Source organism: Bradyrhizobium sp. LA2.1 (genome assembly GCF_040547725.1).
GTDB lineage: Bacteria > Pseudomonadota > Alphaproteobacteria > Rhizobiales > Xanthobacteraceae > Bradyrhizobium > Bradyrhizobium barranii.
In genome coordinates this window covers 1-53123 of the sequence record NZ_JBEPQI010000008.1, presented here as the reverse complement: position 1 = coordinate 53123, position 53123 = coordinate 1, and the positions used below count along the sequence as shown (strand labels likewise).

At 61.2% G+C, this 53123-nt stretch carries 61 protein-coding genes, 2 tRNA genes and 2 pseudogenes (1 of these 65 running past the window's edge); 30 read left to right on the top strand and 35 right to left on the bottom strand.

The features are described from left to right. Window positions 1-1323, top strand: the 3' portion of a protein-coding gene (locus ABIB95_RS17250; protein ID WP_063983437.1) for a TRAP transporter large permease. 36 nt of this gene lie to the left of the window's left edge; 1323 of the gene's 1359 nt are visible here — the last part of the coding sequence; its start codon lies off the left edge, out of view; its stop codon occupies window positions 1321-1323. A gap of 126 nt (window positions 1324-1449) precedes the next feature. Here ABIB95_RS17250 and ABIB95_RS17245 read toward each other — a convergent pair whose 3' ends face one another. Continuing rightward, window positions 1450-2142, bottom strand: coding sequence for a GntR family transcriptional regulator (locus tag ABIB95_RS17245; protein ID WP_354240791.1), 693 nt, complete (start codon window positions 2140-2142; stop codon window positions 1450-1452). Window positions 2143-2355: 213 nt separating this feature from the next. Between ABIB95_RS17245 and ABIB95_RS17240 the strand changes: the two genes are divergently transcribed. The 4 genes from ABIB95_RS17240 to ABIB95_RS17225 all read left to right on the top strand — a co-directional run bounded on the left by ABIB95_RS17240 (window position 2356) and on the right by ABIB95_RS17225 (window position 6237). Further along, a complete protein-coding gene (locus ABIB95_RS17240; RefSeq protein WP_354241154.1) occupies window positions 2356-2964 on the top strand; it encodes a TRAP transporter small permease in 609 nt (202 codons plus the stop codon). After that, window positions 2964-4229: a TRAP transporter large permease gene (locus ABIB95_RS17235; RefSeq protein ID WP_354240789.1), complete on the top strand. Its 1266-nt coding sequence runs from the start codon at window positions 2964-2966 to the stop codon at window positions 4227-4229. Before ABIB95_RS17240 ends, ABIB95_RS17235 begins: the two co-directional genes overlap by 1 nt. 24 nt (window positions 4230-4253) lie before the next feature. After that, complete coding sequence (locus ABIB95_RS17230; RefSeq protein ID WP_038936090.1) at window positions 4254-5237, top strand: TRAP transporter substrate-binding protein; 984 nt, start codon at window positions 4254-4256, stop codon at window positions 5235-5237. Window positions 5238-5310: 73 nt separating this feature from the next. Then, window positions 5311-6237: a dihydrodipicolinate synthase family protein gene (locus ABIB95_RS17225; protein WP_038936091.1), complete on the top strand. Its 927-nt coding sequence runs from the start codon at window positions 5311-5313 to the stop codon at window positions 6235-6237. A 108-nt stretch (window positions 6238-6345) separates the two neighbouring features. On the opposite strand, the gene ABIB95_RS17220 is transcribed toward ABIB95_RS17225, so the two are convergent. Genes ABIB95_RS17220 through ABIB95_RS17205 form a run of 4 tightly spaced genes read right to left on the bottom strand, consistent with a single transcriptional unit; the run spans window position 6346 to window position 12023 of the window. Then, entirely contained in the window at window positions 6346-7257 is a 912-nt protein-coding gene (locus ABIB95_RS17220; protein WP_354240787.1) for a hydroxymethylglutaryl-CoA lyase, read from the bottom strand. A 1-nt stretch (window position 7258) separates the two neighbouring features. After that, the gene (locus tag ABIB95_RS17215) at window positions 7259-9262 is read right to left on the bottom strand and encodes an acetyl/propionyl/methylcrotonyl-CoA carboxylase subunit alpha (RefSeq protein WP_354240785.1); all 2004 of its coding nucleotides are present in this window, start codon (window positions 9260-9262) and stop codon (window positions 7259-7261) included. Between the two features lie 4 nt (window positions 9263-9266). Continuing rightward, window positions 9267-10871 carry a carboxyl transferase domain-containing protein gene (locus ABIB95_RS17210; protein ID WP_071914169.1) on the bottom strand — a complete coding sequence of 535 codons (1605 nt, stop codon included), beginning with the start codon at window positions 10869-10871 and terminating at the stop codon, window positions 9267-9269. Between the two features lie 24 nt (window positions 10872-10895). After that, window positions 10896-12023: an isovaleryl-CoA dehydrogenase gene (locus tag ABIB95_RS17205; protein ID WP_155795611.1), complete on the bottom strand. Its 1128-nt coding sequence runs from the start codon at window positions 12021-12023 to the stop codon at window positions 10896-10898. Window positions 12024-12170: 147 nt separating this feature from the next. Here ABIB95_RS17205 and ABIB95_RS17200 point away from each other — a divergent pair, with 147 nt between their 5' ends. Beyond that, on the top strand, window positions 12171-13199 hold the full coding sequence (locus tag ABIB95_RS17200; RefSeq protein WP_354240782.1) for an AraC family transcriptional regulator: 1029 nt from the start codon (window positions 12171-12173) through the stop codon (window positions 13197-13199). Window positions 13200-13290: 91 nt separating this feature from the next. On the opposite strand, the gene ABIB95_RS17195 is transcribed toward ABIB95_RS17200, so the two are convergent. From ABIB95_RS17195 to ABIB95_RS17185, 3 genes are all read right to left on the bottom strand, one after another. After that, the gene (locus tag ABIB95_RS17195; protein WP_063983447.1) at window positions 13291-13578 is read right to left on the bottom strand and encodes a DUF3551 domain-containing protein; all 288 of its coding nucleotides are present in this window, start codon (window positions 13576-13578) and stop codon (window positions 13291-13293) included. A gap of 239 nt (window positions 13579-13817) precedes the next feature. Further along, window positions 13818-14309 carry an Lrp/AsnC family transcriptional regulator gene (locus ABIB95_RS17190; protein ID WP_135213563.1) on the bottom strand — a complete coding sequence of 164 codons (492 nt, stop codon included), beginning with the start codon at window positions 14307-14309 and terminating at the stop codon, window positions 13818-13820. A gap of 312 nt (window positions 14310-14621) precedes the next feature. Further along, window positions 14622-14927, bottom strand: coding sequence for an ETC complex I subunit (locus tag ABIB95_RS17185; protein ID WP_014495449.1), 306 nt, complete (start codon window positions 14925-14927; stop codon window positions 14622-14624). Between the two features lie 259 nt (window positions 14928-15186). On the opposite strand from ABIB95_RS17185, the gene ABIB95_RS17180 reads away from it, so the two are divergent. Beyond that, a complete protein-coding gene (locus ABIB95_RS17180; protein ID WP_063983449.1) occupies window positions 15187-16368 on the top strand; it encodes an OpgC domain-containing protein in 1182 nt (393 codons plus the stop codon). Window positions 16369-16433: 65 nt separating this feature from the next. Here ABIB95_RS17180 and ABIB95_RS17175 read toward each other — a convergent pair whose 3' ends face one another. Further along, window positions 16434-16625 carry a hypothetical protein gene (locus tag ABIB95_RS17175; protein WP_354240780.1) on the bottom strand — a complete coding sequence of 64 codons (192 nt, stop codon included), beginning with the start codon at window positions 16623-16625 and terminating at the stop codon, window positions 16434-16436. Between the two features lie 304 nt (window positions 16626-16929). Here ABIB95_RS17175 and ABIB95_RS17170 point away from each other — a divergent pair, with 304 nt between their 5' ends. Together ABIB95_RS17170 and ABIB95_RS17165 are read left to right on the top strand one after the other, a co-directional pair. Beyond that, window positions 16930-17097: a hypothetical protein gene (locus tag ABIB95_RS17170; RefSeq protein WP_354240778.1), complete on the top strand. Its 168-nt coding sequence runs from the start codon at window positions 16930-16932 to the stop codon at window positions 17095-17097. Between the two features lie 578 nt (window positions 17098-17675). Further along, window positions 17676-17837, top strand: coding sequence for an RNA-binding protein (locus tag ABIB95_RS17165; protein ID WP_223153565.1), 162 nt, complete (start codon window positions 17676-17678; stop codon window positions 17835-17837). Between the two features lie 155 nt (window positions 17838-17992). Here the strand turns inward: ABIB95_RS17165 and ABIB95_RS17160 are convergent. The 4 genes from ABIB95_RS17160 to ABIB95_RS17145 form a co-directional block, all read right to left on the bottom strand. Continuing rightward, a tRNA-Pro gene (locus ABIB95_RS17160) sits at window positions 17993-18069 on the bottom strand. Between the two features lie 92 nt (window positions 18070-18161). Beyond that, window positions 18162-18644: a DUF192 domain-containing protein gene (locus ABIB95_RS17155; RefSeq protein ID WP_038936099.1), complete on the bottom strand. Its 483-nt coding sequence runs from the start codon at window positions 18642-18644 to the stop codon at window positions 18162-18164. Between the two features lie 123 nt (window positions 18645-18767). Beyond that, entirely contained in the window at window positions 18768-19400 is a 633-nt protein-coding gene (locus ABIB95_RS17150) for a cold-shock protein (protein ID WP_028150990.1), read from the bottom strand. 199 nt (window positions 19401-19599) lie between these two features. Continuing rightward, on the bottom strand, window positions 19600-20361 hold the full coding sequence (locus ABIB95_RS17145) for an SIR2 family NAD-dependent protein deacylase (RefSeq protein ID WP_354240776.1): 762 nt from the start codon (window positions 20359-20361) through the stop codon (window positions 19600-19602). Window positions 20362-20645: 284 nt separating this feature from the next. On the opposite strand from ABIB95_RS17145, the gene ABIB95_RS17140 reads away from it, so the two are divergent. After that, on the top strand, window positions 20646-20810 hold the full coding sequence (locus ABIB95_RS17140) for a hypothetical protein (RefSeq protein ID WP_014495457.1): 165 nt from the start codon (window positions 20646-20648) through the stop codon (window positions 20808-20810). Window positions 20811-20879: 69 nt separating this feature from the next. On the opposite strand, the gene ABIB95_RS17135 is transcribed toward ABIB95_RS17140, so the two are convergent. Then, complete coding sequence (locus ABIB95_RS17135; protein ID WP_354240774.1) at window positions 20880-21149, bottom strand: hypothetical protein; 270 nt, start codon at window positions 21147-21149, stop codon at window positions 20880-20882. A gap of 246 nt (window positions 21150-21395) precedes the next feature. On the opposite strand from ABIB95_RS17135, the gene ABIB95_RS17130 reads away from it, so the two are divergent. Together ABIB95_RS17130 and ABIB95_RS17125 are read left to right on the top strand one after the other, a co-directional pair. After that, window positions 21396-21662, top strand: coding sequence for a hypothetical protein (locus ABIB95_RS17130; RefSeq protein ID WP_354240772.1), 267 nt, complete (start codon window positions 21396-21398; stop codon window positions 21660-21662). 78 nt (window positions 21663-21740) lie between these two features. Continuing rightward, window positions 21741-21866, top strand: a complete 126-nt coding sequence (locus tag ABIB95_RS17125) for a hypothetical protein (protein ID WP_354240770.1) — start codon at window positions 21741-21743, stop codon at window positions 21864-21866. Here the strand turns inward: ABIB95_RS17125 and ABIB95_RS17120 are convergent. The 3 genes from ABIB95_RS17120 to ABIB95_RS17110 all read right to left on the bottom strand — a co-directional run bounded on the left by ABIB95_RS17120 (window position 21863) and on the right by ABIB95_RS17110 (window position 22969). Next, window positions 21863-22060: a hypothetical protein gene (locus ABIB95_RS17120; RefSeq protein WP_039148983.1), complete on the bottom strand. Its 198-nt coding sequence runs from the start codon at window positions 22058-22060 to the stop codon at window positions 21863-21865. The two genes, ABIB95_RS17125 and ABIB95_RS17120, sit on opposite strands and share 4 nt — an antisense overlap. Before the next feature lie 353 nt (window positions 22061-22413). Beyond that, window positions 22414-22542, bottom strand: coding sequence for a hypothetical protein (locus tag ABIB95_RS17115; protein WP_354240768.1), 129 nt, complete (start codon window positions 22540-22542; stop codon window positions 22414-22416). Window positions 22543-22831: 289 nt separating this feature from the next. Further along, window positions 22832-22969: a hypothetical protein gene (locus tag ABIB95_RS17110; protein WP_166096469.1), complete on the bottom strand. Its 138-nt coding sequence runs from the start codon at window positions 22967-22969 to the stop codon at window positions 22832-22834. A 344-nt stretch (window positions 22970-23313) separates the two neighbouring features. Between ABIB95_RS17110 and ABIB95_RS17105 the strand changes: the two genes are divergently transcribed. After that, window positions 23314-23541 (top strand): hypothetical protein, encoded by a 228-nt coding sequence (locus ABIB95_RS17105; RefSeq protein WP_063983455.1) that lies wholly within the window; start codon window positions 23314-23316, stop codon window positions 23539-23541. A gap of 310 nt (window positions 23542-23851) precedes the next feature. On the opposite strand, the gene ABIB95_RS17100 is transcribed toward ABIB95_RS17105, so the two are convergent. Further along, window positions 23852-24028 (bottom strand): DUF2934 domain-containing protein, encoded by a 177-nt coding sequence (locus ABIB95_RS17100; protein ID WP_084795141.1) that lies wholly within the window; start codon window positions 24026-24028, stop codon window positions 23852-23854. Window positions 24029-24154: 126 nt separating this feature from the next. Further along, window positions 24155-24451 (bottom strand): HU family DNA-binding protein, encoded by a 297-nt coding sequence (locus ABIB95_RS17095; RefSeq protein ID WP_007591377.1) that lies wholly within the window; start codon window positions 24449-24451, stop codon window positions 24155-24157. A 350-nt stretch (window positions 24452-24801) separates the two neighbouring features. Between ABIB95_RS17095 and ABIB95_RS17090 the strand changes: the two genes are divergently transcribed. The 3 genes from ABIB95_RS17090 (at window position 24802) to ABIB95_RS17080 (ending at window position 26031) form a co-directional block, all read left to right on the top strand. Next, a complete protein-coding gene (locus tag ABIB95_RS17090) occupies window positions 24802-25296 on the top strand; it encodes a hypothetical protein (protein WP_354240766.1) in 495 nt (164 codons plus the stop codon). Window positions 25297-25459: 163 nt separating this feature from the next. Further along, entirely contained in the window at window positions 25460-25762 is a 303-nt protein-coding gene (locus ABIB95_RS17085; protein WP_028161315.1) for a hypothetical protein, read from the top strand. Window positions 25763-25854: 92 nt separating this feature from the next. Beyond that, complete coding sequence (locus ABIB95_RS17080; RefSeq protein WP_014495468.1) at window positions 25855-26031, top strand: hypothetical protein; 177 nt, start codon at window positions 25855-25857, stop codon at window positions 26029-26031. 467 nt (window positions 26032-26498) lie between these two features. On the opposite strand, the gene ABIB95_RS17075 is transcribed toward ABIB95_RS17080, so the two are convergent. Beyond that, the gene (locus tag ABIB95_RS17075; RefSeq protein ID WP_354240764.1) at window positions 26499-26777 is read right to left on the bottom strand and encodes a hypothetical protein; all 279 of its coding nucleotides are present in this window, start codon (window positions 26775-26777) and stop codon (window positions 26499-26501) included. Further along, window positions 26777-26977 carry a hypothetical protein gene (locus ABIB95_RS17070; RefSeq protein ID WP_283016375.1) on the bottom strand — a complete coding sequence of 67 codons (201 nt, stop codon included), beginning with the start codon at window positions 26975-26977 and terminating at the stop codon, window positions 26777-26779. The genes ABIB95_RS17075 and ABIB95_RS17070 overlap by 1 nt, the downstream gene beginning before the upstream one ends. A 241-nt stretch (window positions 26978-27218) precedes the next feature. Between ABIB95_RS17070 and ABIB95_RS17065 the strand changes: the two genes are divergently transcribed. Continuing rightward, a complete protein-coding gene (locus ABIB95_RS17065) occupies window positions 27219-27404 on the top strand; it encodes a hypothetical protein (RefSeq protein WP_028151001.1) in 186 nt (61 codons plus the stop codon). Window positions 27405-27715: 311 nt separating this feature from the next. On the opposite strand, the gene ABIB95_RS17060 is transcribed toward ABIB95_RS17065, so the two are convergent. Continuing rightward, window positions 27716-28582, bottom strand: coding sequence for a hypothetical protein (locus tag ABIB95_RS17060; protein ID WP_354240762.1), 867 nt, complete (start codon window positions 28580-28582; stop codon window positions 27716-27718). 102 nt (window positions 28583-28684) lie between these two features. Here ABIB95_RS17060 and ABIB95_RS17055 point away from each other — a divergent pair, with 102 nt between their 5' ends. Next, the gene (locus ABIB95_RS17055) at window positions 28685-28900 is read left to right on the top strand and encodes a hypothetical protein (RefSeq protein ID WP_354240760.1); all 216 of its coding nucleotides are present in this window, start codon (window positions 28685-28687) and stop codon (window positions 28898-28900) included. A gap of 59 nt (window positions 28901-28959) precedes the next feature. After that, window positions 28960-30099, top strand: a complete 1140-nt coding sequence (locus ABIB95_RS17050) for a hypothetical protein (RefSeq protein ID WP_354240758.1) — start codon at window positions 28960-28962, stop codon at window positions 30097-30099. A 468-nt stretch (window positions 30100-30567) separates the two neighbouring features. Here ABIB95_RS17050 and ABIB95_RS17045 read toward each other — a convergent pair whose 3' ends face one another. After that, window positions 30568-31290, bottom strand: coding sequence for a hypothetical protein (locus tag ABIB95_RS17045; protein ID WP_354240756.1), 723 nt, complete (start codon window positions 31288-31290; stop codon window positions 30568-30570). After that, entirely contained in the window at window positions 31287-31493 is a 207-nt protein-coding gene (locus ABIB95_RS17040) for a hypothetical protein (protein ID WP_028151003.1), read from the bottom strand. The genes ABIB95_RS17045 and ABIB95_RS17040 overlap by 4 nt, the downstream gene beginning before the upstream one ends. Before the next feature lie 302 nt (window positions 31494-31795). On the opposite strand from ABIB95_RS17040, the gene ABIB95_RS17035 reads away from it, so the two are divergent. Together ABIB95_RS17035 and ABIB95_RS17030 are read left to right on the top strand one after the other, a co-directional pair. Further along, window positions 31796-32248 carry a VOC family protein gene (locus ABIB95_RS17035; protein WP_014495478.1) on the top strand — a complete coding sequence of 151 codons (453 nt, stop codon included), beginning with the start codon at window positions 31796-31798 and terminating at the stop codon, window positions 32246-32248. 327 nt (window positions 32249-32575) lie between these two features. Then, entirely contained in the window at window positions 32576-33214 is a 639-nt protein-coding gene (locus tag ABIB95_RS17030) for a glutathione S-transferase family protein (protein ID WP_135213549.1), read from the top strand. A 132-nt stretch (window positions 33215-33346) separates the two neighbouring features. Here ABIB95_RS17030 and ABIB95_RS17025 read toward each other — a convergent pair whose 3' ends face one another. The 3 genes from ABIB95_RS17025 to ABIB95_RS17015 are packed head-to-tail and all read right to left on the bottom strand — an operon-like array spanning window position 33347 to window position 34077. Continuing rightward, window positions 33347-33514, bottom strand: a complete 168-nt coding sequence (locus tag ABIB95_RS17025; protein ID WP_014495480.1) for a hypothetical protein — start codon at window positions 33512-33514, stop codon at window positions 33347-33349. 6 nt (window positions 33515-33520) lie between these two features. Continuing rightward, entirely contained in the window at window positions 33521-33766 is a 246-nt protein-coding gene (locus tag ABIB95_RS17020) for a hypothetical protein (protein ID WP_354240754.1), read from the bottom strand. 56 nt (window positions 33767-33822) lie between these two features. Beyond that, complete coding sequence (locus tag ABIB95_RS17015; protein WP_354240752.1) at window positions 33823-34077, bottom strand: PilZ domain-containing protein; 255 nt, start codon at window positions 34075-34077, stop codon at window positions 33823-33825. Between the two features lie 224 nt (window positions 34078-34301). Here ABIB95_RS17015 and ABIB95_RS17010 point away from each other — a divergent pair. Both ABIB95_RS17010 and ABIB95_RS17005 read left to right on the top strand, forming a co-directional pair. Further along, window positions 34302-34376, top strand: a tRNA-Glu gene (locus tag ABIB95_RS17010). 116 nt (window positions 34377-34492) lie between these two features. Continuing rightward, window positions 34493-35791, top strand: coding sequence for a tyrosine-type recombinase/integrase (locus ABIB95_RS17005; RefSeq protein WP_354240750.1), 1299 nt, complete (start codon window positions 34493-34495; stop codon window positions 35789-35791). An 83-nt stretch (window positions 35792-35874) separates the two neighbouring features. Here ABIB95_RS17005 and ABIB95_RS17000 read toward each other — a convergent pair whose 3' ends face one another. After that, window positions 35875-36288, bottom strand: coding sequence for a hypothetical protein (locus ABIB95_RS17000; protein ID WP_354240748.1), 414 nt, complete (start codon window positions 36286-36288; stop codon window positions 35875-35877). Between the two features lie 102 nt (window positions 36289-36390). Here ABIB95_RS17000 and ABIB95_RS16995 point away from each other — a divergent pair, with 102 nt between their 5' ends. Both ABIB95_RS16995 and ABIB95_RS16990 read left to right on the top strand, forming a co-directional pair. Beyond that, window positions 36391-36600 carry a ribbon-helix-helix protein, CopG family gene (locus ABIB95_RS16995; protein WP_354240746.1) on the top strand — a complete coding sequence of 70 codons (210 nt, stop codon included), beginning with the start codon at window positions 36391-36393 and terminating at the stop codon, window positions 36598-36600. Between the two features lie 56 nt (window positions 36601-36656). Next, window positions 36657-37538 carry a hypothetical protein gene (locus ABIB95_RS16990; RefSeq protein ID WP_354240744.1) on the top strand — a complete coding sequence of 294 codons (882 nt, stop codon included), beginning with the start codon at window positions 36657-36659 and terminating at the stop codon, window positions 37536-37538. Between the two features lie 2255 nt (window positions 37539-39793). On the opposite strand, the gene ABIB95_RS16985 is transcribed toward ABIB95_RS16990, so the two are convergent. The 5 genes and pseudogenes from ABIB95_RS16985 to ABIB95_RS16965 form a co-directional block, all read right to left on the bottom strand. After that, the gene (locus ABIB95_RS16985) at window positions 39794-40273 is read right to left on the bottom strand and encodes a phasin (RefSeq protein ID WP_354240742.1); all 480 of its coding nucleotides are present in this window, start codon (window positions 40271-40273) and stop codon (window positions 39794-39796) included. A 345-nt stretch (window positions 40274-40618) separates the two neighbouring features. Beyond that, window positions 40619-41191, bottom strand: coding sequence for a Crp/Fnr family transcriptional regulator (locus ABIB95_RS16980; protein ID WP_354240740.1), 573 nt, complete (start codon window positions 41189-41191; stop codon window positions 40619-40621). A gap of 772 nt (window positions 41192-41963) precedes the next feature. Further along, a pseudogene (locus ABIB95_RS16975) lies at window positions 41964-42863 on the bottom strand (IS3 family transposase); the annotation flags it as partial. Then, entirely contained in the window at window positions 42864-44231 is a 1368-nt protein-coding gene (locus tag ABIB95_RS16970; protein WP_354240738.1) for an IS110 family RNA-guided transposase, read from the bottom strand. A 216-nt stretch (window positions 44232-44447) separates the two neighbouring features. Then, window positions 44448-44723 (bottom strand): annotated as a pseudogene (locus tag ABIB95_RS16965) (transposase); the annotation flags it as partial. Between the two features lie 34 nt (window positions 44724-44757). On the opposite strand from ABIB95_RS16965, the gene ABIB95_RS16960 reads away from it, so the two are divergent. The 4 genes from ABIB95_RS16960 to ABIB95_RS16945 all read left to right on the top strand — a co-directional run bounded on the left by ABIB95_RS16960 (window position 44758) and on the right by ABIB95_RS16945 (window position 47619). Then, window positions 44758-45207, top strand: coding sequence for a TIR domain-containing protein (locus ABIB95_RS16960; protein WP_354241152.1), 450 nt, complete (start codon window positions 44758-44760; stop codon window positions 45205-45207). Then, a complete protein-coding gene (locus ABIB95_RS16955; RefSeq protein ID WP_354240736.1) occupies window positions 45204-45431 on the top strand; it encodes an SLATT domain-containing protein in 228 nt (75 codons plus the stop codon). Before ABIB95_RS16960 ends, ABIB95_RS16955 begins: the two co-directional genes overlap by 4 nt. Next, window positions 45404-45658: a DUF4231 domain-containing protein gene (locus ABIB95_RS16950; RefSeq protein ID WP_354240734.1), complete on the top strand. Its 255-nt coding sequence runs from the start codon at window positions 45404-45406 to the stop codon at window positions 45656-45658. The genes ABIB95_RS16955 and ABIB95_RS16950 overlap by 28 nt, the downstream gene beginning before the upstream one ends. A 1778-nt stretch (window positions 45659-47436) precedes the next feature. Next, window positions 47437-47619, top strand: coding sequence for a hypothetical protein (locus ABIB95_RS16945; protein WP_354240733.1), 183 nt, complete (start codon window positions 47437-47439; stop codon window positions 47617-47619). Between the two features lie 1155 nt (window positions 47620-48774). Here ABIB95_RS16945 and ABIB95_RS16940 read toward each other — a convergent pair. Together ABIB95_RS16940 and ABIB95_RS16935 are read right to left on the bottom strand one after the other, a co-directional pair. After that, entirely contained in the window at window positions 48775-49191 is a 417-nt protein-coding gene (locus tag ABIB95_RS16940; RefSeq protein WP_354241150.1) for a DUF4142 domain-containing protein, read from the bottom strand. Window positions 49192-49509: 318 nt separating this feature from the next. Continuing rightward, on the bottom strand, window positions 49510-50547 hold the full coding sequence (locus ABIB95_RS16935; protein ID WP_354240731.1) for an ABC transporter substrate-binding protein: 1038 nt from the start codon (window positions 50545-50547) through the stop codon (window positions 49510-49512). Window positions 50548-51074: 527 nt separating this feature from the next. On the opposite strand from ABIB95_RS16935, the gene ABIB95_RS16930 reads away from it, so the two are divergent. After that, window positions 51075-52865 carry an adenylate/guanylate cyclase domain-containing protein gene (locus ABIB95_RS16930; protein ID WP_354240729.1) on the top strand — a complete coding sequence of 597 codons (1791 nt, stop codon included), beginning with the start codon at window positions 51075-51077 and terminating at the stop codon, window positions 52863-52865. Window positions 52866-53123 lie beyond the last annotated feature (258 nt).

The following is a 53123-nucleotide window of genomic DNA, read 5'->3' as shown; positions in this document are numbered from 1 at the left end:
GCGACGCTGGTCGTGATGTTCTCAGGCATGCCGATCGCGTTCGCGCTCGGCGCGGTCGCGGTCGTGTTCATGGGCATCTACATGCCGGCCGCGTCCCTGGATACGGTGACGCAGAACGTCTACGAGGAAATGGCCTCGATCACGCTGCTGTCGATCCCGCTCTTCATCCTGAAGGGCGCCGCGATCGGCAAATCGCGCGCCGGCCAGGATCTCTATTCGGCCCTGCATGCCTGGCTGCATCGCGTCCCCGGCGGCCTCGGCGTCGCCAACGTGTTCGCCTGTGCGCTGTTTGCGGCGATGGCGGGCTCCAGCCCCGCGACCTGCTCGGCGATCGGATCGGCCGGCATCCCCGAGATGCGCAAGCGCGGCTATTCCGGCGGATTTGCCGCCGGCATCATCGCGGCCGGCGGCACGCTCGGCATTCTGCTGCCGCCCTCGATCACGATGATCCTGTTCGCGGTCGCCGCCGAAAAATCGCTCGGCCGGCTCTTCCTCGCCGGGATCGGCCCCGGCCTGCTGCTGGTCTCGCTGTTCGGCGCCTATGCGGTGATCCGCTTCCGCCAGGAATATGCCGCGGCGCAGGCGATCTTTGAGAAAGGCGGGCCTGAGGCTGCGATCCTGGCCCGCGACGAATACACGCTGGCCGAACGCTTCAGCGTGCTGCCGCGCGTGATCCCGTTCGTGCTGCTGCTCACCGGCGTCATGATCGCGCTCTATGGCGGATACGCGACGCCGTCGGAAACCGCCGGCCTCGGCGGCCTGCTCGCGCTGGCGCTGATCGCGGCGATCTACAGCGTGTGGCGGCCGAGCGACCTCGCCCCGATCTTGAAGTCGACGATCCGGGAATCGACCATGCTGATGATGATCATCGGCATGTCGCTGCTCTATTCCTACGTGATGAGCTATCTGCACATCTCGCAATCGGTCGCCGAATCCATCGTCGCGATGCACCTGCCGCGCTGGGAGCTGCTGTTCGCGATCCTCGTCATGGTCGTCGTGCTCGGCTTCTTCCTGCCGCCGGTCTCCATTATTCTCATGACGGCGCCGATCATCCTGCCGCCGCTCCGCGCCGCCAATTTCGACATCATCTGGTTCGGCGTAGTCATGACCATCGTGATGGAGATGGGGCTGATCCATCCGCCGGTCGGCCTCAACATCTTCGTCATCCGCAACGTCGCGCCGGACATTCCCTTGCGCGAGGTGATCTGGGGTACCCTGCCCTTCGTGCTGCTGATGATGCTCGCGGTGCTGCTGCTGTGCTTCTTCCCAGGAATCTCGACCGGCCTGCCGGACCTGGTGATGGGGCCGGACGGGAGCAGGTAGAGGCGATCGCAATTGCCGTAGGGTGGGCAAAGGCGCGCAGCGCCGTGCCCACTATCTCTCCTCGATCCCGATAAAAGTGGTGGGCACGCTTCGCTTTGCCCACCCTACGAGCTAACCCTAAGATCTCTACGATCTATCCTTCCGCCGTGACTTCGGCGCGATCGTGCTGCCGGCCACCACCTGCAACAGATCCTTGCGCACGGCCTCGATGTGCCGCTCCAAGAACCGGCAGGCCTCCTCGACCTTCTGCGCGCGGCAGAGCGAGATCAGATGGGCGTGCTCCTTCTCGGCTGTTCCCATCGCCTTGGTGTTGGAGAGCTGGAGGCGCGTGTAACGGTCGCTGGTCTGGAGCAGTGACAGCACGATCGCGCGCGTACGCGGCTGCGGGGCGTGAACGTAGAGTGCCATGTGAAAATCGGCGTTGAGCTGGCCCCATTCGCTGACGTTACGCGCCTTGATCGCCTTCTCGAAGCTCTTGTGGATGTCATCGAGCCCGCTGAAATCATCGGCGGTGAAACGCGGCGCCGATTGCGCCAGGAGGCGTGGCTCCAGGATTCCGCGCAGGTCGAACACGTCGTTGATCTCGTCCAGCGACAGCTCCGAGACGATCGCGCCCTTCTGCGGGACGATGCGCACCAGTCCTTCGGCCTCGAGCTGGAACAGCGCTTCGCGCACCGGGATGCGGCTGACGCCATAGGCCTCGCCAAGTGCGTCCTGCCGTAGCTGCGATCCGGCCGGATAGGTGCCGTCGAGGATCGCCTGCCTGAGCTGGTCGACGATCGCGGCCGACAGGGTGCGATGCTTCAGAGGCTGTTTCATCTGACCTTCTGTTGTCCTTCCCGACTCGTCGGCGCGAAGCGGTCCCTCTCTTGCATGTTGCGCGGCCCGGCAAAAGCCAGTGCCCAGCAAAAGCGCGTCCTGCCGCCGAAATGACCGCAATCTCCGTTTGACACGCAAAATGTATAAATTATACATTTGCCGATAGCACGAGATTTCTCAGGGGTCGGGGCCTCTTTCATGATCGAGCAGACGATGCCGGCCACGCGCGCATTCAGCGTTCGACGCATGGTCGTCCGCGCGTCCAGTGCCCTGCTCGCCGTCGAGCGCGTCGCGCTGATGGGCCTGATGTACCTGCTCACCGGCCTGATCCTGGTGAACGTCGTCACCCGTTACGCGCGCTTCCCGATCTACTGGATCGATGAATCCGCCGTCTATTGCGTGGTCTGGCTGACCTTTGTCGGCGCCTCCGCGATGACGCGGCTGCGGCTCGATTTCGCGGTCACCATGCTGACGGAGCGTCTTTCGCCGCGGCACCAGAAGATCGCAAAGGTGATCTCGACCGGCATGGTCGTCGTGTTCGGAATCGCGCTGATCGTGACCTGCATGCTTTGGATGGACCCGATTGGCCTCGCGCGCGCCGGCTTCGACGGGCGCAAGCTCGCGGCTGAGACCTTCAACTTTCTCTATACCGAGCACACCCAAACGCTGAACTGGCCGACCTGGGTGCTCTATTTGACGCTGCCGATCTTCGCGGTCTCGATGACCATCCACGGCCTCGCCAACCTGCTGGAAGATCTCGAACTGGTCCCGCGCACGCCGCCGAAGGGCTTTGCGCTCTCCGAACTCGACGGGGTCAACTGATGATCACGTCAGCCGCCTTCGTCGCGATCATGCTGGTCGGCGTGCCGATCGGCCTCTGCCTGTGCCTTGCCGGCCTCGTCTACATCGCAGCATCCGGCAATCCGGTGCTGTTCCAGTCCTATCCGCTCCAGCTGTTCGGCGGCGTCGACAGCTACGGCCTGATCGCCATTCCGCTCTTCATCCTGATCGGCGAGATCATGAACGGCGGCGGCATCACAAGGCGCATCGTCGACATGGCGATGGCCTTCGTCGGCTCGCTCAAGGGCGGGCTCGCCTACGTCAACATCCTCGCCAACATGTTCATCTCCTCGATCCTGGGATCTGCCACCGCGCAGGTCGCGATCATGGCGCAGATCATGGTCCCGGAGATGGAGAAGAAGGGCTACGACAAGACCTTCGCAGCGGGATTGACCGCCTATGGCGGCATGCTCGGGCCGATCATTCCGCCGTCGGTGATGTTCGTCGTCTACAGCGTGCTCGCGCAGGTCTCGGTCAGCGACATGCTGATCGCCGGCATCGTGCCGGGCGTGATCCTCACGGTGATGTTCTGCCTCGTCATCGCGCTGATGGGATATGTCTACAATTATCCCCGCGCGGACTATCAGACGCCGCGCGAGCGCGTCATGACGATCCTGCGGACGTCACCCACCCTGCTGATCCCGATCGTCATCGTCGGCACCATCCTCAGCGGCCTCGCCAATGCGACGGAATCCGCTGCGGTCGGCGCGGTCGCCGCCGCACTTGTCGGGAAATACTGGACCAAGGAATTCGAGTTCTCGCAGCTGCCGCAGATGATGCTGCGCAGCGCCATCTATTCGGCGATCGTGCTGTTCCTGGTGGCGGCCGCGGCGGTGTTCTCCTGGGTGCTGATCTTCGGCAAGGTGCCGCAGGAAACCGCCGGCTGGATCCAGTCCGCTGCCAAGGACCCGGTCAGCTTCATGCTGATCTGCAACGTCATCCTGCTGATTATCGGCACTGTCATCGACGGCATTCCCGGCCTGATCATGACGGTGCCGATCCTGCTGCCGGTTGCAACCGACGTCTACCACATCGATCCCAGGCATTTCGGCGTCGTGGTGGTGATCAACCTCGTGCTCGGCCTGCTGTCGCCGCCGGTCGGGCTCTGCTTCTTCGTCGCGGCCGCCGTCACCGGCGCCAAGCCGGGCAAGATGTTCATGGTGACGCTGCCGTTCTTCGTCATCTCCTGCGTCCTGCTGGTGCTGCTCTCGCTCTACCCCTCGCTCTCGCTGATCCTCATCAAATAGGCCCGTTCAAAAGGAAGCCCGACCATGCCGCTTTCACGCCGCCGCTTTCTCGCCGCCAGTGCCGCCGCCTCGGTGTTCGCACCGTCGCTGGCGCTTGCCCAGGCCAAGGAATTCCGCCTCGGCCTGATCACGCCCAACGGCCATTCCTGGAACAAGGCGGCGCTGAAATTCGGCGACGATCTCAAGGCCGCCACCAACGGCCGGCTCACCCTGACCGTGTTCCATTCCGGCCAGCTCGGCAACGAGCCCGCGATGATGCAGCAATTGCAGTCCGGCGCGCTCGACATGGGCTTCATCCAGGCCGCCGAGCTCGGCTCGCGCGTGCCGCACATCGCCGCGATCAATGCGCCCTACATCGTCCGCTCGACGCCTGCGGTCGCGAAATTCGTGCGGCATCCGGCTGCGGTGAAGCTGTTCGATGTGCTGCCGCAGGAGACCGGCACCATCGGCCTCGGCTGGGGCATCACCGGCATGCGCGCGGTGTTCTCGTCCAAGGACCTGAACTCGCTCGCCGACATCAAGGGCATGAAGCTGCGTATCAACCCGACGCCGGTCTATCGCGACTTCTATTCCTCGCTCGGTGCCGCACCGACGCCGATCCCGACGCCGCAGGTGTTCGACGCGATGGCCAACGGCCAGGTCGATGGCCTCGAGGCCGATCTCGAATTCTCCTGGAACCAGCGCTTCGACAAGGTCTCGAAGGTGATCCTGCAGATGAATGCCGTCTTCATGCCGATGGCGGCGGTGGTCTCGGGCCGGGTCTGGCAGACGCTCCCCGCAGCCGATCGCGAGCTGATCGCCAAGACGGTGAAGTCGACGCTGGACGCGCAGATCGACGAGTTGGCCTCCAACGAGCCCGCGCTGATCGAGAATTTCAAGAACGCGCCGATCCCGATCCGCCAGGTCCCGCCTGGCGACACCGAGGCTGTCATCGCCGAGTTCGACAAGATCTGGCTGCCCAAGGCACCTGTTCTCGCCGAGCTGCGCAAGGTCGGCGCGACGCTCTGATCCCATTCGCCATCCTCTTCACAACAGCCGGCGGCCCCAGCCCCCCGCCGGCAAACTCACTTGGAGTCAATTCATGAGCCGCCGCGTTTCCTGGGAAGGCGTCTTCCCGGCCGTCACCACGCAATTCCACGACGATCTCTCGCTCGACATCGACGCCACCGCCAAGGTCATGGACGGGTTGATCCGCGACGGCGTCTCCGGCCTGATCGTCTGCGGCTCGGTCGGCGAGAACACCTCGTTGGAGCGCAAGGAGAAGGTCGCGATCATGGAGACGGCGAAATCCGTCGCGAAAGGCCGCGTGCCGGTACTGTGCGGCATCGCCGAGTTTACCACCGCCTTTGCGGTCGAGACCGCCAAGGAAGCCGCGCGCGTCGGCATCGACGGCGTGATGGTGATGCCGGCGCTGGTCTATTCGTCGAAGCCGCACGAGACCGCCGCGCATTTCCGTGCCGTCGCCTCCGCGACCGACCTGCCGGTGATGCTCTATAACAACCCGCCGATCTACAAGAACGACGTCACCCCCGACATCCTGGCCTCGCTCGCCGACGTCGAGACCGTGGTCTGCTTCAAGGACTCCTCGGGCGACACGCGGCGCTTCATCGACACCAGAAACATGGTCGGCGACCGCTTCGTGCTGTTCGCAGGGCTCGACGACGTCATCGTCGAGAGCATCGCCATGGGCGCGGTGGGCTGGGTCTCCGGCATGTCGAACGCCTTCCCGCGCGAGGGCGAGACGCTGTTTCGTCTTGCCAAGGCCGGCCGCTTCGCCGAGGCCATGCCGATCTACGAATGGTTCATGCCGCTGCTGCACCTCGACGCACGGCCCGACCTCGTCCAGTGCATCAAGCTGTGCGAGCACATCATGGGCCGCGGCACCGCGCTGACCCGTCCGCCCCGCCTCGCCCTGCTGCCGCAGGAGAAGGCCGAGGTTGAGGCGATGATGGCGAAGGCGCTCAAGAACCGGCCGCGCCTGCCGGATGTCGGGTTGAAGGCGGCGTAAGCGAAGGTCTCGTAGGGTGGGCAAAGCGAAAGCGTGCCCACCATTTGAGATCAAAATCGCGGAGAGATGGTGGGCACGGCGCTACGCGCCTTTGCCTACCCTACGAAGCTAGGAAGCAGCCCGCTTCTTCTTCGCGTTGAGCGCGGAGGCTACGCGGCTCACAGGCGGCTTGCCCAGCACGTCGCTCATCTCGTTCGTGGCCGCCAGCAGCTTGTCCATGTCGACGCCGGTCCTGACGCCCATGCCGTCGAGCATGTAGACGACATCCTCGGTCGCGACATTGCCCGTCGCGCCCGGCGCGTAGGGGCAGCCGCCAAGGCCGCCGGCGGCGGCATCGATGACGCGGACGCCTTCCTCTAGGCCGGCATAGAGATTGGCGAGTGCTTGGCCGTAGGTGTCGTGGAAATGCATCGCGAGTTTGGCCGGCGGGATATTGGCGCTAACCGCGCGCAGCATCTCCTTGGCCTTATCAGGCGTGCCGACGCCGATGGTGTCGCCGAGCGAGATCTCGTAGCAGCCGAGCTCCCACAGCGTGTTGGCGAGATCGGCGACCGCCTTCGGCTCGATCTCGCCGTCGAACGGGCAGCCCAGCACGCAGGAGATATAGCCGCGGACCCTGACGCCATCCGCCTGGGCGCGCGCCAGCACCGGCTTGAACCGTTCGATGGACTCCGCGACCGTGCAGTTGATATTGGCGCGCGAAAACCCTTCCGAGGCCGCCGCGAACACGGAGACGACTTGCGCTCCGGCAGCGCGCGCGGCGTCATAGCCCTTCTCGTTCGGCACCAGCACGTGGAATTCGGCGCCCTTGACGTGGCTGACGCCGCGCAGCACGGCGTCCGAGCTCGCCATTTGCGGGATCGCCTTGGGCGAGACGAAGGCGCCGACCTCGACCGTGGTGAGGCCAGCGGCTACGAGCGCCTCGACGAAGGCGATGCGGGCCTCGACGCTGACGGGCGTCTTCTCGTTCTGGAGGCCGTCGCGCGGCCCCATTTCGATGATGCGGACGGGATCGCTCATCTCACTCTCCCGATGGCTCGACGACGGCGAGCTCGACGCCCTCCTGGACGATGTCTCCGACCTTGCATTTGATCGATTTCAGCACGCCGGCGTAGGGCGCGCGCAGCGTCTGCTCCATCTTCATCACTTCCAGGGTGAGGATCGGCGCGCCCTTGTCGAGCTTGGCGCCCTCCTCGGCCAGCACGGCGACGACCGTGCCCGGCAGGGGCGCCGCGATCTTGTCCTCTCCGACATGCTCTTCGCTCTCGCCGCCGAACGGATCGACCCAATGCAGGTCGAAGCGACCATTGCGTGTGCGCAAATACAGCTCGTGACCGTCGATCACGGCTGCGACCTGCGATTTGACGCCATCGAGCGTCAGATCGAAGCCGCCGTCGCGCGAGGCGATCGTGAACGCCAATTCGCGGTCGCCGGTCAGCAGCGTCGAGGGACCGCTGCCATAGTTCAGCGTGATCTTCTGTTCAGGTCCATGGCCGACACGGAAGGCAAAGCTGCGCTGGCGGCGGCCGACCGGCATCCAGCCAAAGGTCTGCCAGGGCGAACTCGCCTCATCTTGCGCGGCCTGCCGCTCGTCGTTGATAACAGCGGCGACTGCTGCGCACAGCTCGAGCTCGCCGGGTGCCGGCGGGGCCTGCGTCAGGCCCGCCAGCTCCCGCTCGATGAAGCCGGTGTCGATCGCATTGGTCCGCACCTTCGGATGCGTCATCAGCGCCGACAGGAACGGGATGTTGGTGACGATGCCGCGGACGTCGGAGTCTTGCAGCCCGCGATTCAGCCGTTCGATCGCGACGTCCCGCGTCGGGGCCCACGCGATCATTTTTGCGAGCATGGCATCGTAATAGGGCGAGACAGTATCGCCTTCGCGATAGCCGGCGTCGATGCGCAAGCCGCCGGTTTCCGCCGGCAGCCGCCAGGTCGAGATCCTCCCGACCGACGGCATGAAGTTCTTGGTCGGATTTTCCGCGTAGACGCGCGCCTCGACCGCATGGCCGTTGAGCCGGATCTCGTCCTGCTTCAGCGGCAGTGCCTCGCCGAAGGCGACGCGCAGCTGCCACTCAACGAGATCGATGCCGGTGATCAGCTCGGTCACGGGATGCTCGACCTGAAGCCGCGTGTTCATCTCGATGAAGAACACGTCCTTGCCGTCGGAGACGAACTCGATCGTGCCGGCACCGACATAGTTGACCGCGCCGGCCGCCTTTCGCGCGGCGGCGCAGACAGTCTCGCGCTGGGCGGGATTGAGCGTCGGCGACGGCGCCTCCTCGATCACCTTCTGGTGCCGGCGCTGCAACGTGCATTCGCGCTCGAACAGCGACAGCAGATTGCCGTGGCTGTCGCCGATGATCTGCACCTCGATGTGACGGGGATTGTCGACATATTTTTCGATCAGCATGCGGTCGTCGCCGAACGCGGCCTTGGCCTCGCGCTTGGCGCTGACGATCGCCGGCCCAAGCTCGTCTGCCGAGCGCACGATGCGCATGCCGCGGCCGCCACCGCCGGCGGACGCCTTCACCAGGATGGGGAAGCCGATCTTGTCCGCCGCCTTCGAAAGCGTCGCGTCGTCCTGGGCCTCACCGTGATAGCCGGGCACCAGCGGCACGCCGGCCTTCTCCATCAGCGCCTTGGAGCCGGACTTCGAGCCCATCGCCGTCATCATCGCGGCGGTCGGGCCGACGAACACCAGGCCCGCCTCCAGGCAGGCCCGCGCGAACTCGGCATTTTCGGACAGGAAACCGTAGCCCGGGTGGACGGCTTCCGCGCCGGTCTTTCGCGCGGCCTCGATCAGCCGCTCGACACTGAGGTAGCTGTCGCGGGCCCGCGCCGGACCGAGCAGCACGGCTTCATCCGCGAGCGCGACATGCATCGCGTCGCGGTCGGCCTCGGAATAGACCGCGACCGTGCGCAGGCCCATGGCTCGCGCGGTGCGGATGACGCGGCAGGCGATCTCGCCGCGGTTGGCGATCAGGAGCGTGCGAAAACGCCGGTAGAGCATTGAACGGTCCATCGCATCACATCCTGAACAGGCCGAATTTCGTAGGCTCAATCGGCGCATTCGACGCCGCGGAAAGGCCGAGGCCGAGCACGAGGCGCGTGTCGGCCGGGTCGATCACGCCGTCATCCCACAGACGCGCCGTTGCGTAGTATGGGTGCCCCTGGCTCTCATATTGCGCGCGGATGGGCTCGCGGAACTTGTCTTCCTCTTCCTTCGACCAGCTATCGCCCTTGGCCTCGATGTTGTCGCGCCGGACCTGGCTCAGCACCATCGAGGCCTGCTCGCCGCCCATCACCGAGATGCGCGCGTTCGGCCACATCCACAGGAAGCGCGGCGAGTAGGCGCGGCCGCACATGCCGTAATTGCCGGCGCCGTAGGACCCTCCGATCACCACGGTAAATTTCGGCACCGAGGCGGTCGCCACCGCCGTGACGAGCTTGGCACCGTCGCGCGCGATGCCGCCGGCCTCATATTTCTTGCCGACCATGAAGCCGGTGATGTTCTGCAGGAACACCAAGGGAATGCCGCGCTGGCAGCACAGCTCGATGAAATGCGCGCCCTTCAGCGAGCTCTCGCTGAACAGAATGCCGTTGTTGGCGATGATACCGACCGGATAGCCCCAGACATGGGCGAAGCCGCAGACCAGCGTCGTGCCGTAGAGTTTCTTGAACTCGTCGAACTCCGAGCCGTCGACGATGCGGGCGATGATGTCACGGACGTCGAACGGCTTTCGGCCGTCGACCGGCACCACGCCGTAGATCTCTTCGGCCGCAAACAGCGGATCGCGCGGCTTGTGCATGTTGAGGTTCGGCCGCACCGATGGCTTCAGCGTGCCGACGATGCGCCGGGCGATGCCGATCGCATGGGCGTCGTTCTGGGCGTAGTGGTCGGTCACGCCCGATTGCCGCGAATGCACGTCGGCGCCGCCGAGCTCCTCGGCACTCACCACCTCGCCGGTCGCGGCCTTCACCAGCGGCGGGCCGCCGAGGAAGATGGTGCCCTGGTTGCGCACGATGATGCTCTCGTCCGACATCGCGGGGACATAGGCGCCGCCGGCGGTGCAGGAGCCCATCACGATCGCGATCTGCGGGATGCCCTGCGACGACATCTGGGCCTGGTTGTAGAAGATGCGACCGAAATGGCGCTCGTCCGGAAAGATCTCATCCTGAAGCGGCAGGAAGGCGCCGCCGGAATCGACCATGTAGACGCAGGGAAGATTGTTCTGCCGCGCCACGTCCTGCGCGCGCAGATGCTTCTTCACCGTCATCGGATAGTAAGTGCCGCCCTTGATGGTGGCGTCGTTGGCGACGATCACGCATTCGCGGCCCGAGATGCGCCCGACGCCGGTGATGACGCTCGCCGAATGCACGTCACCGCCATAGAGGCCGTACGCCGCCAGCGGCGACAGCTCCATGAACGAGGTGCCGGGATCGACCAGCAGGTCGACGCGCTCGCGCGCCAGCATCTTGCCGCGCGAGGTGTGGCGGTTGCGCGAGACCTCGCCGCCGCCGCCGGCGACCTGGCTCAGTTTTTCGCGCAAGTCCGCGACAAGCCCGCGCATGGCCTCGGAATTGCGCGCAAAGTCTGATGAAGACGTATCGATGCTGGAATGGAGCGGCATGTTGATTCCAATGAGGTGAAGGTTTCAGGCCGTCTCGGACATCAGCTCGCGGCCGATCAGCATGCGACGCACCTCCGAGGTGCCGGCGCCGATCTCGTAGAGTTTTGCGTCGCGCCAGAGACGTCCGACCGGGAATTCGGAGGTGTAGCCGACGCCGCCAAGCGCCTGGATCGCCTCGCCGGCCATCCACGTCGCCTTCTCCGCGGAATAGAGGATCGCGGCCGCCGCATCCTTGCGCAGCGTGCGGGCGTGATCGGCGCGGTCGCAGGCGCGCCCGACCGCATAGACATAGGCGCGCGCCGACTGCCAGGTCGCATACATGTCGGCGAGCTTGCCCTGCATCAGCTGGAAGTCGCCGATCGGCTGGCCGAACTGTTTTCGTTCATGCATGTAGGGCACCACGGCGTCCATGCAGGCCGCCATGATGCCGAGCGGGCCGCCCGACAGCACCGTGCGCTCGTAATCGAGGCCGGACATCAGCACCTTGACGCCCTCGCCGACCTTGCCGAGCACGTTCTCTTCCGGCACCTCGCACTCGTCGAAGAACAGCGGATAGGTGTTGGAGCCGCGCATGCCGAGCTTGTCGAGATGCTGGCCGTGGGTGAAACCCTTGAAGCCCTTCTCGACCAGGAACGCGGTCATGCCGCGCGGGCCCGCCTCCGGATCGGTCTTGGCATAGACGACCAGCACGTCGGCGTCGCCACCATTGGTGATCCACATCTTGGAGCCGTTGAGGGCGTAGCGGTCGCCGCGCTTGTCGGCGCGCAGCTTCATCGAGACGACGTCGGAGCCCGCGCCGGGCTCGGACATCGCGAGCGCGCCGACATATTCGCCGGAGATCAGTTTTGGCAGATAGCGCGCACGCTGCGCGTCGTTGCCGTTACGGCGGATCTGGTTGACGCAGAGGTTAGAATGGGCGCCGTAGGACAGCCCCACGGCGGCCGAGCCCCGCGAAATCTCCTCCATGGCGACGATATGGGCGAGATAGCCCATGCTGGAGCCGCCATATTGCTCCGGCGCGGTCATGCCGAGCAGGCCGAGGTCGCCAAAGCGCTTCCAGAGGTCGGCCGGGAACAGATTGGCCTTCTCGATCTCGGCGGCGCGCGGGGCGATCTCCGCCTCCACGAAGGCGCGCAGCGTGTCGCGCAGCATGCTGATGTCTTCGCCCAGATCGAAATCGATGCTCGGGATGTTCAAGGCGATTCCTCCGTATTCTTGTCGGGTCCGAACCTACCCCCGCCCGGGCGTCCCAGCGGTCGAAAAGGTTGCATTTTCCGCCAAGTTTGGCGAGGATTTTTCATGCCCTTTCAAGCCGCGACCGCGACGCCCCGCCGCGCCATGACCCCAGCCGCCTTCGTCCGCGGCGTGGTTGCCGCTTATGCCCGTTACGGGCGGGATCCGGCCGAAGCCTTGGGCAAGGGGCAGGTCACCGCGGACCTCGTTCGATCCCGCGACGGACGGGTGACGGCGGCCCAGTTCGAGGCGCTGGCCGGCCATGCCATGCGCGAGCTCGACGACGAAGCGCTTGGCTGGTTCTCGCGCCGGCTGCCTTGGGGAACCTACGGTATGCTGTGCCGCGCCTCGATCACGGCCCCCAATCTCGAAGTCGCGCTAAAACGCTGGTGCCGGCATCATCGCCTGCTGACCGAGGACGTGCTGTTCGAGCTCTCGCTTGGTGATGAGACCGCGACGATCTCCATTCGCGAACAGCGCGACCTCGGCCCCTTGCGTGAATTCTGCCTGGTCACCCTGCTCCGCTATGTTCTCGGCTTCTCCTGCTGGGCCGTCGATTCCGCGATCGCGCTGAGTGCGGCCGAGTTTCCCTATTCCGAGCCGGGCCACGTCTCGGTCTATCCGACGATCTTCTGCAGGCATTTGAGCTTTGGTGCGGACGGCGCCCGCATCGTGTTCGACAAGCATTATCTCTCTCTGCCGCTGACCCGCAGCCCCGCCGATCTCGACAGCATGCTCAAGGGCGCGCTGCGGCTCACAGTGCTGCCCTACCGGCGCGACCGGCTGCTGGTCGAGCGCGTCCGCCGCGTGCTGCGCAATGCACGCGGGCGCATTCTCGGCGCCGAGGATGTCGCAAGCGAGTTGGCGCTCTCGACCCGCACCATGCACCGGCGCCTGCGCGAGGAAGCGACCTCGCTGCGCGACCTCAAGGAAGAGGCAAAGTTCGAGCTCGCCAAGCAGGAGCTGATGCGCGGCCGCGCCCCCATCAAGCGGATCGCGGAGATCGCCGGCTTCCGCAACGAGAAGAGCTTTTCGCGCGCCTTCCGCACCTGGACCGGCGCTAGCCCGCGCGAATTTCGCGAGCGCTATCGCTGAGGCGCGGCGTCACCTGCTTGTCATAAATTGACGTCCTCCGAGATCACTCTCGGAGGACGCAATCTCTCGGATCAGGTCGCGATCTCAGGCGTTAGTTCTGCGCGCCCTGGCGAGCCTTGGGCTGCTTCGTCTGCTTCGGCTGGAAGGCGAGCGCATCGTTGCTAGTCTTGGCGCCGCCGGCCTGCGAGCACGTGCCGCCGATGCCACCGGCCGCCTGACGGCAGGCTTCCATCGTCGGATAGCCGCAGCCGTGAGCGGCCTGGGCGCCGTTGGTGATGCAATAATCGTCGGCCTTCGCAGCCGGCGCCGACAGAACAAAAAACGCAGACGCAAACAGCGTCGCAGCAGAGGCTGCGATCGTCTTCGAAGTCGATGTCATGATGTCTTTTCCTGCTTAGGGTCCCACAAAAGCATCCCCGGCGTGCGACGCAGACCGAGGTTCACACCCTGCATCTAGGCAGCGCAAAGATGCCGACAATCACGGTTGCGCGCATTGCAGTCCTGCCTAAATCACATGTCACAGTTAGGTGAGTTACTAAGCTATTATAACTATCCGAATCGACCGCACCGCGCGCAAGCGCCCCCGACTTCGGAAGTTCAGTAGAGAGACTTGAACGCCTATCCGACGGGTGCCGCCACTACATCCTGTAACGGCAGCGGCACATCCTTCGCGACGCCCAGCACCGGAAAGCTGCGGACGTTCTTCACATCAGGCATCGCGGCGAAATGCAGCAGCTGCTGGCGCATGCTCTCGACGTTCGGCGCGACGCATTTCAGCAGGTAGTCGGTGTCGCCTGAAATCCGCCAGCACTGCTGGATGCGCGGGATCGCGGCAATCGAGCTCTCGAACGCCTCCAGCACCGGCTGGGCCTGGCTCACGAGCTGGATCGAGACGAACGAAACCACCTCATAGCCGAGCAGCCGCTCGTCGATGACGGCGCGGACCGCCCGGATCACGCCGCGGCTGAACAGCAGTTTCAGCCGCCGCAGGCAATTGGGCGCGGACACGCCGACCCGCAGTGCCAGCTCGTTGTTGCGCACCCGACCGTCCTGCTGCAGCTCGGATAAGATCTTCAGATCGACGCCGTCGAGCTGGTCACGCCCGGCCATCCCCCACCTCGCCATGATCGTGTCATGCGAGGCAGCGAAGCACGCGGCGGAATCGCTGCCAAGGGGCCGGAGCCCGGCGCAACAGCTGGTCCGTGGATCGGGATCATCGGACGCGACGTCATGTCTGCGGGCGGGGTACCCCCGCCGTCATGCCAGGGCTTGTCGCGGCCATCCGCGCTCTTTCACTCGACCCCAAAGACGAGGATGCCTGGGCCTTCGCCTCGCCGAAGCGGCTTCGGCCGCGCAGGCGGGACAAGGCCCAAGCATGACGAGTAAATCACGTCGTATGAAGTCGGAGCAGCCAGCCGCCCCTCAATGCGTCCAGGGCTCGCCGCGCCGGAACGAGAAATTGTCGGCATAGGCGACCGGGCGGCGGATCGAATCCTGCGGCTCGATCACCTGGTAGGCGATGCCCTTGCGCTCGCAATAAGCGACCGCCTCTTCCTTGCTGTGGAAGCGCAGCGTGATCTGCTGCTTCATGTCGCCGGACGAGGTCCATCCCATCAGCGGCTCGACCGAACGCGGCTGCTCCGGCTCGTAATCCAGCTGCCATTCCTTGGTCTTGGACCGGCCGGATTGCATCGCGTTCTTGGCGGGCTTGAAAATGCGTGCGGTCATGGGTGGTCCGGGCCTCTTGGTCTTTTCGTTCGATTTCGATGCGTCACGGTAGCAGTTGGTGGAAACCGCGGGCATAGTATAGAGACACCTTTTGGGAACTGATCGGTGATTCCGGTCCCCCCGGGGGTGCGTTGCCGACGGGTATAGTCATTATGCTGCACCGTGACAATTGCGTACCCGCCTTCCGCGCCGGGATCCCGCCCGGCGGCCCTGTCTCGCCGACACCAGCGTATCCGCCCCCTCCGAAAGCTTCCGTCGCATGGCCTTCCTGAACATCAACGCCACGCTTCCCGAAAAGGGCCGTGACCTCAGGCTCGACCTGTTTCGCGGCATCGCGAACTGGGCGATCTTCCTCGACCATATCCCCGACAACGTGGTGAACTGGATCACCACGCGCAACTACGGCTTTTCCGACGCCGCCGACCTGTTCGTCTTCATCTCCGGCTACACCGCCTCCTTCGTCTATGCGCGAATGATGCTCGAGCGCGGCTTCATCGTCGGCGCCACGAGGCTGACCAAGCGGGTCTGGCAGCTCTACGTCGCCCACATCATCCTGTTCGTGATCTACATCGCCTCGATCAGCTATCTGGCGCTGCGCTTCGGCGATTCCGACATGATCAACGAGTTCAACGTCGCCGGCCTCGTCGACAACGCCACCGAGACGCTGCGCCAGGGCCTGTTCCTGCGCTTCAAGCCGCTCAATCTCGACGTGCTGCCGCTCTACATCGTGCTGATGGGGCTGTTTCCGCCGGTGCTGTGGTTCATGCTGCGCAAGCCCGACCTGACGATGGCGCTGTCCATCGTGTTGTGGCTCGCCGCCCGCCATTACGGCCTGAACCTGACCGCCTATCCGGCCGGCCAGTGGTACTTCAACCCGTATGCCTGGCAGGTGCTGTTCGTGTTCGGCGCCTGGTGCGCGATGGGCGGCGCCCGGCGTTCGGGAGCCGTGATCAATTCGCCGATCACGCTGTGGCTGTGCCTCGGCTATCTCGCCTTCGCGCTGGTCATGACCATGGCCGGCCGCTTCCCTACCCTCGGCGGCATGTTCCCGGGATGGCTGTTCTCGGCCTTCAACCCCAACGACAAGACCAACCTTGCGCCCTACCGCTTCCTCCATTTCGTCGTGATCGTGATCCTGGTGATCCGCTTCGTGCCGAAGGACTGGCCTGGTCTGGAGTGGAAGGTGTTCGATCCCTTGATCGTCTGCGGCCAGCAGTCGCTCGCCGTGTTCTGCGTCGGCGTGTTCCTGTCCTTCGTCGGCCATTTCGAGCTGTCGATGAGCTCGGGCTCGCTGTTCGCGCAGATCTTCGTCAGCATCGCCGGCATCGCGATCATGACGACGGTGGCCTATTACATTTCCTGGTCGAAAAAGCAGGACAAGCCGTTGAAGCCGCCGCCGCCCAAACCTGCGGCCGCCGCCTCGCCCGCAAAGGCCGCCTAGAGCCGTTTCCGTTCCGATGAAATCGGAACGGTGCGCCAGATTCCAGTTGCGGCAGCGGAGCCGGCTCAGGCCGCCTCGGTGTCGTACTCGGTGAACTTCTTGTAGATCCAGTCGCGGCCGTCGTGGCGGCGCCAGACCTTTCCATAGACGATCTGCCCGTTGATCGAGCGGCGCGGCACGATCACGGTCCAGAGGTGCCAGATCTCGGTCCAGCTCGACTGCGGATGGACGGTTCGGACGTTGCGATCGAAAGACATGACGCAAAACTCACAAGATATGAGCGCCGCGACGAACTGTGACCTGTGTGACCACCGATTGCAGGCAGCCCATCGCGAGCCTTGCCGACCTGATATCAGCCAGGAATGCGGCCGCAACAACCACTCGGCCTTAACCTAACCGGTCAACCTTACCCCTCGTGGGTACCCGCCAAGACCCGTTGAAAGCCGGCGCCGATCTTTCTATGATGCGTGCACAATTTGAGAATGAGCGCGCCGTTTCGGACGCGTGGCAATTGCGAACTGATTTTCATTTTTCAAATGACTTGCTGACTGGGGCACCACAATGAATATGCAATGTGGACGTTTGCGCCTGGCGGTGTGCTCGGTGCCGCCTGCGCCGCGTGTCAAGACAGTCAAGACATCCGTCTCTGAACCGCCGAAGGCGGCCAACGACAATCATCTGGCGTGGCCGTTCCTGCCGTTTCCGCTCGGCTGGTACGCGACGAACTGATCCCCGGAATAGCGCGACGCCGCTCAAGCGGAATATCATCGCTTGGCGGCGTCCGTTTAGGCATTGGGCGCTGAAATCCCCAATGCCTATATGTCTATGGCGACAGCCAAAGGTTCGAAGCAATTTTGCGAATTCTGCGGCGGGCCGGCCGGCGCAATGCCTTGAAAAATCGCGCAGAAGTGGCGTTTGGCGAAGAACAAGCGCCAGGGCTTCAGGCAAGGCTTCAGGCAAGGTTCGCGCGCGCTTCAGGTCGCCATAGGCCGCCTGCCCCGCCCCCACAATCGCGCCGGCTCAGATGCGCGACGTGCTCTGCGCATTGACGCCCAGCGTGCCCTGCGCGTTGTAGGCCTGTCCCGCCTGGTTGCCATGTTCCCGCCTCTGCGATCGCAACCAATCACCGCGCCATGAGTTGCAGGTCCTTCCCGTCTGTCCGGGGAAGCCGCGTGGCTGCGATCCATGCCCGCGCGATGTACGGACGGTCATCTCGTCTCACGACCGTGTGAGCTGGAGCGCGGCCGGTGAATTTTCACGAGCGAGCAGAGACCAACGAACAGCAGGCCGCAAGCCAAGGGGATGCAGTGAGTCAAATCGATACGACCGAGAAGCTCTCGGGCACGCCGGAGACTGAAAGTTCGCTGTTCGCACTGTGCGGGCTTGGCGTCGCCGGGATCGCAATGCTGGGCTGGATCTGCGCCCTCGCCTGGATCGCCTGGCGCCTGGTCGATTGGCTGTTGTTCTGAAATCGAAACGCCGCCGGCACGCCAACGCACGCAAAAGTTGCGACGGGCGCAATTGCGCGGGGATCGTCCTGCCAGCCTGACCGTCGTCGGCGGCAGCGAAACGGGATGAGCGCGGCGCAATATCGAGAGAATTGAAGGAGCTTCAATCTCGGGACTGGTCGGGGCAGCTGGATTCGAACCAACGACCTGCAGTACCCAAAACTGCCGCGCTACCAGGCTGCGCTATACCCCGAATGTCCAGCGAGCCCCGTCGATACACGCTTCCCAAAGCGCCATCAAGCTTTCAAGCCGCCAGCAAGGCGGCAATAAGCCCGCCGGGTCGCCCTACTTGGTGCCGAACAGCGGGTGGCCGACGCGGTCGCCGGGACGGATGCCGTATTTCTGCGCCGTTCCCGCCACCACCTCCAGGACGGCCCGCGCGGGTCCCTGGGACGAGATGATCTTGGTCGACAGCGGCTCGGTGTTTTCGGCGATGCGCAGGATGCGACCGTCGGCGCGGATGAAGATCATGTCGAGCGAGACGTAGGTGTTCTTCATCCACATCGACACTTCCTGCTCGGGCTTGAAGTCGAACAGCATGCCTTTGCCGTCGGCCAGTTCCTTGCGGTACATCAGCCCGGTCTGCTTCTCCTCCTCGGTCGTCGCCATTTCCACCGAGAACACCTGCACGCCGTTCCTGGTGACGATCTCGAGCGGCTGGAAGCTGGCGGCGCGCACCGGCGCGCTCGCGACGGCACAGCCGACGACGAGGATGGCGGCCAGCCAGCCCCTTGCAATGGACCAGACGGCCTTTCGGTCAAAATTCATGGGACGGTACTCAAGGGGGCGTGGGACTGGACCAGTCCTTACGCGGCGATCGTGACAAAAGCCAGAGGCGCGCCGGACGGCCTGCGCGCCTCTTGTCACGATTGCGGGAGTTGGCGATCGCCGCTAGTGCGACTGCAATCCCGGCGATCCGGTCTCGGGATGGATCTCGGCCGCCATCATGCCCTTGGAGCCGGGCCCGAAGCGGACCAGGACATATTGGCCGGGCCTGAGCTCGGTCATGCCGAAGCGGCGCAGCGTCTCCATGTGCACGAAGATGTCGGGCGTGCCCTCGCCGCAGGTCAGGAAGCCGAAGCCGCGCAGGCGGTTGAACCACTTGACCTGGGCTCGCTCCAGTCCGCTGGTCGCGGTGACCGTGACGTGGGTGCGCGGCGGCAGCATCTGCGCCGGATGGATCGCGGTCGACTCGTCCATCGAGACCACGCGGAAGGCCTGGTAGCCCTTGGCGCGCTGAATGCACTCGACGACGATGCGGGCGCCCTCATAGGCGGTCTGGAAGCCGTCGCGCCTGAGCACGGTGACGTGCAGCAGCACGTCCGGCCAGCCATTGTCGGGAACGATGAAGCCGTAGCCCTTTGAAGCGTCGAACCATTTGATGACGCCGTGAACCTCGACGAGGTTGGCACTGCCTTCACCAAGTCCGCTGAACGGGCTTAGCGCGTTATCGCGACCGCCGCCGTGCTCGCCCACAGCGGGAACTCCGATCTTCTTGGACTCAAATCCGTCCGACGACCCCATAACCCCGGACCCCACACTGCCCATTGCAACCCGCCTCAGCGGCGGCGTCGAATCACGCGTCTTAAGAGAATGTTCTCAATTCGACGCGATGCGAATCTTTCGACTCAAAAGATAACACTCCCGGTTGCGGCGCATAGATAAAAAAATGATTCGCCGGAACCTATGAACAGCTTGCACAGCCGCGAATCAAATTGATGCCTCAATTTCCGACAAAGGGCCCGAGAGTCTCGCCTATGTCGTGGCGGATAACGAGGTCGGCGATGTCGTCCTGATCGGTCGGCTCGCGATTGATGATCACCAGACGTGCACCGGCGTTCTTCGCCATCATCGGAAAGCCCGCCGCCGGCCACACCACGAGCGAGGAGCCGATCGCGATGAAGAGGTCGCAGGCTTGCGACAGCGCGGTCGCGCGCTGCATTTCGTCGTCGGGCATCGTCTGGCCGAACGAGATCGTCGCGGTCTTCACCGGCTCGTCGCACGCGGTGCAGTTGGGTGCGCCGCCGTCTTCGTCGAAGCGGCGCTTCACCCAGTCAAGCTGATAGGCCTGCCCGCATCCGATGCAGCGCGCATAAGTGGTATTGCCGTGAAGCTCGATGACGTGCTCGGCGGCAAAGCCCGAAGCCTGGTGCAGATTGTCGATGTTCTGGGTGATGACGGCGGGGACCTTGCCGGCGCGGTAGAGCGAGGCGAGCGCGCGATGACCGCGGCCGGGCCTGGCCGCGGCAAAGGCCGCCTCCATCGCAAAGCGGCGGCGCCAGGATTCGTCGCGAGCTTCCTGGCTGGCGACGAATTCGTCGAACGGGATCGGACGGTTGCGCGTCCAAATTCCGCCCGGTGAGCGGAAATCCGGGATGCCGCATTCGGTGGAGATGCCGGCGCCGGTGAACGGCACGATGGTCCTGGACTCGGCGATCATGTCGCCGAGTCGTTCGACGCCGCTGCGAAGATCCGATGCAATCACTCGCGGCCTCCCATGTTGGCTTTGCGCTGGCCGCTCCATGCGCAAGCGACAAGATCGTTGACGCTGTTATCCACTGCCACGTGAGAATCGCGCAAGCGCGGTCGGCAATTTTTTCCGACCTTCGCTTATCACAATCCTGCAATGCCTCCTCCCCATTGACGCCCCAATCAGAAGCGCCAATGCATGTGTTAACGCGACTCAACGTGATTGCGGCGGCAGTGCGTGAGTTCGGCCGTGCACACATATTGGAGTGCACAGATACTGACGTGTAGAGGGGATTTGACATGACCGAAGACGAACAACGCAAAATCCGCGAACGCGAAGAGATCGCCGCCCGTGTCGCCGCCTTCCGTGCCACCCAGGAAAAATTCCAGCGCGAGCGCGAAGAGTATTTCGTGTCGACGCTCGACAATGCGCGCAAGGTGGAGCGGCCCTCGCTCTGGCCATAAAGGCACCTCCGATCGCCACGCATGAAAAAAGCCCGGAGCATCGCTCCGGGCTTTTCACTTGGTCAGCCGTTACCAGTGGCGGTAGTAGTAGTGGCGCCGGGGGTAGTACGGCCCATCGCCGTAATAGGCATACGGGCCAGGGCTGTAATAGGCGGGCCCGCCATAATAGCCGTACGGATGGGACGCAGCGACCGCGCCCGCGGTGATCGCGCCGGCGGCGAGGCCGAATGCGAGGCCCGGGCCAATGCCGCGACCGCGCGCCTCTGCAGGCGCAGGCGCCGCGACCGCGGTCACGCCGACGGCCGCAATGGTGGCCAGAACTGCCAGTGTCTTCTTCATGACTCTCCTCCTTCGCGTCTCGCGGGGACAACGTCGCCGGCCCGCGATGGTTGCGCGCGAGGAGTGGAACCCGGGCGGCAGAAAAATATCGGCACGAGCGGAACGAAAGCCGGTTCGGGCGAATTGCATCTGCGAGTGCGGAAGCCTCCGCTATCCGGTTGAGGCGACAGCACGATGCCCCGTCAGCATCTCCGCGATGCTGGCGGGGTTTTTGGTTTCGCGGACAGAAGAGGGCGGCAGACATCAATGGCTGCCAACGGGACGGATGCCGAGGAGGACACATTGCCGCTATCCGCTTTGCTGGGGCGCATCCGCAGACTCGTTCCCAAATCGCGCGACCAGCATTACGACGAGATCGTCCGCAACTTCGGTGTCGGCGCGCTGCGCCGACCGCCAACGCCGATGAGCGACGGCGAGCTGGCGCGGGCCATCGCCGAGTTCCTCAAGGAGCAGCCGTCGAGCGCGTCCGTTGCGACCCTCGGCCGGCGGCTGGACCCCTCCTCTCCGCTGTAAGCGGGTTTGTTTCTGGCGAGCACGGAACAAAGGTTTCCCGCGCACGTTGAGTCCCCTTCACGCAAGAAGGGACCCGCCATGCCCGCGTGGCTTGAAGTTCTGCTCAACCTGTCCGGCTATGCCGGCTTCGTCGCGCTTGCGCGCCGCGGCACCGCGTGCCCGGGCCATTCCGCCGACGACCGCATCTACGGTGACGAGCGCTAATTGGTGTGGGGCGCCTGGCCTGCCGTGCGCACCAGCCGGTCGGCCTTGACCGCGACGCGGGTGTCCTCGAGCTGCGGCCGCAGCGAGAAGCTGATCACCACGAAGGCGAGGCAGAACAGCGAGCCGACGACGGCGACGCGCCGGTAGGTGTGGCGGTCGCCCTGAAAGAAGGATGGTTCTGAAAAAGGTGTCATGCAAAGTTGCTCGTTGGCAAAGTCGTTTCTTGTCCTTGCCAGACACCTATCCCAAGCAGCGGCAAGCGCAACGCGATTGGGGTTTTAACCTAACCGAATAGGGTTATCGGCTTTCCCGCAAATCTTCGTTAGGAGTTTGCGCAAGCCTCGAGATCCCGGCGCGCCGCTTCAGACAACGTCCGCACCAAAACTCGTAAACGCTCCGGCGGAGCCGCGGGTACGGCTTTGTTCCAGCTTCGCCTGCATTTCGTTCTCGAAGAACGAATCGGAATCGAAAAAATCGGCGCGGAGCAACTCTTAACAAGTAGTGCGGATCGTCGCGAAGCGAACGTGCGATCGCAGCGAAGGACCGATCACTCCGTGTCGTCTCGCTTCAGTGGCGGCGGCACCTGCGGCACCGAGGGCCTGCCTTTGCGCAGCCGCTTGTGCCTGTCGCACCAGAACACTTTGACGATCTCGGCGAGAAACCAGCACGCATCCATGTCGCTCTCCCTCGCTCCATTCCGTAGCGAGGACACGAGGGCGGGACCGTGCGAAGCATCACGCTCACGCGCGGCGACAAGGACTGTCCCGCATCGACACAGAAGGCACGCCTTGTTCTGCATCCGACTCCATTTCGTTCGCAAAGAACGAATCGGAGTCGAGCAAATCAGCGCGGCGCGACTCCTAACGATCGATGAAGGCGCGCGCCGTCACGTCTTCATCGGCAAGATTTTCAACGGCAGACGAGATCGCGCTTACTGGGTCGCCGTCGTAGCCCGCCGGCGCGCCTCACGCCGCGCGCTTGGCGTTGGCCTTCTCGGAAAAGCATTCGAGGATCTGGATGCGGAGCTCTTCAGCGGCCGGCCCCTCGACTTTCCTCAGCTGATTCCAGAGCCTGATCACTTCGCGCTGTTTCTCGACGGTCATGAGTCACCTCCAACGTGATGATCAACTAGAACAAAATGAGAACAAAAAGTCCAGCCCCTCGCGCGCGATTTCCCACGCACATCGCCTCAAGCCTTGCTCGCGCTGCGCGGCCCCCTGAAAGCTGGGGATTTCCGCGCCCGGCCACTGGCAGCGCCGCCTGACGAACATGCTCCGTCGCCACGGCGGGTTGCTTTTTGGATTTTCAACCTTAAGTTCGAGGCGCTGGCGGCCAGGCGCTGAAATCCCAACGCCGCCGGCCAAGAGAGCCCCGTGCGCAAGCGCGGGGTTTTTCTTTTGGGAACGCGCCGTCGTCCTCCTCGTTAGCCATTCCGGAGCGAGGGACCGTGACCAGGAAATTTTACGCCGTCGAAGTGGTTCGTCAGATCGAGGAGACCGTGGAGATCATGGTCGAGGCCCCCGACGAGACCACGGCGCACGATGCGGCGCTTGCGCACCTCAAGGCGCGCGGCTCCGAATATCAGTGGCTCAATCCCAAATGCGAATTCATCGTCTGGCGCGAGCGCCAGATCGATCCGCCGGCGATCATCGATGTGTCGGTGTCGACGGAGTAGCCGCCGGAACGAATGTCCCCGCCCCGCGTTATCAGGTCGAATTCAGTGGTGCTGGCGGCTGTGCGACGCGGCCGTCCAGCTTTGAGAAGCCCCGGTCCCCAACGCCGGGGTTTTTCTTTGCGCCGCGCTCTTACAACAAGGCAGCAAACAACAAGGCAGCAAACAACAAAGCAGCCACACGGGCGTTACACCGGGTGGCTGCTTTGACGACTGTCAGCTTCGCGCAAGATTCCGTCGCCGTCATCTCAACCGCCGAACGCCGGACAACGTTCCGGCGCGCGGCAAATTTCCGTGCGGCCTTTGTTGACCGTCAGACCGGCAGATTGTCGTTCAGCCCCGGCGGGACTTCGCCTTGCGCGGCCCGCTCGGCGAGGAGCAACTTTTCGGCCTCATACCAGAAAGTGTCCATCCTCCCCGCGGGCTCGCCGGCTTCCCGCCAGAGATGATAGGCGCGGTCCCGGATCTGTTCCTCGCTCAGACTGGCCATGTGACGTCTCCCTTTGGGAAGCAAAGCCTGACGACGCCCGAGAGTTCCTTGTCCATGTCCGGCACCAGCCGGCGGTCGTTGCGGCGCTCCGCGACAGGGAGCCGCCGCGACGATGTCGCGGGTCGCTTAGACCGAGTCCTTGGCCACCTTCAGCGGCGAGGCCTTGACCGACTTGCTCGCCGGCTTCGCCGCGAACTGCATCGGCTCCTTGGTGAAGGGATTGACGCCCATGCGGGCTTCGGTCGCCGGCTTGTTCACGACCGACATCTTGACGAAGCCGGGAATGACGAACTCGCCGGACTCGTTGAGCTCCTTGTAGCCAACCGTCGCCATGTACTCGATGACCGACTTCACGTCGTTCTTCGACAGCTGCGTGCCCTCGGCAATTGCATCAATCAATTGAGTTTTCGTCATCTTCGCCATGTCTGAATTCCTTTTGTGCGGGTGAGCAGATCCTGCTCAGGACGCGGCTGAACCACGCAAGTGTGATGCCGATTCACGCCGGAGGTCATGAAGTCACGGGGCTTAGAACCCATTGAGGCCCAAAACACAAGCATGGCTTCGGCTGGGGTTCCAGCCTGTCCCGCGAAAGTGTCGCAGCATGCGCCGCGTTGGCTTTGAACCATTCTGCCGCTGGCGCGTCTAACTAATTGAAGTCCCCAAGCTTCACCCCCATCAGAGAGCCCCGCTTCCCCCAGGCGGGGCTTTCGCTTTTGGAGGCCTGGTGGAGCGCGCCGGCTGTTATATGGTCGGATGTTTCTCGTGAGGGGCTGATGAAGATTGCCATTGTTATCGCCGGCCTGATCGTCGTTGCGGTCGCCGCCCTGGTCGCCATCCAGCCGGAGTTCTTGAAGCCTGCGTCTCTGGCACAGGTCAAGAAATCCGACATCTTCGGCTTTTCGCCCGGGATGACATTCGAGGAGACCAACAAGCTCGTCACGCAACGTCACTACCGCTGCCGACAGGGTCGCGGTTCGTACATCCTCGAATGCGAAATCAACGGCGCCAAGGTCACGGTCTATAATGACGACGTCGACGCCAGCCACCCCATCCGGCGCGTCAATGCCGCGTTGAACAATCCGGGGCCGCAGGACGCGGCCGTCAAGTCGATCTCCGACCAGTTCAACGCCCAACCGACCAGGGACGCTCGCGAGGGATGGACGTGGATCGTCAGCCGTGGGCTCAAGCTGAGCTACGACGGCAGCGCCTTGAAGCTCGTGGACGAGGCCTGGGATAACAGGCTTCGCAACGACGAAGCCAAGCGCTAGGCGCGCTGCGCCGAAATGAGCGGACCGTCACCGCGACCCGGTTATCCCCAGCCAACGCGTCACCTCATCGTGAAACCTGCGGCCCGGCACGCCTTGTTGAGACTTCGGTAACCTAACCCATCCACTCTCCCCGCCAGTATCGTTGCGTTGGAGTAAACCCACAGTGCTGAATTTTGACGAGCTGCGTGAACTCGCGGCTGATGTTCGCGTGTTTGTTGACATCGCCGAGGACAAGGCTGAAGCGCTCAAGGCCGTCATCGCGGCTTACGACGTGGTGCTGGCGATCTTCCCCTCGCAGGAAGGCATGGGCCTCCACGTCATCAAGGGCAAAGAGATTCTGGACAGAATCGCAAACTCGCGGACCCATGCGGTCTACAGCCACACGGCGATCGCAGTTCCCGACCTCGAGCATGCGCAGATGCTCAAATATCTAACGGCGCCTGTCGAACGGCGGATCGCTGCGTAATTGCCGACGGCAAGCGCATCCTCACAATGACCAGCGGATAGGAACGGTTGGCTCTCCCGCACATTGATCCATCTCCAGATGAGGAGATTGCAATGAGCGTTGAAGGTAAAGCCAAGGAAGCCGCCGGCTACGTCAAGGAAGAGCTGTACGAGCACGGCAAGTCCCCTGAGAGCCAGAAGAAGGCTCAGGAGGGTCGCGACCTCAGGAACGAAGGCCGCGTCGAAGACGGCAAGCCGCCGAAGACGACGAAGCCCGGCACCGGTCACTAGACCGACTTTTTTCAAAACCGCCCCTGGCCATGTCAGGGGCGGCTTTTCATGTGCGCTCCTGCCCCGGACGCAGCGCTCCTGGCGATGCGAAGCATGGTCCAACAGCGACGAACACGCTGCGGCTACGTCCCGTCTCGCATGTCCGTGGTCGCGAAGTGACATCCAAACGCCACCAGGACCAAAGCAAACGTCGCGCCGAGCAGAATTCGCAGGGTCGATCCCGTCTCCTGGCTCACGTACCGGACATCGTGCCGGTGCGCGTAGCGTTCAGGATGCGTGGCATCAGGCTGCTGGGGTGAAACAGTCAACAGCACCAGCCACGCGACGGTCCCGCAAAGCGCCGCAATCCTCGCAATCTTTCCGAGCCTTTGAAGCCAGCGCCTCATGCCGCCCTCGTCATGGCTTGGATCTCCGCTGCGCCTTTGTCCGGATCAGCCTTCATCAGCTCCAGGAGGTCGCCGCGCTTCTCAAGTCTTCGGCCTGGCCAGCAGCCTGAGAGCGCTGAGAACGATGAGAATGGCGAAAGCACCGAGAGCGTAGGTGAGTGCATTCACGAGCCAGGAAATGGCAATCCCTGCGAAGCTGGATCCTCCGACCGCTCCCCAGAACAAATACGCTGCGGTGATGCCGGGCCACTCCAGCGAAAGAAAAGCGAAGTCGGTCATCGGCTCGATGGCGAGGAGCACTGAGGAGATGAGCGCCCCGATGGCCAATGCGATGATGAGGTTCGCCTTCACGGAGAGCATCAAAACCCCAGCAGCCCGGCGATAACCGGAACGAGGAAATAGGCGGCGAGCCCGAGAAGGCCGCCCACGACAAGGCGTGCCCCGCGGCCGTGAATCTTCGTATCGAGCCACGCACAAACGGTCACCGCAGCCTGTCTCAGCCAGTCACCGACGAGGATTCTGACGAGATCAAACAGGAGTTCTGCAAAGAAAGCGGCCATGGCGTTTAGTCGCCCTACCTCTGGCGGGGTTCAACCGCCGCGGGTTGGCCATTGAGAGCGCCGGTTCGATAGGTTGCTGGCGAGGTCACTGCGCGACGCTCAAAACAGCCATCGTCGCCGAGGAACGGGCCGATCGGGGCCGGATTGGTTTTCCGTCACCGTGAGTGATGCCGATGCGGATTGACGAAAAGCCCGCCGCAAGGCGGGTTCTCTTTTGAGAGAATTCCCTGCATAGTGCGGCATGGCCAAAGCAAAAGTGACCTTCAAAACCGTCCGCCTCTCAGACAGCGACTGGAAGATACTGGCGGACTACCCCGACCACGAACAGCGCGAAATCACCGGATTCGCCAGCAAGGCAGATGCCGACGACTGGATCAACGGCGATCGCAAGATCGCCTGGCTCCGTTCCCAGGGTTACGCCAAGTGAACTAGCCAAGTGAGCTAGCCAAGGGACGTAGCTGTCGCGCGCACCTCGCAATCCTCCTTTTTGATGTTGCAGCCGCGTCGTGTCATGTCCTCGCGCGGACAGACGGTCACGCATGCGTGGCCCGACCGTTGCCTTCGCAACCCGCCGCCGTCACCTATAAATTGCCGGACCAGATCCCCTGGGGCCTGGTTGACGCGCGAATTGCGGTGATAGTGCACTGAATTCATTCGCGATCGCCACCTAGCTGGCTCGCGGCTTCGGTCGGTGCTCGGCCTCAGCGCAATTAAGTGCACTGTCACCGTAATTCCGAGCTATCGCGGAGCGCTGGGGTTGTAGTTGAATAGCTCGATGATTTTCTTGTCCCAGCCGGCCATATCGAAATAGCGGTCGTAGTACTCGGCAGCTTCTGCCGTATAGCCGCCCTTCTTCTCACAGTCCTTGAACAGACGTGAAATATCATCGCGGAGTCTGTGCAAGGCGGTGCTCTCTTCCTTGCTCATAAATTCTCCTGGTTCGGCGACAGCCAAAAGGTCGTCAATCTTCAATTGCTGAGCCTTAGCGAAAAGGTCATCGCGAATGGTTCTTGCTCTCCACTCGCCAACTAGCACAGCCCACCTTTCGAGCTTGGCACGGGAGCCGGAGCTAGGATCTCCCTTGCTCATCTGATTGGCTAAGTCCGAGTATCTGGCTCCCATATACCGATCGATGATCCGCACGTACATTTGGTAGAAGTCCCACCCGATGAGCGCCACATAAGGAGCGACGATTTCTTTCCTCTCCGCTTCGGTGACCCTGAGTTCGGTTAGCTGCTTATCGACGTCGTCCAGAATCGCTTGCTTGGCTTTGGCGGACGGCGACCCGATCCGGTTAGCCCAGGCGTAACTCATGTAGGTGGATTTGGCACTGATGACCGATAGGTGCTGGAGCTTCCCCAAAATCTCTTCGGCTCGGTCCAATGTCTTATTCAACCTCGCCTCAATGCCCCAAACTTTGAAGACTTCGAGTTTCGGCATGAACACCATGAAGGTGCAGACAACGCCCAGCGTCCCGAGAAACGAAGCCGACGCAACGCGTTGATTGAATCCCTCGAAAGCCGCCATGATCAGCGATCCAACCGCAATGATGCCCGCAACGAAAAGGACTACGTCCCGAAGCCTATCGAGCATATTCTCGGTCACATCAGCCTCATCGACAAAGGCCGAGACTCAGCTCGGCTAATCAACCTAAGGTAAGCAACACTACCCCCGTCTTCAATAGATCACACCCGATAGGACATCCGCATGTTCTCGCTCAACAACGAGGCCGATTTGGTTGCTTTGCACATGGGCATCGTCAAAGAGACCCTGCACCTCGAATACAAGGCTTCCGACGCGCTCGATAAGAGAGACGACAGGAAGAAGATGGAGATGACCCGGGATGTGTCTGCGTTCGCAGATGCTGATAGCGGTCAAATCATCTACGGCATGATTGAAAATTTTCAACGCCTCCCGCGTTGACCCTACCTATATTAGGCGATGCTCGCCATGGTAGAAATGACGATTCGCCAATTGTTGATATGAGCGCCTGGATTCCTCTCTTCGTGCTGCCCAATCTACGGGTCAAGGCCCCCGTGGAGTTGGAGTACCTCGCTCTGGTCGCAACCGATGATCCCCGCTGCGAAGAGATCGCAAAGAGGAATCAAAACTTCTACCCTTTCCTGAATTCGTTCACTGATGCGTTCCAACGCCAAGTCATCCCCAGCGTATTGATCGCCCGCGCTGATGCTCCGCCGTGGGTTATGTCTATGGAGGCCATTGGGAGCTTTCGCGATGCAATATCGATATCTTCGATCGTTCACAACCGGACGAACACGATCATCTACGGACACGCGCGTAACAACCAATATTCGACGTTCTTTGAGTTTTACGCATGGATTTTCAGCAAGGACTTGAACTTGCTAACCACGAATAATCCCGCTCTGGCAGGCTTCGACCGCTTCAACGAATTCAAGGGCCAGTCGATTGCTGGCCTTCCGGTCTCCCACTGGGATTATCTGGAGTACGACGAAGTCCTGCTCAAGGCTTTGCTTGGTGAATGGACCCGACACTACTCCAGCCCCACCCCACGTTGGCGAAGCACGGCACTGTTTCGATCCCTTAACATGGCGCACGCTGCAGCTCAGGTGCCGGGCTATGCCGATCTTACGTCTCAATCGTTGGGGCGCAGCGTCGCACTTTGGGTTAGCGCTTGTGAGATCCTGACACGTCCCCACAATGGAGAAGCCGGCTACAAAGAAGTCTATCGTGTCTTGGAGAATGTCGATTGGCGCACCGAAGACTGCAAGAAACTCGCCTACGACTGTTATGAGGGCCGTACCAAGAAGAAGGTCGATCTGCCGAAGCGGAATATTGCCTGCTGGCTCTACGGAGAGCTTTTTCAAGCACGGAACGATTACTTGCACGGACGACCGATGGCGGACGACCGGTTAGTAATTCAGTCCACCGGCAAGAGCATGTTCATGTACACTCACCCACTTTATCGCCTCTTGCTGACCGGCTTTCTTGGATTGGACCACTATGGGCCATTTGTGCCGAAAGAGCCTGGGGAAAGCCCCTACGACTTTGCCGGGATGCTAAACTTCCGATTTGTGAACCGCCAAGGAGACCATGAGCGGGCTCTGGACCGAATTTTGAGGCCCCGCGACCACCGCGACTAGCTACGTGCCTCTTTATGACGCTGCTGCATTGCTCCGAGCTCCATTGGCCACTCGGTCCTCACGCACATTTGCCCCGCCCCCTGCCCTGTCGCATACTCGCCGCGTCACGACACATCGTTCTTTCGCGGGCGCCAATTAAGTGCACTAAACTAGGCCGTGTACCCATAAACCCGGCGGCGTGATGCGACGAAAAGCAATGTCGGCTTTGCCCCTATAGCGACCCAGTTCGTGTGACAGACGGATTCAATCGCATCCGCAAACGTCGAACTTTTGATCCCGGCTGCTCGTCACCTTGGGTCAGTTCGGCCGCTGCTTCGGGGGCATCGAAGCCAAAGTGGATGACCAAGTGCCATTGGCTTGCTTTCGCCGAAGGTGGTGGAGAAGCTGGGGTATCTGATGGGGCTGGTGCGGGAGCGAGCGTGACTCGTTCGCATCCGTCGCGAAGCGCGAACGCTGCTCGCAGCCACTTCAATTCGTCGTGGTCTTGCCGCCGCGCATGGACACGAGCTTGTCCTCACCTAATCCGAGAATGAGCCAAGCGGTCTCATCGAAACCGTCTGCGAGCTTTCCCTCGTGAGAATACACGATCTGAGCAGCTTCCGACTTCGACGGCGGTCCCAACGCCGTGATTACCTCCTGACGCGACATACCTAAATGCAGCTTGCTGTCGAGGACGACGGGCGAGAATTTTTCCGGGATGATGGCGCAATCGGCCGAGGCCCCGGCGTCTTTCTCGGTGAGCTCTTCAACGATCTCCGTGACGAGATGGTCCGGGCCGCCCATCTCTCCGCTGGACACCACCCATAATCGATGCTGCGCGCGCCGATAACACAGCCAATAGATGCTATCTCCAGCGTCGCCTTGGTGTCGGATGGTCCCTTCGCCGACGGCTTCGCGAACCGCGCCGAGCCGCGTCTCTTCGAAGCGGCCGGCGAATGCGCCTAGCGAAAAGCGGGTCGCCAATCTCTTCACGACTGTCGGCGGCACGCGCTCGAACGCATGTTCGTCGACTGGGGGTGGCGGTGTCTGCGCGGAGCAGTCGTCCGCGGGGATCGCGAAAATGAGAAGGAGCAAGAAGAGCGTCTTTCGACCATCAACTCCGAATTGCCTATATATTTCTCGCCTCAGCAGGTCGCGCCTAGGCGTCGAGAGTGCGGGCATCAGTTTCTGGGTGTCGGACACGTCAGTCACCCCAGCTTCCCTTCATTGATCTTGTGCGCAACCTCGCCAACAGAGCTGCCAACGATGACGGCGGTCACGATTGGCCAAAAACCCGCCACCATGACGATAGCGCCCCAACGCATGTCTTCGCCGGGCCGTCTGTAGCCATCGTTGATGCCGCCGAGGATCAACCAGATCAGGCAGCCAATTGCATATCGCTTGAACCATTTCACGGCGAAATACCTTCTAGATATGGCCATTAGTGACCGTGACATTGAGGATGGTTCATCGGCAGGACCGGGCTTGCTCATTGACGAGAAGCGCTGAATTCCGGTGACGGTGCATTGAACTCATCTGCGTGTCCCGGCTGACGCTAGGGCTTGTCCGTCCATGCTGAGTTGGCTGACCGCACCCACCGTCTCTCCCTCACGCACATTTGCCCCCGCCCCCTGCCCCTCCCCGCACTTTCCTGCTATCTCCTGTCCCCGCCGTTCCGGCCCAAACCAAAACACCTCCGTATCAGGGAGCAACAACCATGCGATACCTCCACACCATGCTGCGCGTGCGCAATCTCGATGTCGCGCTGAAGTTTTACCAGGATGCGCTGGGGCTGAAGGAAGTGCGGCGGATCGAGAACGACAAGGGGCGCTTCACGCTCGTCTTCCTGTGCTCGGCGGACGATCTCGAGGCGCTGAAGAAGCAGCCGCAAACACGTGGCGCGCCGCTGGTCGAGCTCACTTACAATTGGGACGAGGAGAAGTATGGCGAGGATCGCTTCTTCGGCCATCTCGCCTATGAGGTCGACGACATCTACGCAACCTGCGCGCAGCTGATGAAGGCCGGCGTCACCATCAACCGGCCGCCGCGCGACGGCAACATGGCCTTCGTCCGCTCGCCAGACCTGCACTCGATCGAGTTGCTGCAGAAGGGCGAGCCGAAGGCGCCGGCCGAGCCCTGGTCGTCGATGCCGAATACCGGCCACTGGTAGGGCCGCGACGCAGGAACCAGCCCTCGCTACCCGTGTTGTCCCTCCGACATAACGATTGGAGGAGGACGCAATGGGACGAGGACTGTTGCTGTGGATGCTTGGCGTGCCGATCCCGGTGATCATTCTGTTGTGGCTGTTCTTCGGCCACTGATCATCGGGCTCGATTTGCCGGGTTCGATTTGCCAAGCTCAACTTGCCGAGTCTAGCTTGCAATGAAAGCTCCGCCGACGGCGGAGCTTTTTGCATGAGGGGCGCGCCGCAATCGCCGTCGCTCCCGCCAGGGAATTCCGCTATCACGCGCGCCAAAGCGAAACGCGGGAGGACTTCATGCCGGACACCAAGCGGACGATCTGGGGCCGCGCCAACTCGGTCAACGTGCAGAAGGTGCTGTGGTGCCTCGCCGAGCTCGACCTGCCCTATGAGCGCATCGACGCCGGCATGAGCTTTGGCAAGACCCGCGAGCCCGACTATCTCGCGATGAATCCCAACGCGCGAATCCCGACGCTAGTCGAGGGCGACTTCGTGCTGTGGGAGTCGAACTCCATCATGCGCTATCTCTGCCTCGCGCATGGCCGCGGCACGCCGCTCTATCCTGAAGCCGCGAAGCTGCGCACCAGCGTCGACCGCTGGCTCGACTGGACGCTGTCGATGGTGCAGCCGGTCGACCGTCCGGTGTTCTGGGGCATCGTGCGCACGGCCCCCGCCGAGCGCGACATGATCCAGGTGCAGCGGGATGCCGATGCCGCCGCCGAGGTCTGGGCCATCGCCGATCGCCTGCTGTCATCGCGCCGCTTCATGGATGGCGACCAGTTCACGCTCGCCGACATCGCGGTCGGCGCCTATGCGCGGCGCTGGCTCGGCGTCGAGGGTATCACCCGCCCGGCGCAGCCGCATTTGACCCGCTGGCTCGCCGAGCTCGGCAAACGGCCCGGATTTGCACAGTTTGTCGCACCGCCGATGTCGTGAGCCGGCGGCGCGGCGTAAGCTGCGCGGACGGCGCGATGAATCGTCGTCATGGCGCACGCATCAAGCGTCGCGCCGGGACTTGACGACTACTGTGCATGGGGTTGTTTTCGTAGTTTTTGTTTGGGGCGGTGCCTAGCGCCAGCCGCGCTCGACCAGCAGCACGCAGATGATCAGCACCAACGTCACGGCGGCGGTGGCGAGCTTGGCCGTCCAGCTCAGGCCGCGGCCGACCCACAACAGCAGCGCGCAATACATCACGAAGGGGACGATGATGTCGGGCCGCATGAGATCGGGCGGCATCCGGCTTCAGCGCCTGACCGTGGTCTCGACGCTGACCGAGCCGCCGATCTTCACGCAGGTGCCGGTGCTCTCGACCATGACGAAGCGCGGGCCATAGGAGGCGCAGGAGCCGGCCTTCGCCGTGCCCCCCGTCCCCTTCAGCGGCAGCGCCTTGCCGGCCTGCGGCCGCTCGGCAGGCGGAAGGCGCAGGGCCTCGGCGGCGGCCGCGGAGGTGGCCAGCAACGGGATGAGGATGAGGAGCGGCGCGCGCATGCAGCCGTTCTAGCCCGGACCGGCGCCGCGCGCCATCCGGGTCGCCTCGCCCGGGATCAGATGAACTTGACGCCGGCCGATTTGCCGCGGCGCCAGATCACCTGGCAGCTCCGCCCGGTGCGGGCGTCACGCGCGAACGCCATCCGGATCACCCCCGGGAGCTGGCTCGCGTCCTCGTCCATCGTGATCTTCGCGCCGGTATCGGAGATGTCCTGGACCAGGCAATGCCGCGCCGCGAATCCGCCGTCGAGCGTGATCCAGGCGTGCCGCGACAGCGATTTGCGGGCTGCGCGCTTCTTGGGCTGGGGCATGGACAAATTTCTCCGGTTCCAGCGCTAGCTCAGGCCCCCTAAGAAACCGTTGAAATCGCCCCCGAATGTAACGGGGCTGGAGGCTATCCACCGGTGCCAAAAGACCGTTCCCGAACGGCTTGCCCACGGCGCCAAAGGCCACTATACGTTCGCCCGCTGCAGCCGCCGGGCTCGACTCGGGTGGCCGGCGGCCATGCTGTGAAAAGCGGCGGGGCCTTGTGTTTGCTCCCTTCGTCTATCGGTTAGGACGCCACCCTTTCACGGTGGAGAGAGCGGTTCGATTCCGCTAGGGAGCGCCAAATTGACTATAGCAAAAAGTCAACAAAATCCGCTAGTTGAGCGTAGGACTTGACATTTCAGACGTCCTAACCGCATGTAAACGTAGATACATTACGTAGATACATGGGGCGCGGGAATGCCTGATTATCTCACCAAGCGGAACGGCTATTGGCAGTACCACCGCCGCGTCCCGAAAGCTTTTGCCGGTCTCGGTGGCAAGAGCAAGTTCATCGTCATCACGACCAAGATCCCGGTCGCCGAGGACCGCTCCGGCTCGAAAGCCGCAAGGGTGGCTGCCCGGCTCAACGAACAACAGGAGGCACACTGGCGCAGCCTTGCATCCGGTACGCCCGGTAAGCAGCGCTGGCGCGATGCAGTCACCATCGCCCGGTCGATGGGCGTGGACTACCTGACGCCGGACGAAGCAGCACGGCGTGATATCGGCGAACTGCTCACCCGGATCGAGACCTTGAATGTCGGCGACCGCAAGACCGACGTCGCTGTCGTTGACGCTGTGCTCGGTGCCGTCGAGAAGCCGAAGGTGATGCTATCCGACCTGTTCACCGAATATGAGAAAACGCAACAGACGCCGCTTTCGAAGATGAGCCCGGACCAGCGCCGCAAGTGGACCAGCGCGAAGAAGCGCGCGGTCGAAATCCTGATTGAGCAGCGCGGCAACAAGGCGTTGCAGGACCTGACACGCGCCGACGCCGTCGCATATGCGGATTATTGGGAAGGCCGCACGATCGCGGAGGGTATTAGCCCTAACAGTGCCAACAAAAATATTAGCCACATTGGCGGCATGATCAAAGCCGTAAACAAGCGGCTGGCGCTTGGCCTTGATAGTGTTTTCAGTGGTACGAGGATCGATGGCGGCCGGGATGGAAGCCGCGCGCCGTTCACGGTCGACCATATCCGCAAGGTCATCCTCGCGCCTGACGCGCTCGACGGGCTCAATGATGAGGCCCGCGACGTGATCTATGTCGCTATGGAAACCGGCTGCCGGCCGAGCGAGATCGTCAACCTCAGTAAGGGCCGGATAAAGCTGGGCACAGAGATCCCGTATATCCGCGTCGAAGCCGAGGGCAGACTTCTGAAGACAGAGCATAGCGAGCGCGATATCCCCCTTGTAGGAATGGCGCTGGAGGCGATGAAGCGCCACCCGGCAGGCTTCCCGCGCTACCACGACAGGGGATCGACCCTGAGCGCCACGTTGATGAAGCACATGAAGGCGCGCAAGTTGCTGCCAACCGACAGGCACTCAGTGTACAGCTTCCGCCACGCATTCAAGGACCGGCTCAAGGCCGCAGAGTGCCCTGAAGAAATGGTTGACGAGCTGATGGGCCATGCCACCGGCAAGCCGAAATATGGTGACGGCTATGGGCTGCAGCTTAAAGCGAAGTACCTGCAGGCGATCGCGCTGACGGTGGGATAAGTAAAAAGCCCGCCCCAGCTTGCGCCAGAGCGGGCCTCGGCGGCGGTGGAGGCTGGGGGCATCGTCACGCCACCGTTCGGATGTTAGCCCAACACCGCCGCGCCAACCAACACACGATTGCCCGTCCTCGACGCCGGCCGCTTCTTCCGCACCGGGCCGACGCCGTCCTCCAGGTCAACGGCGCCCAGGTGGTTGGCGTGCCACGCTGGCGCGGCTTGGTTGGTGGTGGAGGTCCACCCCAACGACGGCTCGCTATCCTCATGCGGCTCCGCGCCGTCGTGCTCGTCCTCTAGATCCTGACCGCGATTGTAGTTCATGTGGAAGCCGGGGCCGGTTTGTGGCTGGGTCTCGGGGAAACAGCCGCCCGTTGAGAAGCCGAGGGAGGGCTCGGCGTTGGGGTCATCGAGGGTGTCGAGAAGGTCGATTAAGAAATCTATTTGAGCTTCCACGATCTGGCGGGAAATAGGCGTGGGTGTGATAGTTTTGGCGTTAGCCATCAGTCGCTTTCCAATCAGTGGCTGCGGGTCAGATTCGTCGTGGTGTTCGAGCACCACGACGAATCGCTTGCGTCGCAAGCCTGAAAAACGTAATACTGAATTGTGAAAAACGCAATACGTAAATCAATTGGCGGGAAGCGTCCCGGTGCAGGCAGGCCAGCGACGGGCACAGACCCCGCTCGCACCTTCCGCCTGTCCGACGAATTCATGGCACGCCTAGACGAGTGGGCCGCGCAGCGGCCCGACAAGCCATCGAGGTCGGAGGCAATTCGACGACTTGTGGATTTGGGGCTGGGCAAGCCCAAGAGCTAATTGCCACTCCGGTCTCCCGCACGTAATGGTTGTGCGGGGACGGGGGTATTCTGCTGATGGGCGACGATAGTATTGGTCTGTATTTTAGACTTAAGCCGGGGGAAAAAGCGGATCTTGAAGTGGTCGCGACCGCCGCATTGGAATGGCTTGAGTCGGCGCGCGCCGCTGCGGAGGAGATCGAACCGGGCTCTAGAATCAACATCGGATTAGTTGATGCGGACGAAGCCAGTCTGCAGCTTAATACCGTCCTTGAGTGGGTTGAAAGCCAGTTGGAAAGGGTAGACAGGGGTGGCGGTCGTTATCCGCGCCTCAAGAAGCTCGCCGTAGCCCTTGCTATCTTCGTCCCCACTACTGGCGTGTCAACTTACAAACTCTACTTTGGGCCGCAGCACGAAGTTGCGTTGAAAGAAGACGACCGAAAGCTCATCGAAGAGAATAGCCAACTTCTCCATGAATTGATCGAGCGCACGCACAAGAATCCCGACGTTGGCATAAGGCGACAAAAATTCTTCAAAGCGCTGGAACAAGACCCATCCATCGTTGGAGCCGGCGTTTCAGAAGGCCCGAAATATGCACCGCTCATCTTGATACCTAGCGACCAGTTCGCAGAGAAAAGCGGCTTATGGGTGCCTGCCGAAGCGGAGCCAGATGAGAGGACCATCTATCCCATCGTTAACGTGACGCTCATTTCCCCGACCCTATTGCCGAAGCCACGATCCTGGAGATTCCAGCCCGCTGACGGCTTACCGGAATTCAGTGCAAAAATGCGAGATGCTCACTTCTTAGCGGCGCTTGAGTCAGATCACGTGAAGGAACGTCTGCGCACAGGCATTCGCATGACCATTCGACTTCAGGTGAAAGAGGCGCGAGTTGGCGACGTCTGGCTCGTCAAGCCGCGTGGGCGATCTGTAGTTGAAGTGATCGAACCTAAAGTTTGATTATTGATCGGCGCCAGCCACCCAGAACAACGCCACGAGAGCAGTCAGGGAGCAAATAGCTATAATGAACGTTAAACCCGGCGAAAGGTGCCAAAAAGCAAAAAGACACACGAGAGCCGTTAGCGTAATCGCTAGACCGGAAACCCATTGCCGCTTTGACTCCACCCGGTCAACCATTGTGATTTTGCTCATCGCCGTTGTCTCACCATAGCTGATTTTTGTTTACTTTTTGGCCTTTTATTCTCCTTAACCTCCCCGGATTGCACCGGCACGCTGCCGCCGCCACGTCGCCCAATCAATCAGTGGCGGCTCAATCCTCTTGCCAGGCTGATCTTCGGGCCACACGTGCGCGACGCGCTGAGTCACGCCGCTTGCTGTGATCGTTGTCAATCCGGCTCACGGCGCTATCCGCCATGTCGCCAGCCTGGTTCATGTCTGCGGTAAATTGGTCCAGCTTCGCGCCGAGTTGGACGACTAAATCGTTTGCCATTGGTGTCCTGTAAGTGGAGGGGCGCGGTTACATTGCCGAGCTGAGTTGATGCCGTCGCTGCCGCCATGGTGTAAGGTCGATCCAGTCGCGCAACATAACGAGGCTTGACGATTTGATGATCTCGTGAGGTAAATGAACGTTTTCGAGGTCCAAATGATCTGCGAGATTGTTGCTGTCGCGCTCGCCGTCTTGGCTGTCAGGCTACTGCTCGCAAACTACCTGGTACGACGACGAGACGTTTTGCGTCGCGTCCAGCGGCGCTAAGTTTCCACCATGCCTCCGCCAAACAGACGCAGCCTGCCGAACCTACTGGAACTCACACTCGTCAAAAACGAGCTGGTGAAAAGGCAGCGGATCATCGTGAACGCAGCGGCGGGTCCCAGAATGGCCGGCCGACATGGCGTTGTTCTCGGATCTGGCGGAACGCGCCACCGCCTTCGTGTTCTGCTTGACGGATCAAAGCATGAGATAACGCTACACGCGCGTTTTGTGGATGCGCTGAACGAGAACGAGCCATCCGCTTGACCGCTACAGTCTCGCGTCCGCCGCGCGAGCTTACATTGCCGTCGCGCGACGGTGGTTGGGATAAGTGCGCGGCTTGCGCACCACGCGCCACGTTAGACCGCGCCCTCAACACTGCTAGCTCGATCGTATTAAGTTCCGAGCCGCCAGATTTCGATATTGGTTTGACATGAATCTGACGCGATCGGGTGCAGACTGTCGCGCTGCGATGGCGGCGGCCTCGCATTTGAGGTTGAGGGCTCGCTTTCGCCAGCCCCGGCGAGCCCTCCCTCAGTCAGCAAAACTGACCTATTTAGTTTTTTGCGAAGTGTGACTTCGATGACACCGCACGCCGGCTCGGCTGCTGTAGGCTTTGTCTCGCCGGGGCTGGACTCAATATTTCACGTTTTCATTTTAACCCGGCTGGCCGCAGGGGTTCGCCGCTGCGGCCTTTTCGCATTGACGAATGCTTGGCAAACAGACGCGCTGACCAACAAGCCTCACTTCTTACGCTCATCGCCCAAGCTGGCGGCCAGCTTCATTCAATCAGCTGCAAGCCTTAACCAGGCTTCCTTGTCCGGCTGTCTCGCCCTATCAGCCAAACGGCGGCATTCCTCAGCCTCAATTCGATAGCGGTCAGCTTCCTCCTCGCGCATCATTCGACTCCCAGCGAACCAAGCGAGATTGACCGAGCAGGAGATCGGAGGAAACTCGACGATAGGCGATGAGGGGCTAAGGGGCGCGTACTCACAAGTGGCGGACGCGGCAGACGTCCGCTATCCCCTTGACAGCCGGCGCAAACGCTGACGTTGCAGAACTTCCGCGTTGGCCAGAGCGAGACATTCAGATCCTGAACGGCTTTACATTGCATCCTGATCTGCCAGGCTGAATGGTTCATCCGTGTCGAGTGTGCCGCGCGTCCGGAAAAGGTCGCACGGCGCTCCTTGCCCAGTTCGGCTCCTGAAGCCATGCATCCCGGGCGAACCATTCGTGCGCGGTGCCGCAGTTCGCGCAAAAGCTGCGGGCGAAGAACACAGTGCTGCTGCGAAAGCTATCCTGGTCCGCATTGATGCCGGTCGGGATAGCTCGTCCCGTCTCCGGACATTTGATCATTACCATACCCATGCTTGGGTAGCTCCCCTAACTCGCTTGTGTCGCAAGAGCCGCGTTCGACCGTAATAGTCGGCTGGACCGCCACTTTTCGCGGAGACGCTTGGTCCAGCCGGCTTCCCTCAGGGAGACGGAACGTGGACAGCCAGTCTGTCTACAACGTGGTTTGCAGCACCTTCGCGAAGCTCTTCTTGACCGGTTCAGCCGACTCCGTCGCAACTTTCCGCGCGAGTTTCAAAAGCTCTCTGTTCTGGGCTGATGCGACTTCCAAATTTTTGCGGCTCTGCGCGGCCCAAAGGTTGAGGGCCTCGGAAAGCGACCTCGTGTCCATCAAAGTAGTTATGTAATCCAACGCGGAGTTGGTGTTGTCCGTAGAGATTTCGATAATCTTAGCGCCGTAATCTGCGGCGGCTTTGGTGCCGCCGGAGTAGGCCTCACGCACCACCTCGGCGATCTCGCCTGAGGCGGCCTGCAACTTCTGGCAGTGCTCCTTCGCCCGATCGGCGCCCTGCTCGGCGAAACCTCGAAACAGACCCGGGATCGCGAAAAGCGGCATGGCGCTCTCCCCGTTCGCGCTTCCGTCAGTTTTCGATGCGCCGGCATTTCCTTCGACTTTCACGTTGGCATCACTCACTGGACTTGATCCTTTCAGGCGAACCCGCAAATCAACGATGACCGAATTGCCTCCCAGACGCACATGCGGAGATTGCACCCCGCGGACGGTTCCGAGAGTTACTTCCAACTTCCAGGAGATCGGAAATGTGACCACAGGTCACCGCGCCGCCCCTCCCCTGCGGCCGACTATGATGGCGCAAGCTGAAAGCCTCGGTACGATTTCCGACGCTCGGTCTGATTTTTTTTAACAACAACCGAAGCGGGTGCGGCATGAGCATCTTTTTGAGTGCGCTGCAGCACGGAGCCGTGACAGTTCGCGCACCCGGCAACACGCGCTCCAGCGCGCGGCCCGCCCGGATCGAGTTTATCTCGCTGAAAAGATCGACGGCGGCTTGCTTGGAGGCACGATACGATCGAGGCGGGAAGAAATTGCCTCGTAACACTGGCACGTCGTCGCTTCGAGTCGTCGTCTGTCAACTTCGACAACGCCTCGCCGAGTCGATCGGATAGCGCCGGCGTCCTTTAGTTTAGCAGCGACCAGCGTCACCGTAGGACGGCGTACGCCGAGTAATTCAGCCATGGCCTCCTGCGTCAGCAGAATCGCATCGTCCCCGGTTTGGTCGCGCAGACGCAGCAGCCACAAGGCCATGCGCTGCTCCACAGGATGCAGCGCATTGCAGGCGGCAATGTGCTGGAGTTGCGCTACAAGCGAACGGGTAAACGTCTGCACCATCTTCCCGATCGAGCTACTCCGCTGAAGCGCAGCGTTAAAGGGCATGGGCGAGATTTGCCAGGCATTTCCGGCTAAACGCACGACAGCGGTCGTCGGAGATGGAACAGGTCCTAGAGACACCAGCATCCCGGAGGCGCCCTCGTTACCAAAAACTGCGGTCGCCGCCGCTTGTCCATTCGGCATCTCGATGATGGAAGCGATCAAGCCACTCGTCGAAAAAAAATTTGCTCCGCCAGACTGCCGGAATGAAGCAGGATTGTGTCCCGTTCTAACCCCACCAGACGCAGATGGGGCCTCAGCAGCTCAAAGTCGGAACGCGGCAAGGCGTCGAGCAGTCGATTGCCAGTGGGGACATGGTCCATTTCGGAGAACCCCAGATATCACCCGTGCACTGCAGCAATCGACCCAGCACCGGGCTCAAGCATCGTGCAAAAACTCCGCCAGTCCGCCTTGAGTTCCTGCGCTTAACTCAGATCATGCGGTGAATGACGGCCCGCATGCCAAGCGCGCCGTAGAAATACGGTAAGGGCGTTATATTCCTATTTGCGAGCGCTCGGCGGCTCTTCGGAGCCGCCGAGCTTTCACTTGCTCCTAAGAGGCAGGCGAGCCTCCACCAGAGCGCCGGACTCACCTAAGGGATTCTGTAGCCGCCATCGAACCCGACCCGGCTCGGAGAATCAGTCATGGCAACGTGAGTTAGGCTCTTGAGCGTCTTGCTTTTTGTCATCTGCGTCGAGCGGACTTAGGGACGCCGGGATTTAAGGACCGACCGAAGAAGGGCCAAGTTGATGTCTCAGTTGGATCATGAGCGGTAATGCTCTAACCCTGTGTGACGCTTCCGTACGGCCGTCAGAAGCGGACAACCACACTGCTACAAGTGCGCAGCGAGGCGGCCAGGTACGCTGGGCTCAGCGCGATGAAGTCCGACGAACTGACGGCCGATGGTTGAGCTGCTGCCGGTTTGATGGACACCCGGTTAAGCTAATCCCACCTTGCGCTCGAACTCAACCGGGCTGAGATAGCCGATGGTCGAGTGCCTGCGGGTCGTGTTGTAAAATCGTTCGATGTAGTCGAACACATCGGCGCGTGCCTCATCTCTGGTTCGATAAATCTTGTTGGCCGTACGCTCGGTCTTGAGCGAGGAGAAGAAGCTCTCCATCGCCGCGTTGTCCCAGACGTTGCCGGAGCGGCTCATGCTGCAAACGATGCCGTGGTCGGCCATCAGGCGCTGGAACTGCTCGCTGGTGTACTGGCTGCCCTGGTCGGAGTGATGCAACAGCGCATCCGGCTTGCCGCGCCGCCAGACGGCCATCAACAATGCGTCCGTCACGAGCTGTGCCGTCATGGCGGCACTCATCGACCAGCCCACCACGCGGCGTGAGAACAGGTCGATCACCGCTGCGACATAGAGCCAGCCTTCGGCCGTCCAGGGATAGGTGAAGTCGGCGATCCACTTCTGGTTCGGCCGCTCGGCGGCGAACTGCCGGTCAAGGAGGTTCGCCGGTACGGTCTCGAGCTGTCGATCGCCGCTGTCCTTCGGCAAGCGCCGACGTCGCGGCCGCGCCCGCAAGCCTTGCAGGCGCATCAGCCGCTCAATCCGGTGCAGGCCGCAATCCGCCCCATCGGCGAGCAGGTCACGCCACACCCGGCGTGCGCCATAGGTGCGGTCGCTGGCGGCGAAGCTGGCCTTGACCTTGCCGCCGAGCTCCTCGTCGCTGCGGGATCTGGCGCTGGGAGAGCGGTTCAGCCAGGCATGGAAGCCCGACCGCGACACTCCCAGCGCATCGCATAGCCATGCCACCGGCCAGATCGTCCGGTGCTTCGCGACGAAGGCGAACTTCATGTCCCTTCCTTCGCGAAGTAGGCTGCGGCCTTCCTAAGAAACAGCCGGATTGGCGTCCGCCGGAATAGCCTGCAAAACGAAGCCCAGCGATTTGGCCCGGCGCTGAAGGTTGGCAAGAACGCGGCTGCGATATTGTTGCTCATATTGTTCGGCACCTGGATCCCTGTAGCTCATGCCGTGCCGGAGGGTGTTGTAAAATAGAACCGCAATCTTGCGGGCGGTCGCTGTCACCGCCTTTGACTTACCCGCACGTAAGGACAGGCGGCGATAGAATGCTCCGAGCGCCGTATCGCTTCGCCCCACCGTGGTGGCCGCCAACCGCAACAGTGCGGCGGCCCGGCTGGAAGATCTCCGGGTGCGCGAAGACAGCACTTTGCCGCCGGAGATTTTGTTGCCCGGTGCAAGGCAGAGCCAGGACGTGAAGTGCTTGGCGCTCGGCCATGCCCTCAAATCCGTGCCGCACTCGCCGATAAGCTTCAATGCGAGCGACGGACCCAGGCCGTGGATTTCAGTCAGATCGACGCCGAGCACGCCGTACAGCGCGGTCCTGACGTCAAAGGTGGGCGTGTTGATCTGTTTGGTCTTGATGCGCGGCTTGGATAGCTTTCCGACCGGCTTTGCCCCTTTATTTCCTAGCGCGGCGATCAGGACTTCGAGCTTACGGTCACAGTCCAGCATCTTCTCCTGGTAGACGTCGTAGAGTTCTAGCGATTGGCTCAGAGCGAAGACATGTTCGTGCCGGTCGTTGCCTACCAGTGCCGCGCGAATGGTCTCGGTGGATGAATGGCATCGCACGTCCCGATAGGTTGCCAAAACATCAGGATTGCGCTCGCCTGCAACAATGGCCCGGATAATCCGCATGCCAGTGGCGCCCATGATGTCCGAGACGACATGATGGAGCTGCAGGTTCATCTCCATCAAGGCCTTTTGCATATGCTGGATATGGGCGGCGGCATACTCCACAAGCCGCTCGCGCTGCCGCAAATAGGCCCGCAGGGTTGCAATCTCGGCATCGGGTCGGAAGCTGCCTCGTAGCAGTCCATAGGAATGAAGCTGGCGTAACCACGCGGCATCGCTGACGTCGGTCTTGCGTCCGGGCACGTTCTTGGCGTACCGGGCGTTGACCAGAATAACCTCAAATCCACGCTGCTCCAGGATTTCATAGGCTGGGATCCAATAGACCCCGGTGGATTCCATCGCGACACTGGTCACGCCGCACGCGCTAAACCAATCCGCCAGATCATGGAGATCTTGTGTAAATGTGCCGAACGCGCGCACGGGAATGTCAGTGCAGTCCGGGTTCACCGCAGCCATGTGCATCTTTGATCCGATGTCGATGGCGGCCGCGCTGACGTTGACTGGCTTCAATTCCGGCCGGTCACCGGTCGTCCTCTGGGGCATCGCAAATCCTCCATTCAATCATGAGCGGAAGGGTCTGGGTTATGCCAATCGTCATCTTCCTAATCGGGATCGCAGCCGAAGCGGCGTCACCACTCTCAAGTCCGCATGCACCCATGGACCACGTTTTTTAACGGGGACAGTGCCTCCAATAAGCTGACGGCCGCTACCCTCCCCGCCGCAGAGGATAACACAGTGCTGTTTCTACCCCGCACAGGCGCGCAACGGCCCTGGACAGTTTTTTAGGATATCCCGCTCGGCCTTCAGCTTGGCGACCTCACGGCGCAGCCGCTCGATCTCCTGCTGCTCCGGCTTCATCTGCCCGTGGCCGGGAAAGGCTTGCGCCGAGTCGGAGCCCAACTCCTTCACCCATTTGCGCAGTACGTTCTCATGAACATCCAGGTCACGGCCGGCTTGCGCCACCGACACCCCACGTTCCCGCACCAGCTTGACCGCCTCGACCTTGAACTCGCGGCTGAACTTCCGTCTTTTCATCGCCACCTCCGGCTTCATGAAACACCTAATCTTGGTGTCCATCAAACCGGCAGCAGCTCCGAAAGCTTATGAATACCCGTTTCATACTGCACCCCTGATTCGCGTGGTGGCGCGCCACGAAGATAAGTCACAGGTCAATGGGCTGCGTCTGCTGGCCGCGAACGACAAGTTCGATATCGAATTTTACGATGAGTCGGTGCAGACCGCGATCGACAGCCAGAACGCTTCTTACATCAAATCGATAATTCGCGAAAAAATCGCGCGGACGTCCGTTACCGTCTGTATGGTGAGCGCGCTCACGTACTCAAGTGCATGGGTCGACTGGGAGTTGGAGACGAGCTTCGCCAAGGGCAACAAGTTAATCTTCATGGGACTCAAGGACGGCCCGGAGACCATTCGGCTGCCGGCTTTGGCAAAGCAGCTGGGCCTTCCGTGGTATCTGTGGGATCATGATCATCTGGCGAGACTGATCGAGGCAAAATGATAGCGTCCACCGACGACGAGCCGAATTCCGGTTATCTGCGACTCGAGCAGCAAATCGAGTGGTATGACTCGAAGTCTGGGACTGCGCAGCGCTGGTTTAAGCGAGTAAAGCTGTGTGAATTTGTCCTGAGCGGCCTGGTTCCTATCACAGCCTTGCTGGCCAATGGCTGGGTGACCGCAACGATAGGAGCCGGTCAGTGCTGCTCGAAGGCCTACAGCAACTGAACCAATGGCAGCACAACTGGATCACGTATCGCTCAACATGCGAGGCACTTCGCCACGAAAAATATTCTTTCATTGCGAGGTCCGGATCTTACGACGGAATGAACGACATCGAAGCTCACAAAGCTCTTGTTGAACGGGTTGAGTCTTTGGTCTCAACAGAGCACGCGAAATGGATAACTCGGCAGGAGTACGACCCTAAGAAGGTACCTCAGCAACAGACGGGGTAATTCTCAAAACCGATGCAAAGCTACCGAGTAGAACGAGGAAACAACATGGAGTTACGGCTTACCGACCTTAAGTGTCTTACTGCCGGTAAACATCCCTTCCGAGACGGAACTATTACGCTCCGTTCTCAACATATCGAAATGTTAAAGGAAGACCCAAACACCATCTTCAACGTAATCCGATCGCAGCCTATCGCAGGCAAGATTCGCTATGTGATCGGTACGGCAAAAGCATAATTGCGGTTCGCGGTGCTTGCGCCCTACTGTCGCGCTCGCATCGTGCAACTCGCGGTTGGCAGCTATGTCTGCGGCCGCGCCAGGCCACCCGCGTTACCAATCGCCGCCCGCCGCCTGCCACGCGGACCAATCTATCGGCCCCGGCTCAATCCTCTTGCCGGGCTGATCTTCAGGCCACACGTACGCAACGCGCTGCGTCACGCCGCTTGCTGCGACCGTTGTCAATATCGCGTGGCCGCCTACAACGTGGCGTCCATCGAAGCGTTTACGACGCTGGATTTCCATGCAGTGCAGCAGATAAGATTCGGGATCTATGTTCTCCACGTCGGTAATCAGGTCAAAGCCCGCCTTTTGAAAGTCCTGGCGCGATGGCGGCGGCCTGATTCATGTCGCTTTGGAATTGGTCCAGCTTAGCGCCGAGCTGGACGACGAGATTTGATGATTCGGATGGCGATCTGGCTTATCCGGCCACTTGAAACTAGCGTCCGCATTTACCCTACTGCTCAAGCTTAATTTCAGGCTTCGATTGCGCCATTCGGCGGCCCGGTTACGCTGTCATACCGGACGAGTTGCCCTGTCCGGGTTCAGCATGGCGGAGTCGGCGCGCCATCATACTCGGCGCGTCGCCTTTGTTTTTCCCAAGGGAGATCAGCGGTGTGGCCCTACGGAATCGCGGCGCTATGCGTTGCGCTCGCGATCGTCGGAGCGTTCGCACTCATTTTTCTCAGCTTCGATTTTCCGGACGAGCCTAAGGCCTGAGTTTAGCAGTGAGACGCGCCTACGAGCCGTATCGCAAGGCTATAGGCCGTTTCCGCCCTGAACCTCAAAACCGCCGCTCGACTCGCTGATGCTAGCCTTGATGCCTCCTGCGCGACGGTCGCGAGTTGGCGCTTTAGATTGATTGGAAGCTAGTCGATTTGGCGCTTGAAATCGTCGTTGGGCATTCGTCTCCAAAGGATGGTCTAACGTAGATTTCGTCGCGCAACACAACGAGGCTTGACGATTTGATGATCTCGTGAGGTAAATGAACGTTTCGAGGTCCAAATGATCTGCGAGATTGTTGCTACCGCTCGCCGTCTTGGCTGTCAGGCTGCTGATCGCAAACTACCTGGTACGACGACGAGACGTTTTCGTCGCGTCCGGCGGCGCTAAGTTTCCACCGTGCTTCCGTCAAACAGACGTAACCTACCGAACCTACTGGACCTCACACTCGTCAAAAACGAGCTGGTGAAAGGGCAGCGGATCATCGTGACCTCCGCGGCGGGTCCCAGAATGGCCGGGCGACAGGGCGTTGTTCTCGGATCTGGCGGAACGCGCCACCGCGTTCGCGTTTTGCTTGACGGGTCTAAGAACGAAATGACCCTACACGCCCGTTTTGTAGATGTGCTGAACCAGAACGAGCCATCCGCTTGACCACTAAGGTCTCGCGTCCGCCGCGCGCGGTTAAATCCGAGGTCGCGCTCTGGTCTGGAGAAGATGCGCACGGGGTTGCGCACTGCGTGCCATGTGTTAGACCGCGCCCTCAACATTGAAGGAGCGCCGAGTTGGCCAAGAAGACAAAGAAGATTGCTCGCCGCGAGTGGACCGCTGCGGACATCAAGGAATTGAAGGCGCACTCGAAAGCACGGACGCCTGTCTCAAAGTTTGCCAAGATGACCAAGCGGACAGAGGGCGCGCTACGTCAGAAAGCCTTGGTGTTGGGAATTGGGCTAGGACATCAGCGGTAATTGGACGGCTGTTTGAGGCTCGGAACAGGAACCGTAACGAGCAGCCTTATTAGCTCTCCTCGTGATAGGTCAGTTAGGAACCATCGCTGTGGCGGCCGGTTGCGAGCAGACCGCAACGGGAGCGCAAACATGAAGCTTTCAAGAATCGTATTGGCCGCCGCGTTCATCCTCGGATCACTTTCTGCGGCATCAGCGCAGGGCGGTGGCGGGGCGAGTGGTGGACCTTCCTCAAACGCTGGCGCGCCAGGCGCCGCAAGTTCGCCGCCCGCCCCGTCAACTAAGAGCACAAACACGACGAGAACGAATTCAGAAACGACTCCCACTACTCCGGCTGGCGGAGTGAACAGCGGCTCGCATCATAGCGGATGCGGAACGTCCGCAGGCTCAACTAAATCCGCCACCGGCACCTCACCGAGCACGGGCTGCTAAATCGGAGCCTCAGTCAGTTGAGCTGACGTACACTGGAATTTTTCCCAAGTGTGATTTCGACAACATTGCGCAGCGGCGCCGTCGCTGTACGCTTTATCTCGCCGGGGCTGAACTCCATATTTCACGTTTTCATTTTAACCCCGCCGGCCGCAGTGAAACCGCTTCGGCCTTTTCGCGTCACAAATGCTGGGCGAACAGAACCAAACAACAAGCTCATCCCCTACCCTCCACTTGCATGCTAGCGCCTTCGGCTAGGCTCAGCCAATCCGCCGCCAGGCTCAGCCAGGCTTCCTTGTCCGGCTGTCTCATTGCTCTATCGGCCAAACGGCGGCGTTCTTCAGCTTCGGTTCGATCTCGGTCGGCTTCTTCCTCGCTCATCATTCCAATCCCAGCGAACCAACCGAGGCGATTGCCGACAAGGAAATCGGAAGAAATTCGACGATAGGCCTCGCGGGCTAAGGGACGCGCACTCATAAACCCGTGCAGATGCGGCGAGCGGAGCGTCATTCAGCCACATTGCGGCAGATCCGTAGCCAAGCATCATTCGAAGCTCGCTATTTCAACTTAAAGAAGCAGCCAAAGCTGAGCCGCACCGGCAATTGGCGCCTCGGTTGTTTGGCCAAATTCTAGATGAGCTACTTGAGACCTCCGGCGTCGATCAATTACCGGCCTTCAACGATTTCGCGGTGTCCAGGTGCTTTTGCAACGTGTCTATCTGGCCGGAAGCTATTCTCCGGCAGCATCCTTACTTTTAGATGCCTTCTTGTATTCTGCGACATCTTTTTGATGGTCTGCGACCATGTGAGTCGCGAACATCTTATCGAAGCCCGCGCCGGACATTTTTGACATCTTGTCATGTCCGGCTTTTTGCTTCGCATTCGGTCCGCTTGGTGGGTTCATTCCCAGTCCCTGGGCAGCATCTAAAGCCTTCTGATTGGCGGCAGCATGGTCTGTGGAAAGCATTCTGCCATAAGACTTGACGGCATCGCTTTGACCGTTCTGCTGCGCCAGCTCTCCCATGCTCACTTCAGCGAAATTGCCCTCGATTGCCTTCTTGAGGAACGTTTCGCTTTGCTTATCTTTCGCAGATGCGTTGGCAATTGAGATCGCCAGCAAGGCTGCTGTCCCGAGCGACAAAAGCATTCTGTTCAAGGCGCGCTCCTGTGAGTTGTTTTGTCGATGAACACGCAATAGTCGAACAGGTTCCAATTGAAGCATATCCGGCCTCGTTGAAAGGGGTCAGTGGTTCGCAAAGATCGTCGGCTTGGCCTGCTTAAATTCGTTGCCGAATGACTCTGCCATGGCCTCCTTGTGCCATAGCGGATTGGCGGTTTCATTTAGGGTGTGACTCATAAACAGACGCGGCGATGAGGCTTACGAGGTCCGCTTTGTCCCTAATAGCGGCCTAGTAGCGGATCTTATCAAAGGTCCGAGTTGGGACATAATCGGACCTTTGCTTGTTTACTCAATGACCTTATCGGCGACGAGCGTAGGAGGTACAGAAAGCCCCAGCCGCTTGGCTGTCTTGAGGTTGAGGGACAACTCGAATTTGGTTACCTGGTAGATCGGGATGTCGCCGGGCTTTGCTCCTCGGAGAATTGCGTCGATGTTATTGGCGACACGCTTAAACAATTCGATCAGATCGAAGGAATAGGCCATTAAGCCCCCGGCCTCGACGGATTCGGCAAACGCGAAAATTGCCGGAAGCTTCGCGTCGCCGAGCAGCTTGGCGATCAAAGTGCCGTTTTGAAAGACTTGAGGCGACTCGAGGACCATGACCGCATCTGCTCCGTCGCGGGAGATGCTCTCAACCGCCGCCCGATAGCCTGCTTCGCTGGTACCGATTTCTAGCAAAGACACCGAGAGAGGGAGGCCTGCCGTTTCGGCCGCGGTGCGGAAAGCGCCTGCGTTCGGCTGATCCCATTGCGATCGAAGTGCGAGACAGCCAAGTTTCGACATCGTCGGAACCATCTCGCGCAATAGTGCGATCCGTTTTCCATAAATGGATGGACCGGCGTCGACGGTCACTCCCGTGAAATTGCCGCCCGGGTGAGCCAGACTTTCGGCGAGCCCTTGCATAATGGGGTCGCCAGTGATCCCTACGATCGGAATGCGCGACGTCAGCTTTTTGAAGATGACCGCGTAAAGGGCAACGACGAAGATGACATCCGGGTTGCTCCGAACGATTTCCGTCGCCATGGCTTCGGGATCGAACGTGTTCTGCTCTCGGCCGTAACTTTCGACCTTGAGGTTTTGTCCCTCGATCCACCCCAACCGCCGAAGCTCGGCGAAGAAGGAACCTCGAGAAAATCTACTGTCGCTATGCTCGTGCAAGTGCGCGCTTAGGTGGGCCGGACTGAAGATAGCAAGACGCTTGCTGTTGGTGCTCGGCTGTGTCGCCGCAGCGAGCGGCCATGCCACCGCACCACACATGACACTGAGAAAAGCCCGCCTCCTCATGGCCGCACCGGCGAAAAGAAAGATGATCGTCTGGCGCAAGTTTAGCACCCCCGGAGATCGGCCCGGATGCTTAATTATGCGACCAAATGCCCGCTATGGGTCAAAAACGTCGGACTAGCGCTCGGCTGCAAACTTCCGGTCTACCCCTCTGAACCGACATGTAGCGGCACCGCTTTAACGGCAGCGAAGGGCCGATATTGTTGCAAAAGTCTTTATGGCGTGGCGAACGAAAATTCTGAGAGCCGCCGATGCGCTTTGCGCGCGGACCATACCGATTCATCCAAACTCGATCACGGACCTTCCTAGTGGCGCTGAAAAGCGACGCAACGGCAGAGAGGTCCAAAGACCAATTTAGGAGCGATTTTCCGGGTCGCTCGATTTTCGCCTTCTGCAACAATATCGGCCATTCAGCGACATATCGGCACGCCCCATTATCCGCAGCATCGGTCAGCGCGACTGTCATTCTAGCCAATGAGCAACGAACAGTTAGGCGGCAGCCGTCATAGCGAGTTTGGCTGTCCTCTGTGATCCGGTGTACGGTGTGCCGTGGATCGGATTTGCGGGCCATGGTGCAAGAGCAGCCAGTCCGAGTCGAGCGTAGATTGTCGGCAATATTGGCCGCCGACGTGGTTGGCTACTCGCGGCTAATGCACGACAACAAAGAGGTTACTCATACCAAACTTACAACGCTCCTGACGGAAGCTGTTCATCCCGCGATTGCGGAGCATCGTGGCCGCATCGTGAAGAACACTGGCGATGGGATCTTGGCAGAATTTCCGAGCGCGGTTGAAGCAGTCCGAGCGGCAGTACGCTTCCAAATCCGAGTTGAGGAACTTACAATTGGAGACGCGGAAGACAGTCGCATTGCCTTCCGGGTAGGCGTCAACATCGGTGACGTAATCATCGAGGCTCATGACATATTCGGCGATGGAGTAAACATCGCGGCGCGACTTGAGACGATCGCAGAGCCCGGCGGCATCTGCATCTCGTTGTCTGCGTATGATCACGTCCGAGGCAAAGTTGGCGTCGAGTTCGCCGACATGGGTGAGCAGAGCCTTAAAAACATTGCCCGCCCGGTCCGGGCCTTTGCCGTGGTCTGGGAAGAGCAAAGCCCCGCGACCCAGGGTGCGCTCGCAAAGTCGGACACGGCTTCGGCGCCTCATCTATCCATAGTAGTGCTTCCTTTCACCAACCTCAGCGGTGATCGAGAGCAAGAGTACTTCGTGGATGGAGTCACCGAGACCCTCACTACAGACTTATCGCGCATCAGTGGCGCGTTTGTGATTGCGCGCAACACCGCGTTCACGTTAAAGGGCAAAGCCCTGGATGTAAGGAAGCTGAGACGTGAGCTGAACGTCCGTTATGTGCTCGAAGGTTCTGTGCAGCGAAGCGGTAACCGCCTCCGCGTGAACGTACAGTTGGTTGACGCCGATACGGGCAACCACCTCTGGGCCGAACGCTTTGACAAGCCTGTTGCCGACCTTTTTGACATGCAGGATGAAATAGTATCGAGGCTCGCCAACGCGCTCGATGCCGAACTCATTACCGCCGAGGCACGGCGAGCGGAGTGTTCACTGCGTCCCGACGCGATGGACTTGGTGTTCCAAGGCAGCAGCTGGTTCAACAGGGGGCAGACCCCCGGTTGCCTGACACGCGCGCGCAGTTTTTTCGAAAAGGCCCTTGTGCTCGATCCCGAAAATATTGAGGCGATGGTCGGCTTGGCGCGGGTCGATACCTCACTAGGGGCTTCCTTTATAGCCGATGACTATTCAGCGCGGCTTGCTGCGGCGGAGACAACCATAATGAGGGTACTATCCGTCGCACCAAACCACGCTTTGGCTCACTTGACTTTGGGCTACACGCAAATATTTACGAAACGCGCAGCCCAAGGCATCGCGGAATGCGAGCAGGCTTTAGCGCTGGATCGCAATTTAGCCCGCGCTCATGCTCTCATTGGTTTTGCCAAGTTCTTCCTTGGTCGAGGCGCAGAGACCGAAACTCACATAAACGAGGCATTCCGCCTTTCTCCTCGCGACACCAATGCCGCTCGTTGGATGGCGCATGTCGGCTTTGCCAAGGCGCAACTCGGTGCCGATGACGAGGCAGTTGTCTGGATGCGTCGGGGCCTCGACGCAAACCCAAACCATTCGTTCGCGCATTTCCCTCTCGGAGCAGTGCTTGCGTGGGTTGGCGAACTAGACCAGGCGCGCGACACCGTACGAGCGGGACTTGCGCTTGATCCAAGCTTCACCATCAGTCGGTTTCGCGCTCACCTACCGAGCGACAATCCTATTTTTCTTGCTGTCCACGAACGCCTCGTTGAGGGCATGCGTTTGGCCGGGGTGCCGGAAGGATAGCGTTCGTCATGTTAGACCCCAATGGGCGTCATCTTCGTCCGAAATGGGTCAATCGTGCCAGTCTGCCCCTGTTCGGGACTTCCGGTCTACCCCCCGGCTTCGGACATGTCGTGGCACTGCGCCAACTGACGCGATGGGCCACAAGCCGACATCGGCCTGATTGGTAAGCGCGATTTTCTCCGCACGGTGACGCCCGCGCTTTTGACGGATGGCCTTCGTATCGAGGGCGGCATCTGACCCGTTCAGGCAGCGGCGGTT

Bases quoted from the DNA above. Each gene is read 5' to 3' on its own strand.
- ABIB95_RS17245 (WP_354240791.1), bottom strand. From the start codon at position 2,142: ATGAAACAGCCTCTGAAGCATCGCACCCTGTCGGCCGCGATCGTCGAC.
- ABIB95_RS17240 (WP_354241154.1), top strand. From the start codon at position 2,356: ATGCCGGCCACGCGCGCATTCAGCGTTCGACGCATGGTCGTCCGCGCG.
- ABIB95_RS17235 (WP_354240789.1), top strand. From the start codon at position 2,964: ATGATCACGTCAGCCGCCTTCGTCGCGATCATGCTGGTCGGCGTGCCG.
- ABIB95_RS17230 (WP_038936090.1), top strand. From the start codon at position 4,254: ATGCCGCTTTCACGCCGCCGCTTTCTCGCCGCCAGTGCCGCCGCCTCG.
- ABIB95_RS17225 (WP_038936091.1), top strand. From the start codon at position 5,311: ATGAGCCGCCGCGTTTCCTGGGAAGGCGTCTTCCCGGCCGTCACCACG.
- ABIB95_RS17220 (WP_354240787.1), bottom strand. From the start codon at position 7,257: ATGAGCGATCCCGTCCGCATCATCGAAATGGGGCCGCGCGACGGCCTC.
- ABIB95_RS17215 (WP_354240785.1), bottom strand. From the start codon at position 9,262: ATGGACCGTTCAATGCTCTACCGGCGTTTTCGCACGCTCCTGATCGCC.
- ABIB95_RS17210 (WP_071914169.1), bottom strand. From the start codon at position 10,871: ATGCCGCTCCATTCCAGCATCGATACGTCTTCATCAGACTTTGCGCGC.
- ABIB95_RS17205 (WP_155795611.1), bottom strand. From the start codon at position 12,023: ATGCTGCGCGACACGCTGCGCGCCTTCGTGGAGGCGGAGATCGCCCCG.
- ABIB95_RS17200 (WP_354240782.1), top strand. From the start codon at position 12,171: ATGCCCTTTCAAGCCGCGACCGCGACGCCCCGCCGCGCCATGACCCCA.
- ABIB95_RS17195 (WP_063983447.1), bottom strand. From the start codon at position 13,578: ATGACATCGACTTCGAAGACGATCGCAGCCTCTGCTGCGACGCTGTTT.
- ABIB95_RS17190 (WP_135213563.1), bottom strand. From the start codon at position 14,309: ATGGCCGGGCGTGACCAGCTCGACGGCGTCGATCTGAAGATCTTATCC.
- ABIB95_RS17185 (WP_014495449.1), bottom strand. From the start codon at position 14,927: ATGACCGCACGCATTTTCAAGCCCGCCAAGAACGCGATGCAATCCGGC.
- ABIB95_RS17180 (WP_063983449.1), top strand. From the start codon at position 15,187: ATGGCCTTCCTGAACATCAACGCCACGCTTCCCGAAAAGGGCCGTGAC.
- ABIB95_RS17175 (WP_354240780.1), bottom strand. From the start codon at position 16,625: ATGTCTTTCGATCGCAACGTCCGAACCGTCCATCCGCAGTCGAGCTGG.
- ABIB95_RS17170 (WP_354240778.1), top strand. From the start codon at position 16,930: ATGAATATGCAATGTGGACGTTTGCGCCTGGCGGTGTGCTCGGTGCCG.
- ABIB95_RS17155 (WP_038936099.1), bottom strand. From the start codon at position 18,644: ATGAATTTTGACCGAAAGGCCGTCTGGTCCATTGCAAGGGGCTGGCTG.
- ABIB95_RS17150 (WP_028150990.1), bottom strand. From the start codon at position 19,400: ATGGGGTCGTCGGACGGATTTGAGTCCAAGAAGATCGGAGTTCCCGCT.
- ABIB95_RS17140 (WP_014495457.1), top strand. From the start codon at position 20,646: ATGACCGAAGACGAACAACGCAAAATCCGCGAACGCGAAGAGATCGCC.
- ABIB95_RS17135 (WP_354240774.1), bottom strand. From the start codon at position 21,149: ATGAAGAAGACACTGGCAGTTCTGGCCACCATTGCGGCCGTCGGCGTG.
- ABIB95_RS17130 (WP_354240772.1), top strand. From the start codon at position 21,396: ATGGCTGCCAACGGGACGGATGCCGAGGAGGACACATTGCCGCTATCC.
- ABIB95_RS17125 (WP_354240770.1), top strand. From the start codon at position 21,741: ATGCCCGCGTGGCTTGAAGTTCTGCTCAACCTGTCCGGCTATGCCGGC.
- ABIB95_RS17120 (WP_039148983.1), bottom strand. From the start codon at position 22,060: ATGACACCTTTTTCAGAACCATCCTTCTTTCAGGGCGACCGCCACACC.
- ABIB95_RS17115 (WP_354240768.1), bottom strand. From the start codon at position 22,542: ATGGATGCGTGCTGGTTTCTCGCCGAGATCGTCAAAGTGTTCTGGTGC.
- ABIB95_RS17110 (WP_166096469.1), bottom strand. From the start codon at position 22,969: ATGACCGTCGAGAAACAGCGCGAAGTGATCAGGCTCTGGAATCAGCTG.
- ABIB95_RS17100 (WP_084795141.1), bottom strand. From the start codon at position 24,028: ATGGCCAGTCTGAGCGAGGAACAGATCCGGGACCGCGCCTATCATCTC.
- ABIB95_RS17095 (WP_007591377.1), bottom strand. From the start codon at position 24,451: ATGGCGAAGATGACGAAAACTCAATTGATTGATGCAATTGCCGAGGGC.
- ABIB95_RS17090 (WP_354240766.1), top strand. From the start codon at position 24,802: ATGAAGATTGCCATTGTTATCGCCGGCCTGATCGTCGTTGCGGTCGCC.
- ABIB95_RS17080 (WP_014495468.1), top strand. From the start codon at position 25,855: ATGAGCGTTGAAGGTAAAGCCAAGGAAGCCGCCGGCTACGTCAAGGAA.
- ABIB95_RS17075 (WP_354240764.1), bottom strand. From the start codon at position 26,777: ATGCTCTCCGTGAAGGCGAACCTCATCATCGCATTGGCCATCGGGGCG.
- ABIB95_RS17070 (WP_283016375.1), bottom strand. From the start codon at position 26,977: ATGGCCGCTTTCTTTGCAGAACTCCTGTTTGATCTCGTCAGAATCCTC.
- ABIB95_RS17065 (WP_028151001.1), top strand. From the start codon at position 27,219: ATGGCCAAAGCAAAAGTGACCTTCAAAACCGTCCGCCTCTCAGACAGC.
- ABIB95_RS17055 (WP_354240760.1), top strand. From the start codon at position 28,685: ATGTTCTCGCTCAACAACGAGGCCGATTTGGTTGCTTTGCACATGGGC.
- ABIB95_RS17050 (WP_354240758.1), top strand. From the start codon at position 28,960: ATGAGCGCCTGGATTCCTCTCTTCGTGCTGCCCAATCTACGGGTCAAG.
- ABIB95_RS17035 (WP_014495478.1), top strand. From the start codon at position 31,796: ATGCGATACCTCCACACCATGCTGCGCGTGCGCAATCTCGATGTCGCG.
- ABIB95_RS17030 (WP_135213549.1), top strand. From the start codon at position 32,576: ATGCCGGACACCAAGCGGACGATCTGGGGCCGCGCCAACTCGGTCAAC.
- ABIB95_RS17025 (WP_014495480.1), bottom strand. From the start codon at position 33,514: ATGCCGCCCGATCTCATGCGGCCCGACATCATCGTCCCCTTCGTGATG.
- ABIB95_RS17020 (WP_354240754.1), bottom strand. From the start codon at position 33,766: ATGCGCGCGCCGCTCCTCATCCTCATCCCGTTGCTGGCCACCTCCGCG.
- ABIB95_RS17015 (WP_354240752.1), bottom strand. From the start codon at position 34,077: ATGCCCCAGCCCAAGAAGCGCGCAGCCCGCAAATCGCTGTCGCGGCAC.
- ABIB95_RS17005 (WP_354240750.1), top strand. From the start codon at position 34,493: ATGCCTGATTATCTCACCAAGCGGAACGGCTATTGGCAGTACCACCGC.
- ABIB95_RS17000 (WP_354240748.1), bottom strand. From the start codon at position 36,288: ATGGCTAACGCCAAAACTATCACACCCACGCCTATTTCCCGCCAGATC.
- ABIB95_RS16990 (WP_354240744.1), top strand. From the start codon at position 36,657: ATGGGCGACGATAGTATTGGTCTGTATTTTAGACTTAAGCCGGGGGAA.
- ABIB95_RS16970 (WP_354240738.1), bottom strand. From the start codon at position 44,231: ATGCCCCAGAGGACGACCGGTGACCGGCCGGAATTGAAGCCAGTCAAC.
- ABIB95_RS16955 (WP_354240736.1), top strand. From the start codon at position 45,204: ATGATAGCGTCCACCGACGACGAGCCGAATTCCGGTTATCTGCGACTC.
- ABIB95_RS16940 (WP_354241150.1), bottom strand. From the start codon at position 49,191: ATGCTTTTGTCGCTCGGGACAGCAGCCTTGCTGGCGATCTCAATTGCC.
- ABIB95_RS16930 (WP_354240729.1), top strand. From the start codon at position 51,075: ATGGTGCAAGAGCAGCCAGTCCGAGTCGAGCGTAGATTGTCGGCAATA.